General features: G+C 42.8%; 46 protein-coding genes (1 of these 46 running past the window's edge). 20 read left to right on the top strand and 26 right to left on the bottom strand.

Features of this window, described 5'->3' with window-relative positions:
- Nucleotides 1-411 carry the 5' end (the start) of a fatty acid desaturase gene (locus A3EU_RS0119465; protein ID WP_020537874.1) on the bottom strand. It extends 633 nt beyond the left edge of the window, so the window shows 411 of its 1,044 coding nt (coding positions 1-411); its start codon is at nucleotides 409-411; its stop codon lies beyond the left edge, outside the window.
- Between the two features lie 338 nt (nucleotides 412-749).
- Here A3EU_RS0119465 and A3EU_RS0119460 point away from each other — a divergent pair, with 338 nt between their 5' ends.
- Entirely contained in the window at nucleotides 750-3,167 is a 2,418-nt protein-coding gene (locus A3EU_RS0119460; protein ID WP_020537873.1) for an ABC transporter permease, read from the top strand.
- Nucleotides 3,168-3,170: 3 nt separating this feature from the next.
- Here A3EU_RS0119460 and queD read toward each other — a convergent pair whose 3' ends face one another.
- Nucleotides 3,171-3,533 (bottom strand): 6-carboxytetrahydropterin synthase QueD, encoded by a 363-nt coding sequence (gene queD / locus A3EU_RS0119455; protein ID WP_020537872.1) that lies wholly within the window; start codon nucleotides 3,531-3,533, stop codon nucleotides 3,171-3,173.
- A 185-nt stretch (nucleotides 3,534-3,718) separates the two neighbouring features.
- Between queD and A3EU_RS0119450 the strand changes: the two genes are divergently transcribed.
- The 4 genes from A3EU_RS0119450 to A3EU_RS0119435 all read left to right on the top strand — a co-directional run bounded on the left by A3EU_RS0119450 (nucleotide 3,719) and on the right by A3EU_RS0119435 (nucleotide 9,776).
- Entirely contained in the window at nucleotides 3,719-5,695 is a 1,977-nt protein-coding gene (locus A3EU_RS0119450) for a caspase family protein (RefSeq protein WP_020537871.1), read from the top strand.
- 379 nt (nucleotides 5,696-6,074) lie between these two features.
- Entirely contained in the window at nucleotides 6,075-6,572 is a 498-nt protein-coding gene (locus A3EU_RS0119445) for a helix-turn-helix transcriptional regulator (RefSeq protein WP_020537870.1), read from the top strand.
- Nucleotides 6,573-6,993: 421 nt separating this feature from the next.
- Nucleotides 6,994-8,346, top strand: coding sequence for a hypothetical protein (locus tag A3EU_RS0119440; RefSeq protein WP_020537869.1), 1,353 nt, complete (start codon nucleotides 6,994-6,996; stop codon nucleotides 8,344-8,346).
- A 92-nt stretch (nucleotides 8,347-8,438) separates the two neighbouring features.
- A complete protein-coding gene (locus tag A3EU_RS0119435; protein ID WP_020537868.1) occupies nucleotides 8,439-9,776 on the top strand; it encodes a hypothetical protein in 1,338 nt (445 codons plus the stop codon).
- Here A3EU_RS0119435 and A3EU_RS0119430 read toward each other — a convergent pair.
- The 4 genes from A3EU_RS0119430 to A3EU_RS0119415 all read right to left on the bottom strand — a co-directional run bounded on the left by A3EU_RS0119430 (nucleotide 9,773) and on the right by A3EU_RS0119415 (nucleotide 15,713).
- On the bottom strand, nucleotides 9,773-10,684 hold the full coding sequence (locus tag A3EU_RS0119430; RefSeq protein WP_020537867.1) for a hypothetical protein: 912 nt from the start codon (nucleotides 10,682-10,684) through the stop codon (nucleotides 9,773-9,775). The genes A3EU_RS0119435 and A3EU_RS0119430 overlap by 4 nt on opposite strands.
- Before the next feature lie 198 nt (nucleotides 10,685-10,882).
- The gene (locus tag A3EU_RS0119425) at nucleotides 10,883-11,299 is read right to left on the bottom strand and encodes a tetratricopeptide repeat protein (RefSeq protein ID WP_020537866.1); all 417 of its coding nucleotides are present in this window, start codon (nucleotides 11,297-11,299) and stop codon (nucleotides 10,883-10,885) included.
- Nucleotides 11,300-11,355: 56 nt separating this feature from the next.
- Nucleotides 11,356-11,691 (bottom strand): hypothetical protein, encoded by a 336-nt coding sequence (locus A3EU_RS0119420; protein ID WP_044086218.1) that lies wholly within the window; start codon nucleotides 11,689-11,691, stop codon nucleotides 11,356-11,358.
- Between the two features lie 362 nt (nucleotides 11,692-12,053).
- Entirely contained in the window at nucleotides 12,054-15,713 is a 3,660-nt protein-coding gene (locus tag A3EU_RS0119415) for a DUF7619 domain-containing protein (RefSeq protein WP_020537864.1), read from the bottom strand.
- Nucleotides 15,714-15,891: 178 nt separating this feature from the next.
- Between A3EU_RS0119415 and A3EU_RS0119410 the strand changes: the two genes are divergently transcribed.
- Nucleotides 15,892-17,298, top strand: coding sequence for a hypothetical protein (locus A3EU_RS0119410; protein WP_020537863.1), 1,407 nt, complete (start codon nucleotides 15,892-15,894; stop codon nucleotides 17,296-17,298).
- Nucleotides 17,299-17,307: 9 nt separating this feature from the next.
- On the opposite strand, the gene A3EU_RS31120 is transcribed toward A3EU_RS0119410, so the two are convergent.
- Nucleotides 17,308-18,177 carry a YitT family protein gene (locus A3EU_RS31120; protein WP_020537862.1) on the bottom strand — a complete coding sequence of 290 codons (870 nt, stop codon included), beginning with the start codon at nucleotides 18,175-18,177 and terminating at the stop codon, nucleotides 17,308-17,310.
- An 11-nt stretch (nucleotides 18,178-18,188) separates the two neighbouring features.
- Nucleotides 18,189-18,923: an SAM-dependent methyltransferase gene (locus A3EU_RS0119400; RefSeq protein ID WP_020537861.1), complete on the bottom strand. Its 735-nt coding sequence runs from the start codon at nucleotides 18,921-18,923 to the stop codon at nucleotides 18,189-18,191.
- Between the two features lie 148 nt (nucleotides 18,924-19,071).
- Between A3EU_RS0119400 and A3EU_RS0119395 the strand changes: the two genes are divergently transcribed.
- Nucleotides 19,072-19,830 (top strand): segregation and condensation protein A, encoded by a 759-nt coding sequence (locus A3EU_RS0119395; RefSeq protein WP_020537860.1) that lies wholly within the window; start codon nucleotides 19,072-19,074, stop codon nucleotides 19,828-19,830.
- A 69-nt stretch (nucleotides 19,831-19,899) separates the two neighbouring features.
- Here the strand turns inward: A3EU_RS0119395 and A3EU_RS0119390 are convergent, their stop codons facing one another.
- A complete protein-coding gene (locus A3EU_RS0119390) occupies nucleotides 19,900-20,997 on the bottom strand; it encodes a COX15/CtaA family protein (protein WP_020537859.1) in 1,098 nt (365 codons plus the stop codon).
- A gap of 588 nt (nucleotides 20,998-21,585) precedes the next feature.
- Between A3EU_RS0119390 and A3EU_RS0119385 the strand changes: the two genes are divergently transcribed.
- Both A3EU_RS0119385 and porZ read left to right on the top strand, forming a co-directional pair.
- A complete protein-coding gene (locus A3EU_RS0119385; RefSeq protein ID WP_020537858.1) occupies nucleotides 21,586-22,269 on the top strand; it encodes an SOS response-associated peptidase in 684 nt (227 codons plus the stop codon).
- Nucleotides 22,270-22,377: 108 nt separating this feature from the next.
- Nucleotides 22,378-24,738 (top strand): type IX secretion system anionic LPS delivery protein PorZ, encoded by a 2,361-nt coding sequence (porZ, locus tag A3EU_RS0119380; RefSeq protein ID WP_169433375.1) that lies wholly within the window; start codon nucleotides 22,378-22,380, stop codon nucleotides 24,736-24,738.
- Between the two features lie 28 nt (nucleotides 24,739-24,766).
- On the opposite strand, the gene dtd is transcribed toward porZ, so the two are convergent.
- Nucleotides 24,767-25,219 carry a D-aminoacyl-tRNA deacylase gene (gene dtd, locus A3EU_RS0119375; RefSeq protein WP_020537856.1) on the bottom strand — a complete coding sequence of 151 codons (453 nt, stop codon included), beginning with the start codon at nucleotides 25,217-25,219 and terminating at the stop codon, nucleotides 24,767-24,769.
- 118 nt (nucleotides 25,220-25,337) lie between these two features.
- Between dtd and A3EU_RS0119370 the strand changes: the two genes are divergently transcribed.
- Complete coding sequence (locus tag A3EU_RS0119370; protein ID WP_020537855.1) at nucleotides 25,338-25,808, top strand: DinB family protein; 471 nt, start codon at nucleotides 25,338-25,340, stop codon at nucleotides 25,806-25,808.
- Nucleotides 25,809-25,811: 3 nt separating this feature from the next.
- Here the strand turns inward: A3EU_RS0119370 and A3EU_RS0119365 are convergent, their stop codons facing one another.
- Nucleotides 25,812-26,954, bottom strand: coding sequence for an ATP-binding protein (locus A3EU_RS0119365; protein ID WP_020537854.1), 1,143 nt, complete (start codon nucleotides 26,952-26,954; stop codon nucleotides 25,812-25,814).
- Between the two features lie 242 nt (nucleotides 26,955-27,196).
- Here A3EU_RS0119365 and A3EU_RS34600 point away from each other — a divergent pair, with 242 nt between their 5' ends.
- Nucleotides 27,197-27,337 carry a hypothetical protein gene (locus tag A3EU_RS34600; protein WP_020537853.1) on the top strand — a complete coding sequence of 47 codons (141 nt, stop codon included), beginning with the start codon at nucleotides 27,197-27,199 and terminating at the stop codon, nucleotides 27,335-27,337.
- Between the two features lie 78 nt (nucleotides 27,338-27,415).
- Here the strand turns inward: A3EU_RS34600 and A3EU_RS0119355 are convergent, their stop codons facing one another.
- Nucleotides 27,416-28,663: an aminotransferase class I/II-fold pyridoxal phosphate-dependent enzyme gene (locus A3EU_RS0119355; protein ID WP_020537852.1), complete on the bottom strand. Its 1,248-nt coding sequence runs from the start codon at nucleotides 28,661-28,663 to the stop codon at nucleotides 27,416-27,418.
- A 105-nt stretch (nucleotides 28,664-28,768) separates the two neighbouring features.
- Nucleotides 28,769-29,872, bottom strand: coding sequence for a diphosphomevalonate decarboxylase (locus tag A3EU_RS0119350; protein WP_020537851.1), 1,104 nt, complete (start codon nucleotides 29,870-29,872; stop codon nucleotides 28,769-28,771).
- A 291-nt stretch (nucleotides 29,873-30,163) separates the two neighbouring features.
- Here A3EU_RS0119350 and A3EU_RS0119345 point away from each other — a divergent pair, with 291 nt between their 5' ends.
- The 3 genes from A3EU_RS0119345 to A3EU_RS0119335 are packed head-to-tail and all read left to right on the top strand — an operon-like array spanning nucleotide 30,164 to nucleotide 31,728.
- A complete protein-coding gene (locus A3EU_RS0119345) occupies nucleotides 30,164-30,373 on the top strand; it encodes a helix-turn-helix domain-containing protein (RefSeq protein ID WP_020537850.1) in 210 nt (69 codons plus the stop codon).
- Between the two features lies 1 nt (nucleotide 30,374).
- Nucleotides 30,375-30,704: a HipA N-terminal domain-containing protein gene (locus A3EU_RS0119340; protein WP_020537849.1), complete on the top strand. Its 330-nt coding sequence runs from the start codon at nucleotides 30,375-30,377 to the stop codon at nucleotides 30,702-30,704.
- 1 nt (nucleotide 30,705) lies between these two features.
- Nucleotides 30,706-31,728: a HipA domain-containing protein gene (locus A3EU_RS0119335; protein ID WP_020537848.1), complete on the top strand. Its 1,023-nt coding sequence runs from the start codon at nucleotides 30,706-30,708 to the stop codon at nucleotides 31,726-31,728.
- Between the two features lie 132 nt (nucleotides 31,729-31,860).
- On the opposite strand, the gene A3EU_RS0119330 is transcribed toward A3EU_RS0119335, so the two are convergent.
- The 7 genes from A3EU_RS0119330 to A3EU_RS0119300 all read right to left on the bottom strand — a co-directional run bounded on the left by A3EU_RS0119330 (nucleotide 31,861) and on the right by A3EU_RS0119300 (nucleotide 42,920).
- Complete coding sequence (locus A3EU_RS0119330; protein ID WP_020537847.1) at nucleotides 31,861-34,197, bottom strand: M1 family metallopeptidase; 2,337 nt, start codon at nucleotides 34,195-34,197, stop codon at nucleotides 31,861-31,863.
- 220 nt (nucleotides 34,198-34,417) lie between these two features.
- Nucleotides 34,418-35,752 (bottom strand): threonine synthase, encoded by a 1,335-nt coding sequence (gene thrC, locus A3EU_RS0119325; protein WP_020537846.1) that lies wholly within the window; start codon nucleotides 35,750-35,752, stop codon nucleotides 34,418-34,420.
- Between the two features lie 18 nt (nucleotides 35,753-35,770).
- Nucleotides 35,771-36,712 (bottom strand): homoserine kinase, encoded by a 942-nt coding sequence (locus A3EU_RS0119320; RefSeq protein WP_020537845.1) that lies wholly within the window; start codon nucleotides 36,710-36,712, stop codon nucleotides 35,771-35,773.
- A 36-nt stretch (nucleotides 36,713-36,748) separates the two neighbouring features.
- Nucleotides 36,749-38,368, bottom strand: a complete 1,620-nt coding sequence (gene thrA, locus A3EU_RS31115) for a bifunctional aspartate kinase/homoserine dehydrogenase I (RefSeq protein WP_245569379.1) — start codon at nucleotides 38,366-38,368, stop codon at nucleotides 36,749-36,751.
- The gene (locus tag A3EU_RS35050; RefSeq protein ID WP_245569377.1) at nucleotides 38,313-39,209 is read right to left on the bottom strand and encodes an aspartate kinase; all 897 of its coding nucleotides are present in this window, start codon (nucleotides 39,207-39,209) and stop codon (nucleotides 38,313-38,315) included. Before A3EU_RS35050 ends, thrA begins: the two co-directional genes overlap by 56 nt.
- Before the next feature lie 276 nt (nucleotides 39,210-39,485).
- On the bottom strand, nucleotides 39,486-42,068 hold the full coding sequence (locus tag A3EU_RS0119305; protein ID WP_020537843.1) for a M1 family metallopeptidase: 2,583 nt from the start codon (nucleotides 42,066-42,068) through the stop codon (nucleotides 39,486-39,488).
- Between the two features lie 63 nt (nucleotides 42,069-42,131).
- Nucleotides 42,132-42,920, bottom strand: a complete 789-nt coding sequence (locus A3EU_RS0119300; protein WP_020537842.1) for an alpha/beta fold hydrolase — start codon at nucleotides 42,918-42,920, stop codon at nucleotides 42,132-42,134.
- A 352-nt stretch (nucleotides 42,921-43,272) separates the two neighbouring features.
- On the opposite strand from A3EU_RS0119300, the gene A3EU_RS0119295 reads away from it, so the two are divergent.
- Entirely contained in the window at nucleotides 43,273-44,034 is a 762-nt protein-coding gene (locus A3EU_RS0119295; protein ID WP_020537841.1) for an OmpA family protein, read from the top strand.
- A 148-nt stretch (nucleotides 44,035-44,182) separates the two neighbouring features.
- Complete coding sequence (gene recJ / locus A3EU_RS0119290) at nucleotides 44,183-45,910, top strand: single-stranded-DNA-specific exonuclease RecJ (RefSeq protein ID WP_020537840.1); 1,728 nt, start codon at nucleotides 44,183-44,185, stop codon at nucleotides 45,908-45,910.
- Here the strand turns inward: recJ and A3EU_RS0119285 are convergent.
- From A3EU_RS0119285 to mce, 4 genes are all read right to left on the bottom strand, one after another.
- Nucleotides 45,907-46,608 (bottom strand): Crp/Fnr family transcriptional regulator, encoded by a 702-nt coding sequence (locus A3EU_RS0119285; RefSeq protein WP_020537839.1) that lies wholly within the window; start codon nucleotides 46,606-46,608, stop codon nucleotides 45,907-45,909. The genes recJ and A3EU_RS0119285 overlap by 4 nt on opposite strands.
- Before the next feature lie 144 nt (nucleotides 46,609-46,752).
- Entirely contained in the window at nucleotides 46,753-48,540 is a 1,788-nt protein-coding gene (locus tag A3EU_RS0119280; protein WP_020537838.1) for a DNA polymerase III subunit gamma/tau, read from the bottom strand.
- Nucleotides 48,541-48,922: 382 nt separating this feature from the next.
- Entirely contained in the window at nucleotides 48,923-49,705 is a 783-nt protein-coding gene (locus A3EU_RS0119270) for a hypothetical protein (protein ID WP_020537836.1), read from the bottom strand.
- Nucleotides 49,706-49,776: 71 nt separating this feature from the next.
- Nucleotides 49,777-50,175 carry a methylmalonyl-CoA epimerase gene (mce, locus tag A3EU_RS0119265; RefSeq protein WP_020537835.1) on the bottom strand — a complete coding sequence of 133 codons (399 nt, stop codon included), beginning with the start codon at nucleotides 50,173-50,175 and terminating at the stop codon, nucleotides 49,777-49,779.
- 163 nt (nucleotides 50,176-50,338) lie between these two features.
- On the opposite strand from mce, the gene A3EU_RS0119260 reads away from it, so the two are divergent.
- From A3EU_RS0119260 to A3EU_RS0119245, 4 genes are read left to right on the top strand one after another with little or no spacing between them, the layout of a single operon-like run.
- The gene (locus A3EU_RS0119260; protein ID WP_156825832.1) at nucleotides 50,339-52,033 is read left to right on the top strand and encodes a tetratricopeptide repeat protein; all 1,695 of its coding nucleotides are present in this window, start codon (nucleotides 50,339-50,341) and stop codon (nucleotides 52,031-52,033) included.
- Complete coding sequence (lolB1, locus tag A3EU_RS33095; protein WP_020537833.1) at nucleotides 52,030-52,824, top strand: lipoprotein insertase outer membrane protein LolB1; 795 nt, start codon at nucleotides 52,030-52,032, stop codon at nucleotides 52,822-52,824. The genes A3EU_RS0119260 and lolB1 overlap by 4 nt, the downstream gene beginning before the upstream one ends.
- A complete protein-coding gene (locus tag A3EU_RS33090; RefSeq protein WP_083937494.1) occupies nucleotides 52,805-54,043 on the top strand; it encodes a murein hydrolase activator EnvC family protein in 1,239 nt (412 codons plus the stop codon). The genes lolB1 and A3EU_RS33090 overlap by 20 nt, the downstream gene beginning before the upstream one ends.
- Nucleotides 54,044-54,091: 48 nt before the next feature.
- Entirely contained in the window at nucleotides 54,092-55,249 is a 1,158-nt protein-coding gene (locus A3EU_RS0119245; protein WP_020537831.1) for a glycosyltransferase, read from the top strand.
- A gap of 1 nt (nucleotide 55,250) precedes the next feature.
- Here A3EU_RS0119245 and A3EU_RS0119240 read toward each other — a convergent pair whose 3' ends face one another.
- Both A3EU_RS0119240 and A3EU_RS33085 read right to left on the bottom strand, forming a co-directional pair.
- The gene (locus tag A3EU_RS0119240; protein WP_020537830.1) at nucleotides 55,251-56,060 is read right to left on the bottom strand and encodes a BtpA/SgcQ family protein; all 810 of its coding nucleotides are present in this window, start codon (nucleotides 56,058-56,060) and stop codon (nucleotides 55,251-55,253) included.
- A gap of 21 nt (nucleotides 56,061-56,081) precedes the next feature.
- Nucleotides 56,082-57,353 (bottom strand): zinc-dependent metalloprotease, encoded by a 1,272-nt coding sequence (locus A3EU_RS33085; RefSeq protein ID WP_020537829.1) that lies wholly within the window; start codon nucleotides 57,351-57,353, stop codon nucleotides 56,082-56,084.
- Nucleotides 57,354-57,671 lie beyond the last annotated feature (318 nt).

Below are 57,671 nucleotides of genomic sequence, written 5' to 3'. Positions count from 1 at the left end.
AGTCATCGTCTGAATATCGCCGATGTCGCGCACCTCTAGCTGCCCACTGTGACCATGGTGAAAATCATGTACCTGCGCCCAGTATTGGAATGGAATAAAGGTAAACAAACTCCCTATCCAGCCTACAATCCGGTTCCAACGTTGGTCTTTGAAAAAAGATCGGTGGCCACAATCATGCTGGATAATAAAGATTCGAACGGTAAAGAAGGCATTCAGCAAGGCTAAAGCCCAGGTAATACCGTACGACCACTCTAGGCTCTGGTACATCAAAGCCCAAATGGCGATGAATGGCCCGAAGGAAGTGATGATCTGAAGAATAGCCCGACTACTGTCTGATTGGGCATACTTCTTGAAGCGAACCGGCCAATCGGCTAAGGCTTGCTGGATCTGTTGATCGGTGTAAGTTGACATAAGAAAAAAAATTAGGCATTGAAAAACAAAACAGTTTGAAATACAGATAGTTGTAAGCTACGTAGAATCATTTAACCGCAGCTAAACGCCACGTAAATAGATGTTATACGTGAAGAAGGGGTGTTAGTCGCCGCAAAAATAACCTACTATGCACCAAAACACCAAGCCGACGGTCGTTATTTGTGTTGCTAAAGCCGAAAGGTGACACGGGATTAACAAAACAGGTGTACTTATAAAATAGGGGGGCTTCTGCTTTATACACATCTCTTTTACAACTAGGTACGTTTGATTTTCGCAAACCAAGCGTAATGTTTCTTCACACTTAGAGCCTTCCCATCATGTTTCGCAACTACCTAAAAATCGGCTTTCGTAGCCTTCGTAAGCAGCCTTTCCAGACCACCATTTTTATTTCAGGCTTGGCTTTGGGGCTTACTGCCTTTCTTTTTTTACAGCAATACACTGCTTTCGAAAAAAGCTACGACGATTTCCACTACGCTTCTGACCAGCTCTATCGAGTAACGACTGACCAGCTCGTAAGCGGGAAAATAGACACCCGCGACGCGATGTCTTTTGCAGGAACAGCGAGTATGTTTATAGAAGAGATTCCTGAAGTCATCAATGCTACGACGACTTACAAAACAGAACGGATGGTCTTTCGTAAGCGCAATCAGCCGATCGAAGAACTTAACGTCATTGCCGTAGACACTAATTTTCTTGACCTTTTCGCTTATGCTGTACTTGAAGGCAACAAAAAAACGATGCTCTCCTCTCCTTTCAGTATCGTCTTGACGAAGACTCAGGCTGCGAAATATTTTGGCGAGGAAAACCCTATAGGAAAAACGATTGAAGACCTCGATGAATTCAATAAGGCTTTTACCGTTACCGGAATTATTGAGGATATTCCTGAAAACACGCACTACCATTTTGATATTCTTGTATCACTGTCCAGCTACCAAGAAGACCTAGAGCAATACGGATGGGATGGTTACAATTATTACAGCTATGTATTGCTTGATGCAGGCGCAACGCTGGCCCAAGTAGAGAAGAAACTCCCCGCATTGGCAAAGAAATACATTGGTGAAGAAGACCAGTTATTTTTCAACCTCCAACCTGTAAAAGACATTCATCTTCATTCTGATTTCACTTTTGAACCTCAGGTTCATGGCAGCGCCAAGGCAGTAAACTTCCTGAGTATCATCTCTATTTTCATCCTGCTGATTGCGTGGATCAACTATATTAACCTATCCACAGCCAAAGCGGTAGAACGCGCCAAAGAAGTAGGTTTGCGCAAGGTTGTTGGTGCTCAACAAAAGCAACTTATCGGACAGTTCTTTTTCGAATCCTTGCTTATCAATTTATTCGGTGCTCTAGCTGCTCTTTTGCTCGCTTTTGCGCTCACGCCTTACTTCAATGAGCTCGTTGGTAGTACGGTTATTGGTAATGTCTTTTTTAATGCTTCTTTCTTAGGGCAATTGGCAATTTTCTTTGTTATCGGTACTGTTGCAACAGGGTTTTACCCCGCCATTGTGCTTTCTTCTTTTCAGCCTATCAATGCTTTGCGTGGTGCTTTCAGCCGTACCCCCAAAGGGGTATTCTTACGTAAACTACTGGTTGTGGTACAGTTTGCAGCTTCCCTTTTGCTTATCGCCAGTACGGTGATCATTTACAAGCAGGTAAATTTTCTTACGGCTACAAAAATGGGAATGGACACCACTCATGTCGTTGGATTTGAAAGGCCTGCCCGTGAGAATATGACCCGCGCAGCGTATATCAGCAAGATCAGAACATTTGAAAATGCGCTATTGGCTAGACCTGGAATAAAGCGTGTTGGTGGCATACAAAATATGCCTGGCGGAGAAAGTTTTGATATCAATTCTATGAGCGGCGCCGTAAGTATTCCTGGCAAAACAGATATTATCAAATCTACGGTATACCTCACCGGAGCAGATGACAATTATCTTGATGTATTGAATATAGCCACACTTGCCGGCCGGAATTTTGACCGAGAAATTGCTGCGGATTCCAACGCTGTCATGGTTAATACCGCCTTCCTGAAATTACTGAATATCCCTGACCCAAACCAGGCGGTTGGTGAGCTGTTGCAATTAAGAGAAGGGCCAAATGCCGCAAGGTTACCCATCGTAGGGGTTATTGATGATTTCAACCGTTCCTCTCTGAAACAACAGGTCGAGCCTACCATCTTTTACTACACCCAAACACCTCCTCGCAGTGTCGTAAAATTAAGTGGAGAACAAATGACTTCACAGCTGGACTTTATTCAGACCACCTACCGCGAGATGTTTCCCAACTCGCCTTTTGCCTATACCTTTTTAGATGAGCGCTTTGCGAAAATCTATGCTGCAGATAAGCGTTTTGGCGTAATTTTCCTCAATTTCTCTGTCATTGCCATTTTTGTGGCCTGCATGGGGTTGCTGGGCTTGTCTTCTTATCTGGCCCTTCAACGTACCAAAGAGGTTGGCATTAGGAAAGTACTCGGTGCTTCGGTGCAGAGCATTGTATTGTTATTCTTCCGAGATTTCCTCTGGTTGATTCTTATTGCCGTTTTGATTGGAATTCCGATTACTTACCTGGGTATGAGCGAATGGCTGGAAGGGTATGCACACAGAATTTCTTTTCCCTGGTGGGTGCTTTCCGGAGCGGTACTTACCCTTGTTAGCATTGCCTTTTTAACGGTGAGTTACCAAACTTGGCGTTTAGCTATTTTGAACCCAACATCAACCTTACGGCAAAATTAGAGCTTACTCGTACTCTCCTTTATAGATAACACCGCTACTGGGGTTTTCACAAACCTCTACGCGCGAAAGTGCAGGTAATTGAGGCTTAACTTCCCGCCAAATCCAAATGGCGAGATTCTCTGCTGTGGGGTTCTCCAAGCCAGGGATATCATTAAGCGTGCGGTGGTCGAGCCTTTCTTCGAGGGGTTTGAATATTGCTTTGACGTCTCCAAAATCTGCAACCCAGCCCAACTTGGGGTCTAGCTCTCCGCTAATGTACAAGCGCACAATGTAGGTATGCCCGTGCATCCTCCGGCACTTATGGTCTTCGGGGACGTAAGGCAAATAATGGGCAGAATCAAACGTAAACTTCTTAAAGATCTCCATCCTGTTGGCCAATTTTGCGCAAAGTTAGTATTAATTTTACGTATCTTCGAAAGTTGGTAACCCTTTCACAGATAGACTCATAAAGTAGTATACTACCCGTTACAAATGGCCGGGGCTTATCCCTTGTAGGACTTCACTGGAAAGCCACCTCGTACCGGGCCTGATACACCAAAACCGTTTTACGCATGGCTACCCAAAGGAGTTTCGGAAGACAGCAAAGCATTGATGCCACCGGCAAAAGTGGCAAAAACTATCTGCTCACTATCGGTATTGATACCTACCGCCAGTGGCAACCGCTCTCTAATGCCGTAAAAGATGCCCAGGATTTTGCCGACGTTCTTACTAGTCAGTACCAGTTTGAAAAAGAAAACATTTTCACGCTCTTCAACGAGCAGGCCACCGAGACCAATATTTACCAGGCTTTAAGAGATATGAAACGGCGACTGGAGCCGCTAGACAACCTCATCGTTTACTACTCTGGCCACGGTCATTATGATGACGAATTTGACGAAGGGTACTGGATTCCCGTCAATGCCAAACCCAACGACGAAAGTAACTTTATCAGCAACGCCAACATCGTCAAGCGAATCAACGCACTCGACACACAACATACCTTACTGATCGTCGATAGCTGCTTCTCAGGTTCACTGGTCGTTCGCAAACGAAATGCCATTCCTGATGAGCGATTTAAGTCTCGCCGCATTTTAGCCTCTGGCCGTCATGAAACCGTTTCTGATGGTAAAAAAGGAGAGAACAGTCCCTTCTCCGCAGGTATTCTTACCTATTTACGTAAGAATACTTCTCCAAAATTAGATGCGACGAGTATCATTAAATTTGTAAAAGACTACGTCTTCACCCAAGCCAAGCAACACCCCGTGGATGGCCGTATCCAAAACAGTGCCGATGAGGGGGGCGAGTTTGTCTTCTATCTTCGTCGCGACGAGGAGGCGGTCTGGCAAGAAGTTTGCCAAGCCGATAAAGTGGTAGAGTATCGCAATTATATCGCAGGCTTTCCTGCCGGAAAATATGTAGCCGCTGCCAACCGTAAGATCAACCTCCTGGAAGAAGATGAGATTTGGTCAAGTACAAAAATCAACGATACCGAACTTGGCTACGAAGATTACATCAGCAAATATGCTCCTTCCGGGAAATACGTAACCGAAGCAAAGGAGCGACTGTCTAAGCTCAAGGAAAACAGAAAGGAACGGCAAAAGGCACAACAGGAAATTGCAGCACGCGAAAGTGAACGTACCCAGTTACGGCAATCATTTGACGAGCTGGTAAAAAATGCGGAATCGCTTTTTGGTGATCGTAAACTGGAAGAAGCACGTAGCAAGTATCGCGCGGCCCTACAAGCTCATTTACCCGGCTTTGCACCTACCCAAGAATACCTCGAAGAGCAAATCAACCTCTGCCAGAGTAACATTGCCTTTTTAGGTCATTACGAAAATGGCAAAGCAGCACTCCAGCAAGAAAACTATCGCTTGGCGATCGAATATTTTCAGGAAGCTCTGAAAATCAACAACAATGCCAAAGTAGAAAAACTCATCACACACTGCCAGCAACAAATGCAAAACAGTAGGCGTAAACCGTCTTCTGGCAGTGGTCGGGCTCAAACTCGCTCTTTCTCTGGTGCTAGTACCACTCCCGCACCAAAGCGTCGCATTGGCATGTGGATAGGCGTAGGAGTTGCCGTTAGCTTGGTTTTACTCCTTGTCATTGGAGCAGTCATCAACGAAGCAGGACTAGATGACTACAATAATGGCTATAACGAGACAACTATTTACGACGACAATCAGCAAAATATTAGTACACCAACAAACCCTACTACAGCAGATTTACTGATGGGATCTTGGCAGGTAAGTACCATTAATGTGATTCGTGACGGCGTTGCTTATAATGCTACCGCAGAAGATCAATCGTTATTGTTATTGATTGGAGCCGTCTATAATTTCCAATCAAATGGCGTTGTCACGCTCAGTACGGAATTCGGTTCAGAGAATATCTACTACAGTCTGAACGGGAATAACATTTATGTGCAGGCCCAGGGTTACAGTACAGGAGTCGTCAATTATGTTGACCGACAAACCCTGCAACTGACTCTGCCTTTCACCAATTATTATGGCGTACACATGTTGCAGTTTAATCTTGTGCGGTATTGAATTGGGGAACGTCTGACTTGGGAAGCTTGACGTGCGAGACCGATCCCTGCCTGGAATCGAACCCTTTCTCAATTTGATAATTATTTGCCGCTTTTCTTCATTCATTTTGATGTTCATAGTACTAATTTAAGCTCCTCCTCCTTTTTAGCTCCTGCTAAAAACCACACGCTACATCCTGCATCGCTATAGAACAAAAATATACAAGTCCTTATCATTTTGCATTAAACACGTATTTATACCCATTCTTTTCTTGTTCAAAACCTATACCTTACCGTAAATTAAATATACACTTCCACCTGCATTAAATTAAAAATTAAAACAATATAACAAATGAAATAAAACCTCCTTGCTCTTTACTAAACCCAACTTCCACTTTAGCATGAAAAACCCAACCTCACCCAACTCATCCGTCGCTGGTGACATTTACAGCTTACTCTCAAAAGAAGAATTAATTATCCAGCTAAAAGCCTTGCAAAAAGCAAACCCATTAAAACGTGGTGAAAAAGAGCTGCAATCTGAGTCGAATACACCAGCCATAAAACATATTGCTGGTCAAGACTTACTCTTCCGCATTGATACGCTAGTCAGAAGTAATTTAAACGACCCAGCGTTTGGTAACAGCCGATTAGCCAATGCATTAGGCATGAGCGAATCACAACTGTACCGCAAGCTAAAAGCGCTTACTGGCAGGTCAACAGCTATTTATATTCGTAGTGTTCGCTTGCAGAGTGCTAAAAACCTACTCGTAAAAACAACGCTAACAATTGCTCAAGTTGCTTACGGCTGTGGTTTTAATTCCCCCTCCTACTTTACGCACGTATACGCTAAGGAATTTGATATTCTCCCAAGTCAGACTCGTAACGAAGAGATGGAATGACTTCGCAAAGGAATGCACTTATAATTATACATTTTGACAAAATAGTTATAAAGCCAAATAGCATCAAGTGCTTACCTTTACAACAATGAAATGTTTTACTTTAAAGCTTCATTATCTCCCCTCTAAATTATTCTTTACTAAACTGTTTAGCTTAATCTAAAATACTTCAATTTCAGGTTGATTACTATCCGTTTAAAAGAATTACTCTTCACTTCTTTTTATGTATAAATATTAAATTATTTTCACATAAAAAGGAGTACGTATAACTTAAATTTATTCTCCAAATTACCATAACCCGGAATAGATAAAAACACATCTATTCTACCTGTGTTCTTTATTTTTCAACCTAACTACTAATTGTAAAAAGTTAAACTGCCTTACAGTTTGCTATTGCATTGTAGTGCCTAAAAATTCGTATTCAATGGCTTTTAATTCAGATCAAGTATGGGCAAAATTCTACGAGAAACTTGTAGAAGTGGCTGCCCCAAATTTCACACCAGGAAGTACCGACCAAGCAGTTTCAATTGCTGGTACTACGCTCTATGCAGATGTGGCTAATGCAGATGCAGAAATCACCGCCGAAAGCGTCTTTGGGATTGGCAATATGCTGCCGGCAGCTGATCCTGCCTACGCACCAAGCGGAGACCTTGTAACCTCTTACTCTTTATTCTTACAGAATATCGATTTGGGCGGAGATACAAACCCAAACCTACAGAGTCAGATTAACATTGCCTCAGGTAACGTTTCGGACAACCAGACGAATTACAATTCTGTACAGATCGCCGCCTATACACAATGGAAGGCTTTCAAAGAGATGAGTGGTTCTTCTGTTGCTTTTCCTCAGTGGGCTAACGCAAACTACCCTACACTGGCAGCCGCCAAAAGCTCGCTGGAAGGTGCGGTAGCTGATTACAACCAGCTCATGGTGCAGGCTCATGGTGCAGGGTTCCAGACCTTAAATGCAGCCCAATTGGCCGTTGGCTTCAATAATGGAGCTAGAGACATTATGATGAAGAATGTCTACAACATGGCCGTGAAGGTTGGTGCAATTCAGCCAGCGGGTGCAACGAAAGTACTACCTGGCCAAACGCCACCAGCACCAGTTGATTCACTCACTGATACTTTCCGGCCAGCCTACAACCTGGGTGGAGGATTTGCACAGGTGTACTCCAGCTGGCAAACGGCGAGCACACAAAAACAGTACAATACCAAAATCAGTTTATCTGGCAATTTTGCTAGTTCGAATTACCACAACTACGGTTGGGCAGCTAGCGCTAAAGCCTCGTACCGTTCATGGTTCTCTGTCAAAGCATCTGCTCAGGCTTCTTATGAAGCTACCAAATTTGATTGGGAAGCTTCTTCTTTTGATTGTGAAATCTCATTCAATGGTGTGGGGTCATTCCCTATCAATGCGGATTCCAACTGGTTCAAGGCTGGCATGATCCAAAATTACAACGATAAGCTTTTACCTACCGCGCCTAAGTTTTTCGGGGATGGTGGTAGCTTGAATTTGATTCCATCTTCTGCTATTTTAGGCTTTGGCCCAAAAATTACCATCAAGGTGAGTAATGCGAATTACAATTCTCTGAAGACCGCCTTCCAGCAGTCTGCCTCTTTATCAATTGGAGTAGGGCCGTTCAGCTTTGGTGGCAACGAGTCGTCTTTCGACAAAACGTCCAGCTTCACTTACAATGATGATAGCCATACGATTGAAATTGTACCTCCTCCAACGACGGTACCGCTTCTGTTGGGCATTATTAGCAACAAGTACTAATTAGTTAGATCTCTTTAGGAGACCGACCGGGGCCTGCATGCTAATACTTTAGCGGGTCTCGGTCGATTTTATTAGACAAACCCATTTATACTATGCCCGATGCCTCTAAATTGTCGGTTTCAATTGATAGGCTAAATGATCAAATAGTTAACTATCTAATTGATCATGACAATTTAGAATTTGACGCGATCAAATTTGGCATTTCCTTTTCTGGCTTTTACCTCACTACTGATCTCACCAATAGTAACGAAGCAATTATTAATGAAGCAATTTTCAACATTGGCAATAACCTACCACGTTGGTCATCTTCTTACGCACCTGCTGGTGATTTAATTAACAGCTACGCGATCTTTCTTGACAATTTGGTTCCCACTGATATGCCATCTTTCCAGAAAGCAACCTACCGAGAACTTAGAGACACTAAACTCGAGCTTCAGAACAAGCTAATGGATTTACTTAGCAAGAATAAACCAGGGACTCGTTCATTATCACCAGCTGTTTCGAAACTTATAGCACAATTAGAACAAGCAGAGGAAACAGCTAAGACAATTTTAAGAAGTGTCACTAGCATCAAACCTATTGTTGATGTATTAAATAGTCTTTTGCCTACGTCAAAAAGTACGCAAGCTACCCCTAGCTTGATTGAGGCCTTAGGGATGGTTAGTTTCATCACCGGCGCCAGAGTACTTACGGAGAAGAATATTTATAATATGCCCGTAAACACCTACCCTCCTAGTTCCAGCAACTCGTATTCCCCGAAGTATGTCATTGAAGGTTTTGATGCTGTGTTTACAAAATGGAAGGACATTGCCACAAAGGGGCTATTCCCTATTACCATCCAGGCTACCGATGCTACTGCCGATGAAAGCTGGGGCTTAGGGGCATTTACACCAATGGCCACGCTGCAGGATGCTTTGCTCCTTGTTAATTTAGACGACACTGGAAGTCGTTCACTGTCCGAACCAGAAGAAGAGATTCCCGCAGGGCATTATACTGCTACGGCGAAATTTTCCGGCTTAGGGGCATTTCCCATCAAGCCGGGTATATGGTTCGAGGAAGCGTTTTTTGAACAAACGCAATACGAATTACTATCAGGCGCTCCCAATTTCTTTGCCGACGATGGCTCCCTGGCCTTGATTCCTACAAAAGTGATTCTGGCATACAACTTTACACTTGAAATTGGACTTACAAAGGCTAAGTATGATTCGCTCAAGAATAAGGTGACCAGCCGATCCCCCGATGCAGCATTGGGGTTAGTTCTTGGCTCAGCCAACTTGATTCTTTCGGGGCCTCAAAAGAATGTGAACATAAATTTCCTCAATGAAACATCAGCTGCCATTGAAATAAGCCCACTCAACAACAACGTGCCTAATCTTTTAGGGGTCGTATCCCAAAAAAGCAAAAACATTATTTCCTTCACCTTGCGTTAATCCCCATCAGCAAATTCCATGTTGTCAAAGTATTCGTCAATGCTATAGCCATTTTTCAGCCCTCTCTCTAAATTCTCATAAATCATTTCCCTAATGAGCTTTTCATCATAAAATTCGCTTTTCAACATTGCTTTGAGAGTACTCAACTGCTCAAAAAGATTTTTTTTCGAATATTTAATTGAAAAGTCTTCGTTACTCAATGTTAACCAATCCCATTCCGTAACCTTGAGTTGAACTAACTCTGATATGTCACTATTGGGGTGTAAAACGCTTAATTCTTGAAACCTTCTAACTACGGAACTATCCTTGCTACAACTATTCCAGGATTTAAATAAATCATAAGGATTTAGGTCAAAATCTATCATTTTTGCTAAAAGTGCTTGATTTTCTCTAGTTGAGAAGCTTATATACACAAGATCAGTTTTTTGACTAATCTTCCATTTACTTAAAACCTCTGGAACTATAAACCTAAATTCATAAGTATTGCCTGGAGTTAATATAGGCTGATTCATATTTTCTGGCATCGGAAAATACGAAGCATCTGTAACAACTGATTCTTTAGGCGGTATAATAAAGAACCTAGGTCTAACATAGCTACACCACAATGGACTTCCTCGTTTCAGGTAACATTGCCTAATTAATTCTTCATTAGACCGCCAAAGTTCATTCCAATCCTTCTCATCGTTTTTTCGAACTTCTATTTTAGGTCGTACTATCGAACCCCAATCATCCCTAATTTTAACAGTATCATTTGAGCGGTTATACCATTTAATTTGATACAAAACAGTTTGCAATTGATTTACTGTATCGCTTTTAATTATTATTTTTAATTCTAAACTTTCTCGTCCATGGCAAGCATTCAAAATCATGAATAAGACAAGAAAAACATTGATCAATTTCTTATTCATTTGAGTTTTTTATCAGTAAACAAATTATAAGTTATCCAATTCAGCGCAATCACTCAAAAGGAAATATTGATATACTCTCTTATACCCTTGTGATGGGCATATTTTTATATTATATTATTATTTCTGGCGAGTAAGACCTAATTGTCAGTTCAATCGCCTCTCAAATCTGAGTTATTGCCATCATTACATACACTTTGATCATGGTTCTAACTCAAATAGGTCATTTAATCCTATTTCCCCTTCAAGTAAACAAAGTATATAATAATAATCCTCCGCTTTTTCAAAGTCCTTTTCATTTCGATAAACTACACCAAGACCACACAGAGCATTACTGTAATTGGGGTCAACTGATAAGCTTTTTTCATACGCCAATTTAGCTTTGCTTATATTATGAGACGCTAATTCGACTGTTCCCAATAAAGCCCATGCGATATTTGAGCTGGGAAAATCTTTTAGATACCTAGTCAAACATTCTTTTGCCTCTTTAAATCTAGACCTTTTAATTAATACAATAATGATTGCTAATCCTCTTCTTTTAGCATACCATCTAAATAAAAGAAGGCTAGTTAGTACAAATGCTACTAATGAAGGGAGACCAATTATATACCAATTCAAGGTTTTGGTTTTATATTGTTTTGTTCATTGTCGACAACTTATTTTTACCCCCAGCCCTACCACAACCGATCCAAGCCCAACATCAAATTATGTTCTAAATGACTATAGTCATCATCGACCTTAAAGAGGCCTACAAGGTGTCCTTTTAAGGTACTGGTTCCTTCTTCGCCAGGAAAGAAGCGTCCCTTCATCTCGGTGAGTACCTGTATGATCTCGTAATCAGATTTGTCTTTACTGAAGGCCTTTGCTTTTTCACAATGCGCTTTGCCGCATCGGTTTTGCATAAATTCTTTTTCATCAGCACTAATATTGAGGTCTGCCCTTGCAGCATAATGAAGTGCTAATGCAAGGAAATCTTCTCTAATCCAATTATCAGGTATTAATGACATCATCAAGGTGTGTTTGTTATTACTTAAGTACTTGGACAAATGTAATCACGGATTGCTTTTTGAGTCTTTTCCTCCTACTCTTCGTACAGTCCTCAACTTGGTAGCTTTGGCTACCAGTTTCCGGGCTTCCCTTGATTAGAAGAAAAATAGCGCTAAAAATCAATACCACATTTCTTTTGTCCAAGTACTTAAAGATAAGCAGATGTGCGAAAAAAATCAATTTCTAAGTTCAAGCCCACGGCTGCTCTATCTTCCTAAACAACCTTTTACTAGAAATTGTGCCTTTTTCAAAAAAAAACAAAAAAGCCATTCTCCCCGCTATCGAGCGGAAAGAATGGCTTTACTAAAACAATGAGAAGCCTTAATTACTTCTTCACCAACTTTGCTGTTCCTAACAAATCGCCGTTGGTAAGTGTCAACCTTAATTGATACCAACCAGCAGGCAAATCTGCTACAGAAAGTGAATGTGTATTACCACTGAAGGATACATTGCGCAACAAGCGCCCTTGGGCATCCATCACTTGCAACTGTAAGGTTTCGGGAACTGCTTCGCCACTCAAATTCAGTTGTAACTGATCAGCTACTGGATTTGGGAAAATGTTCCAGTTAAGCGCTACGCCAGGTACCACTTCGGTGTCAACTACCTCCAGGAAGTTACGTCCCAGGGTATGAAATACCGTATTGGTAATTATCGGTTCATTGAAGTCGAAATAGATCGCGGCATCGTTTTCAACTACCGTTTCCAGCGGCGTAGAAACATCTGGCGAAATACGGAAATCAACAAAGCCTTGCGACGCTTCCAGATTGGTAGTACTATCTGGTAACAGGATGTTATTGAAGGTAAACGTAAGTGCCCGGTCACCACCAATATTCGCGGTATACGTATGGCTACTTGAGCCTAAATCCAAGGTGCGTAAATCAAGGTGCTCTGAAAGCGTATCCCGGACAACCACCGTAAAGGCCGTATCGGTACCCGTATTCTGGAAACGAATACGGTAATAAAGCTCCGTTTCTGGTACAATGTAGTGCTGTTCACCGTACCCCACTGGCAAAGCGGCCTTGTCATTAGGATCGTACGACCCTACATTTTCCAGGCAGAATATGTCGCTGCTTGAGGTAGCAGTACTTTGGCTAAACTGGTTTACAAATCCCGTACTGAAGCTATTTTGCTCGTTGAGGCCACAACCTTCAACCGACAAGCTCAGCAACTCAGAATAAGGGTGGTTTTCGACCTGATCCAACTGGAAGGTATAAGTAGAACCATTGGCTGGGAAAAGGAACATCTCTTCCTGATCGCCCCCCAAATCTTCCAGGGTTTGAGATTGCATCATCGCCACACCATCTTCGATGACGATGTAGTTGACGGTTTCTGCCAAGTTATTTCCTCCTGTATTACGAACTGTGAATATCACATCTGTTCCATCACAGTCGCCTGTAAGCTCCAAGTTAGTGCCCGACCAGTTTTGTGCAGGTGCACACAAAGGATCAGGGGTAGCAAATACCTCCGAACAATGGGTTTGCCCCAGCACTGCATCACAGCTGACCAACACTTGTACCCAGATGGTTACCGTTTGGTTGGGAATAATAGCTCCTATAGTCCATACGACCGTTTGATCTACTATTCCTGTAGGAGTGACATTGGAATTCATGTAAGAAAGAAAATCATCTAACACCAATATCACTTCAGCATCTACAGCTGTTTCTGTACCAACATTCGTTACATTGATATAATAATAACTAGGGAAACAACGGCGCAGGAAAGTTGCACTTAATGATACTTCCAGTTCGGGACAATCTACGAGGCGTTTCACCGGGAAATCAAGGGTACGTACCTCTCCTCCTGCTAGCGGGGGATCCAAATTAATGGTTTCGACACAAATATCCCAAGCCGTCGAAGGAGGAACCAAGCTAACGCTGCTAACAGCTATCGGTACATTGATTTCAAAATACCCTTCGCTATCCGTAAAGGCTACATAGCTCGCGGTGCCATCCGTAGCGATCACCTCCCAACCTTCTAATGGCAAATCAGCAGGGTCTGGTGCACAATCTTCATTATCATCTTGGTGTACATAGCCATTAATGATCGCACAGGTTTCAGCTTCAAGGTCAATAAATACGGTTGAATAAAAGAAACACTCCAAGCCTACAGCCTCGGTTTCCAGCGTGTATACGCCTGTCTGGGTAGGAGTAATTGTCTGTTCAGAGCTAGTGGTCGTTCCATCAGGGAAGGTCCATAGAAAAGCCAATTGCCCAAAATAATCCGCTGGAACAATCGCTTGCAAGCGGTAATCATTACAGCCTAACACGGTGGTATGAATTCCCGTTCCAAAATCCAAAGTAAGGTCTGTTACTACTACCTCGGCGGTACTACTACAATCAGCTACAACAGCATTACTTACTGTAAGTGTATAAACACCCGGAGTATTTACGGTTACAATCAATTGATCACTGATAAATCCGCCAGGGCCAATCCATTCATAAACATAATCAGGACCAACAGCCGATCCTGTACCATCTAGTACTACACTCCCTGTTGCACAAGAAAGAATCCCCGAGGTCGTAATCACCGCAGCCGGAGCTGGATCATACTGAACAGTCTGGGTGATACTACAGCCGTTGTCATCCGTAATTGTAAGGGAAATAAACCCAGGTAATGGATTCACCAATTCCATAGCGGTACTTACAACTACTCCATCTATTTGCCAGAGATAAGTAAAGATTCCGCTGCCGCCGTCTATCGTTGGCATCAAGGTAAACTCACTCATACACGGCTCCGTGGGCAAACCCATTATTTCAAAAGAAAAGACTGGAGACGACAAAATAGCACCTGAAATCTCTACCTGGCAACCATTTGCATCCACAACAGTAACGGTATAAACTCCCTCTGGTAGATTACTGATTGTTTGAGTTGTAGCCCCATTAGACCAAAGGTAAGTATAAGGAGGTGTGCCTCCTGTAACGGTAACGTTCAAACTGCCACCTTCTCCTTCACAAGTAGTATTCGTAGCGTCAATAAAGGCCACCAGTGAAGCGGGTTCTGACACTGTATAGCAAGCCTCTTCAGTACACCCAGTACTACCATTTGTAACCGTCACACAATAGGTTCCTGCAGTTAAATTTTGTATCAATGGCCCAGAAAAGCCATTACTCCAGTCAAATTGCCAATCGCCAGAGCCTGCTTCAACGAGGATAAAGCCATCAGCTCCTCCGTTACACGAAACATCTTGTAGAGATACACTTAGCACAGGGGCTCCGGCAGCTACATTGAAATTTTCTACGGTTGAACAACCATTACCATCCGTAACGGTAACGATATAAACACCTGCTGTAAGAAAGAAAATATCCTCGGTTGTTTCTCCTGTTGACCAATCATAGGTGTAAGAAGGATCTCCTCCACTTGCCGTAATATCAATAAACCCTGGCGTAACACCATCACAACTTGCTTCTGTAATATTGGAAGTGACCGTGATATTATTCCCATCAAGTACTGTGAATGTAGCTGAGACCGCACATCCGTCAACGCTGGTGACCACCACTGTATACTGTCCCCCACTTAAATTAGAAATATTCTGGGTTGTAGCGGCATACCCATTAGGGCCTGTCCAGAAGTAAGTAACAGGAAATGCGCCTCCTCCCATAACCAAATCAATAGCACCGTCATCGATACCGTCACAGGTTGAATTTGTAACTACTGTTGCTCCAATATCAATAACTGGAGCAGAGGCAACAACCACTTCTACGCTATTACTGCCTTGCTCTCCAAGGCCATCTTCTACCGTTAAGGTATAAATAGTTGTAACAATAGGGCTAGCGATTGGGCTCAAGCAATCGGTACAACTTAATCCCGCCGCTGGTGTCCATAAATAAGTGTAGTTACCGTCTCCACCACTGGGGTTAGCAGTTAACTGGACACTATCTCCTTCACAAATAAATGCATCACCTGACATGGAGACATTAATCTGCCCCGCAAGTGGTAGCACAAAAAGCAGCATTACTGCCCAAATAAGTAGTTTTCTATGGTCCATAGTGGATATTTTTTTGGTGTACATAACNCAGGATTATTTTCTATAATACAAATATGCTCTATGCTACCCCGGCATACAAACCAAAATAATGAGGTTTGTAAGAAATAAAATATATTTAATGAAGTATAAATGCTTATTTTAAAGGATTTAATAAAAATATTGTAGAATACATTAAATATTGAAAAATACATTATTACTCTCATTTATCACCACTTTAGACCGTAGAGAGCGCCAACAGGCTGCTTTGTGGTTGGCATGTGAGCTCCATAACACTCGACCGGCTTTGCATAAATTGTTCCTTTTCTTGGAAGAACAGTATTTTGAACTAGGTATTTCTCCTACCAGAGAAGGTGCGTTCAAGGTTATCGCCCCTAACAAGGAATACGATGATCAAACATTCAGATTGCAATGTAGCTACCTGCACCAGTGCCTGGAAGAATGGCTGCAATGGCGCACTATGCAACGCAATAGCATCAGTGATACAGCATTGCTATCCGCTTACCGTAATCGCGGGCTTGACAAACATTTTCGTCGGCGAGAAAAAAAGCAACGCCATCAACTACAGCAGCAACCGCTCCGGCACCACGCTTTTCATTTGCAACTTTACCAGTTAGAAGAGGAAGTATATCTTTTTCAATCACGGGAAGGCCGGGGCATGGCCCTCAATTTCCAACAACAAGAAAGTGCACTTCAAAAAGCATTTATTAGCTACAAATTGCGTTTAGCTTGCTTGAGTATTGCCCATCAGAGGGTATCGGGGGCCAGTTATGAAATAGCCATGCTACCAGAGATTCTCACTTTGGCTATTTTACCGGTTTATCAACAAGAGCCTGCTATTACCATTTACTACAATGCTTATCGAATGTACCAGGAGCCGGATAATGAGCTGGCATTCCATGAATTTGAGCGACAGCTCTTGATGCATCTTCCTCAATTTCCAGATAGTGAAGGAAGAGACTTGGTACTCCTCGGTATTAATTTCTGTATCCGGCAGATCAATAAAAAAGGAAATATCTACTTTAAAGAGGCACTGGCACTTTACAGAAAAGGACTAGAACAAGATTTACTCCGGGAAGATGGCTACCTCACGCCTTTCACTTATTCCAATATCACCATTATTGCAATCCGTTCTGGAGAACTGGACTGGGCCGCTCAATTTCTCGAAGCTTATCGTCATCAGCTAGAGCCTCATCGACGGGATGGTATTCATGCACTAAACGAAGCACGCCTCGCTTATCATCAGGGGCAGCACCGGAAAGCGCTCCTCAAATTACACCAGTTTTCTGATCGGGACTTTATTCACCAGTTTAGTGCAAAAATTATTCAACTGAAAATTTACTACGAAGCTGGTGATTTTCAATTGCTAGCTGCTCATATAAAAAATACAAGGGCTTACCTACGCCGGATCAAGCACGATAGCTACCACAAACAAATCTATATAAACATCTTCACCCTCACAGATCAGTTGATGAAGCTTCCTCCTTATGATAAAGAAAAACGTTTGGCATTAAAATCACAAATAGCAGATACTGAACCCCTTACGGAAAAAGAATGGCTCCTCGCGCAGTTGGAGATAGCTGGATAGTGACCAAGTTTAATTCCCTGTCTTTCGGCTTAAGTACTTCCTCAAAATACCGCCTTGTACATTATTTACATCAAACTCTACAACAAATGCTTTAGGGTCAATGCGATCCACTACTCGGTGTATCTTCCGTAGGTCAATGCGATTAATAATACTGTGGATTATTTCCAATTCTGTGTTTTCACCATGTGAACCGTAGCCACCTTGGCCTTTATAAACCGTTACTCCAGCACCTACTTCATGAACAACAGCCTTACTAATCTCTGACGATTTCTTGGAGATAATCGTCAGTCCGATAAAATCTTCAAATCCTTCAATAATACTGTCCGTAATCTTGGCCGTCACGATAAAGGTCAGGATAGAGTACATGCCCGTTTCCCAACTCGTAAAATAAATAGTAATTCCAAAAAGAATGATATTGAAAATAAGGATAACTTTTCCGATACTGATTCCAAAGCGATCATTTAGATAAATCCCTAGCACCTCGGTACCGTCAAGTACAGCACCTCCTCTAATCGTAATACCAATTCCCATTCCTAGAAAGATGCCACCAAAAATCGCAATCAGTAATTTATCATCTGTTACTGGCGGTAAAATTCCCCAGTGGACAAAAATGGCCAAACCAATTATCGAAAAGATTGATTTGAAAAAAATCCATTTCGAGACAACATAGTAAGCGATTATTAGAAAAGGCAAGTTAATAAGAAGGAGCAACCAGGAAATATCAATACCCGTCAATATATTGGTCAATAAAGCTACACCTGTGATTCCTCCATCTAAAAAGCCATTAGGTAGCAAAAAAGCATTGAGCCCTACAGCTGCAAATAAAACGCCAATCGTAATTTGTAGCAGATCAATAATTACGTCCTTAAAATCATTCATATAGTTTAGTGCTATTTTTTGCGCCCTCCCAAAACAAAGACCGCGGGCCTTTTGTGCAAATCAGGCAAAGTAAGTTTCTTCCAAACACCAATAGTGTGAGTCTGAATCCATTGCGTAGGCAAGGTAATATCTACAGCAATTGAAAAGAGCGTATTGACATCTAACACGTTCAGGGCTGTTTCTACGATAGATGAATTACGGTAAGGAGTTTCAATAAAAATTTGAGTCTCCCCCCTGCGATTAGCTTGTATTTCTAATTGTTTAAGTTCTTTGGCTAACTCCGGGCGTTTAGCACTCAGATAACCCTTGAACGCAAAAGATTNGCCATTCATTCCAGCAGCCATTAATGCCAACAAAATAGAAGAAGGCCCTACCAGCGGCATCACTTCTACCCCCTGCTGGTGCGCAGCCAACACCAGTCGGCTTCCGGGATCAGCGACTGCAGGAACGCCAGCTTCTGACAATAAACCAACAGATCGGCCAAGCTTAGTGGCTTCTAAAAAAGATGGAATATCCCCCGCTTCTGTACGCTTGTTTAATTCAAAAAACAGACAATCATCAAAAGCCGTAGGAAATGCAATGGCTTTAAGAAAACGCCGTGCTGTTTTCGCCCTTTCAACGACAAAAACATCTAAACCATGAATAATTTCTTTTACATACTCCGGAACAGTATGCCAAGCATCCTCCCCTAATGGAACAGGTAGCAAATAGAGTTTTCCAACCGACTGATTCCCGCTTTCTTTCATAATGCAGTATTTATACAATTCTTAAACCATATAAGGAATATAAGGGCATATAAGAAAACAAATTAGATGGTCTTATAACAACTTACATGGTTTAAGCCTTCACAGAACATAACATACACAATTACGACCAAAGCCTTACCTTTGCGACATGAGTACGTCTTACACGATTAAGCTGCCCCAATTCGAAGGTCCTTTCGACCTCCTGCTTTTCTTTATCGAGCGGGACGAGCTGGACATTTACGATATTCCAATTGCCAAAGTTACGGATGATTTCCTTGATTATATCCGGCAAATGGAACAGATGGACATTGACCTGGCTAGCGAATTTGTTTTGGTAGCAGCAACCCTCTGTCGCATCAAGGCCAAAATGCTCATCCCACGCAAACCTCTTGACGAGGAAGGCAATGAAATTGATCCACGGGAAGAACTGGTAAACAGGCTACTGGAATACAAAAGGTATAAGAGCATACTGGAAGAAATGCGCGAACTAGAAGAAAGTCGCTCATTACGCAATTACCGAGGCAACGTAAGCAGCGAGCTACAGGATATTGCCACTAAGGCTTTGGTAGACGCAGAACTAGAATCCGTTACCCTGTTCAAACTACTCCGTGCTTACGAACGGATGATGGAAAAGGCCGAAGAAGCCAAGAAGCGGCCTACCGTTCACAAGATAGTACAGTTCAATTATTCTATAGAGGAGCAACAGCAACATATTCTTACCTTGATCAACTCTGGCTCCCGCCCCAGCTTTATAGATGTCTTTGGGCAATGTGAAAATCGCATTCACGCTATTGTGACTTTCCTGGGCCTACTGGAGCTTTTAAACATGCAACGCATCAAGCTCATTGGTGGTCAGGAAGTTAACAGCTTTTGGCTCGAACCTTACCCCGTCGAAGAAGAAGAGTAACCCCCATTCTGGACTATGAATCTACTAACTTCACGTTAGTTATACACAGTTATCCACACTCAATGTTGATTATTCTCGTAATAGTTGATAATCAACAAATAACACAGCTGATAATAAGAATATCGCCCCCGCCTGATGCAATACGCCCAAGGCTACAGGAATCATACCAACACTGTTAACAACTGTAAGTATTCCTAATAACACCTGGATTACTAACATACTTACCAACAGGTAAGATGCTTGCTTTATAATTCGCGAATTGGTCACTTTTAACAATTTCCATACAAAGTATAAAACAATGATTGTCAATATATAAGCTACACCCCTATGGGTGAATTGCACGAGTGCTGGAAGGAACAATGTAGCGTCGTAGTTAACAAAGTTTTCCACATTCCACATACTCGATTGCGTAAGTACCTCTGGAACCCATTCTCCATTCATATCAGGCCAGGTTGGAAAAAACAATCCGGCCTTTGCTCCCGACATGATTCCCCCCAGAATAATTTGTATAGAAGTGAGGACAGTAAGCACCTTGGCCCAAGTTTTCAACACTGAATGTGGAAAACTTTCGGGGTTGGGTTGAAAGACTTTAAACACCGTCCAAAGTAGGTAAGCATAGAGAATACAAGCCAGGGATAAATGCATCGTCAATTTATAGGCATTTACCCAGGGGCGTTGGATTAAACCGCTAGCGACCATAATCCAACCAAAGGAGGCGACTACCGCAGCGAGCAATACAGTTATCCCCAAACGCTTCATCAAGGGCTTGTCGAGCCACCTCTTGCGCCAAAAGATAACAAAGGGGATAGCGAACACAAATCCCATCAAACGCGCCCAGAGGCGGTGAAAATACTCCCAGAAGTAAATAAACTTGAATTCCTGCAGACTCATTCCCTCATTAATCTTGGCATATTGGGGGGTCGCTTTGTAAGCGTCAAACTCCACATGCCAGTCCGCATCATTGAGCGGGGGCAAAGTGCCCGTAACTATTTCCCATTTAGTGATAGACAAGCCAGAACCTGTCAGGCGGGTGATCCCACCAATGACAATCTGCCCTATAATCATAATTACTCCTATCACAAGCCACCACTTTACAATTGGTCGGTAGCCATTACTCCCCAAGGCTGGATTTAAAACCTCATCAGAACCGTCTTGCTGGACATCCATAATTCTTATTTTGATTAAGCGCTATTACCGCTGCTATACTCATGAATTTGTTTCTCAAGGTGCTTTCGGTAATAGTTCCTATTAATAGATTTTAATAATTTTTTTTCAATTCCCTTATTATTATTAGGGCTGTTAGTATGGTGGAGAAAAAAATAAGTTAAGTCTAGGTTAAGTGAGTATTAATAAAAAGCCGATATTAACTAACACTTAATTCACATGGAAACTCCTTGATTAATAAGGAATATGCAAACTTATTCACAGTCGGTGGATTATTTGTCAACGGAATAACTTTTTTAAAAACGGGTATGGATATTTGACTTTTAAATGTCAATAACGTTGTCGCTTTCCACGAAAAAACGACTTTGAACGAGTAGCACCGATTTTCAACATCACAGTCTGTTAGTAGATGTTTATAAATCGACGGTAATCCCCAGAACTCTCCACAGCTTGTGTTGAAAACTGATTTGCTTAACTGCTTGTTTTTTATGTACTTAATGGTTTGTGAAAAAGTCAATTGTGGAAAACTTTGACGGGCTATTTTGCATGTTTTTGTTTCTGTGTAGTTATTAATAATTATAAAATTTTGGCATGTGTGGTAGATATTCACAAGTTTATACGGTAGCACAAGTAGAGCAACAATTACAGATTTCTTTGGTTGGGAGTTCTGAAATTATTCCCAACTATAATCTGGCTCCTACACAAGAAGCTATTGTTATTCTCAACCAAGCTCCTCATCAATTACAGGCAATACGCTGGGGGCTAATTCCTTATTGGTCCAAAGATATACAGCAAGGAGCAAGGTTGATCAATGCGCGTAGCGAAAGCATAGTTACAAAACCTTCCTTTAGAATTCCTATTCGGCAACGACGTTGTTTAGTGATCGCGGATAGTTTTTACGAATGGCGCCGATCGGGGCAGCAAAAATTGCCTTACCGTATATTAAGGAGTAATGACGAGCTGCTGGTCATGGCGGGGATTTGGGATGTTGCTAAAATTAATAACGAAGAGTACCGCACTTTTTCTATTATCACCACTGCTCCTAATAAAGAGATGGAAGGTATTCATAACCGTATGCCGGTTTTACTCCTTGGGCAAGATGAACAACAAGCTTGGCTGCGTGACCAAGCCCTGGAGGATACTTTAGCATTGTTAAAAACACCTCCCAATGATGTATTGAAGCATTATCGAGTGAGCCAAAGGGTGAACAGCGTAAGGAGTAATGGCTCCGAGTTGCACCAACTGGTAAATGACGATCCACTGACCTTGTTTTAATACCTGACTTTTTATTGTCGCTAGTCTAACTTAAGATGCTAATTTTAGCCTTTTAAGCAATACATTTCCAGGCTTACTGGTTTACCTTTTGAACAGATGTATAATTTTATGAAACCTCAGCTACTACTCGCTTTCTTCCTTTTACCACTTCTTGCCTTCAGCCAAAACATTTTACCCATTGGAGAATGGCGAGCGCATCCACCCAAGCGGGTTGGGTTATCAGTCACGCAAAGTGCTGATCAGATTTTTTATACTACGCGTGCTGCTTTGATGATCCTGGATAAAGACGAGATTGCACCTAAGTTTAAGACCACAGTTGACGGTCTTACGGGCGTAGACTTTCGGATGATTAGGTTTCATGAACCGAGTGGAAAATTAATTATCGTTTACGATGACGGGATTATCGATTTATACGATGAAGGTGAGATTGTAACGGTACGATCTATTAAGAATTTCACGAATATTACGGGAGAGAAAACGATCAACGATATTTTTGAATACGATGCTAACACACTCTTCCTGGCAGGTAGTTACGGCGTTTCTGCTTTTCGTGTGGATAATGGTTCTTTTCCGTTTACCACTTTTATGGGAGAGGCAAACGTTCTTTCCGTAGCTGTTTTTGAAGGTAATATTTACGCAGGCACGGGCGAAGGAATTTATCAGACCCCTGTTAGTAACCCTACTGCGGATGACTTTAGCACCTGGAACTTTCTGGGCACAGAGGCCGGTTTTCCTGATGATTACTCTACCAGTGCAATGACGATTTATGAAGGGGAATTGTATCTTGGTATCAACGAAGATATTTATCGCTGGGAAAATGGTGGCCCTGTTCTTTTTTCTGATCAAACCGATAATTACGGGTTAAGGTATTTATCTGCAGAAGGGGAGCACCTTTTAGCGGGATATCGCTGTGTAGATGGTGGTTGTGGCAATGGCCAAGTTCTTTATTTTAAAGCAGATGGAAGTGGTGGAGCCTTGACGCCTGGTTGTATTGGCCGTAGTAATTACGCCATTGAGGATCAGTATGGGCAGGTTTGGTTTGGTGATGAATACATGGGCTTTCGTTGGCTTGACAATACTGCCGATGATTTCTGTAATACGTTTGAAATCAACTCTCCATACAGCCAGAAGGTTTGGGACCTTGAAGTTTACGATGATACACTGTGGCTGGCTGCCGGTGCCCACGAACCCAACCGTACACCGATACCTACAGACCACGGAATGGCTTCTTTGGCCAATGGTGATTGGGAGATTTATAATCGATGGAGCAAGGAAGCTTTTAAAGGTTTTAATACCTCTGACAGTCAGCGAGACGATGATGTTTTTGCCTTGATTGATGTTGTGAAAAATACAACAAATGGAAAGGTGTACGGCGCGTCTTATTATACGGGGCTTATTGAAATAGATGGTGAAAATATTCGCCTTTTTAATGATTCCAATTCTCCATTAAGTAACACCAGCGGAGACGATAGCCGCACGCGAGTGAGTGGTTTGGCTGTAGATGACGAAGGCGGATTATGGGTAAGTAATTATCGCGCATTGGAAGGAAAACCACTCCACCGACTAAACCCTGATGGTACCTGGGTTTCCTTTGCTGAAACTTGTGGACAAAACGATCTCTTTCAGATAGCGATAGACCCAAGTACCAATTACAAGTGGATTATTTCAGGAAGTACAACCTCAGGGGTTTTGCTTTTTGACGAAGGAGAATTAGACAATCCTAATGATGATCGCTGCCGCTCGTTTACTGCCAACAACTCAAATGTTCCCACTAACGAAACCAACTGTTTGGCCATTGATCAGGATGGTGATGTATGGGTGGGTACCAATCAAGGTATCGTGATCTTCGAATGTGGAAGTGCTGCTTTTGACGACAACTGCCAAGGTTCTTTGCGAACCGTAGACTTGGACGGCTTTCTGGAATATCTTTTTAAAACTCAAACGGTTCAGGCGATTGCCGTTGATGGTGCCAACCGTAAATGGGTAGGAACGACCAACGGCGCTTATCTACTTTCACCAGATGGGAAAGAAGAATTGATTCACTTCACCAAAGATGACTCTCCTCTTTTAGACAACTCTATCCGTACGATTGCGATCAATGACCGAACAGGAGAGGTGTTTTTTGGTACAGACGAAGGGGTAATTTCTTATCAAGGAGATGCCATTGTAGGTACTCGACTTAATAATGCCGAACCTACCGTTTTCCCGAATCCTGTACGGCCCGAATATGATGGACCGATAACAGTGCGAGGCTTGGCAGTTAATGCCAATGTTAAGATTACGGATGTTAATGGCAAGCTGGTTTACGAAACGGAAGCACTAGGTGGACAGGCTGTTTGGGATGGCCGCGACTACAATGGCCGCCGGGTGCAAACGGGTGTTTATTTAGTATTCAGTACCACCAACCCCCGTGAGGCCGGATTGGCTCAACCCGATGCGGTTGTGACGAAAATTTTGTTTGTGAACTAAAACGGCACTATGTATTTTCGTGCTGTTCCTATTCTCTGTTTTTGGAATCAATCCAAATAGTAACCGGCCCATCATTGAGCAGGCGGACTTTCATGTCTGAACCAAATTCTCCTGTTCCGACGGGTTGCCCTAGTGCAACGCTGAGCCGATCGACAAACTGTTCGTAAAGAGGAATAGCTACTTCTGGGCGAGCTGCTTTTATATAACTCGGGCGATTGCCTTTTTTTGTACTCGCCTGAAGGGTGAACTGGCTAATGACAAGAATCTGCCCTTGTGTATCAAGAACCGAAAGGTTCATTTTTCCTTCTTCATCGCTAAAGATTCGTAGCTGTATTATTTTTTTGCAAAGCCAGTCGATATCTTCGACAGCGTCTTCGTTTTCTATACCTAATAAGACTAGTAAGCCCGGGCCAATGGCTGATTTTACGTTCCCTTCAATCGTAACGGAAGCTTCGGTGACACGCTGGATAAGTACTCGCATATGTAGAGGTGTGCTTTTTATGTTCACAAAAATATGAATCCTTAAGTAGTTTGTTAACTTTGACTAGGCATTATGTAGAATAGCGTCTACCATCATTTTCACTCCTTTAATCAGGCTTATGACTATTGCTAACTTTGAATTTATACTGAAAAGCACACAGCAAACGAGGGCAAATATGCTGAGCCTATTGAAGCCCCTACAGCTGGATGAGCTTAATAAAATTCCCGATGGTTTTCGGAATAACCTGGTATGGAATTTTGGTCATGTTATTGTTACCCAACAATTATTATGTTATGGCCTTTCGGGCTTAAAACCTTTGGTGGATCAATCAATGGTAGAAGCTTATCGCAAAGGAAGTGCTCCGCAGGGGAGCGTAAGTCAAGAAACATTTACGGAGTTTATCCAGCTTAGTGAAGAAACCTTGGTGAAATTTCAGCACGATTATGCGCAGGGAATTTTTGAAAATTTCAAGCTTTATCCTACGAGCTTTGGCATTGAATTAAGCAGAGTTGAAGAGGCTTTCCAGTTTAATCTAGCCCACGAAGCCATGCACCTGGGAACAATGATGGCGATGCGTAAGCTGGTGTAAACATCACTCCTGGGTGGTTGAATTCAAGAAAACCTGATAGTTTTCCGGAGAGATGACATTGAATATTGTGTCTGGGTAAGCATTGCTAAAAGTACGAGGCATACGTGCTTTTTTCTTGCTATTCCATTTGAATTCATAGGCATATAGCTGGCCATCGTATTCTTCAATATAATCGATTTCTTGTTGCTGAGTAGTACGCCAGAAATAACTATGTCCATAAAATTGGTGATAGCTATTGTACTTCAATCGTTCACTAATTAGAAAATTTTCCCAAAGACCTCCTACGTCATTACGTTGGGATAATGGTCGGAAATCACCCATAATGGCATTTCTAATTCCACAATCATAAAAATAAAATTTACGACTTTTCTTAAGCTCTGTCCTTATATTTTTACTGTAAGCTCCCAGCCGAAAAATAATAAAGGCTTTTTCCAATAGAGTAATGTACCGCTGAACGGTTGCCTTGTCGCTACCAACAATTTCGGCCAATTTGTTGTAGGTACTCTCTGAACCAATTTGTGATGCTAGTGCTTTCAAGAGTTTGTCAATCAGTTCAGGCTTACGCAAATCCTGAAACGTGAAAATATCTTTGTATAAATAACTATTAGCAAGTTGTAAAAGAACTTCTCGTTCATTTCCTGCTTGCGTTATTACTTCGGGGTACATGCCAAAAAGTAGCCTGGACTCTATGTCTCGCTCCTCTGTAAATCCACCATGATAAAGGATCATTTCCTCTGTTGAAATAGGAAGCATTAGGTACTCCCACTTCCTTCCTGTTAAAGGTTCATTTATTTCGTTAGCCAACTCGAATGCAGAAGAACCACTTACTAGGAGTTGTACATTTGGAATTTGATCAGTAATAACCTTCAAGGTCAAGCCGATATTCTTTACCCTCTGTGCTTCATCAATAAGTACGAGTTTTGCAGGTCCTATAATATTTCGAAGGTTTGGAAGTGTCTGTACTTCCAGTCGCATCTTTACTGCCAAATCATCACAATCTAGATGTAATGTGGGTTGGTCAAAGGTTGCTGCTATTCTTTTTAGCAAAGTAGATTTACCAACTTGGCGGGGCCCTAGTATAAGAATTGCTTTTCCTGTACCTAGTTTGTTTTTTATGGTATTATGAAGTACACGATCAATATGCATGATTGTACATTTAGGGATTGTAATCCCCTAATATACGTATATTTAGGGATTGTAATCCCCCAATATACGTATATTTAGGGATTGTAATCCCTGAATATGTATTTTTATTACTCTTTTCCACAATATTTTAAAGTCCCTCTTGATAAGAAAGTTCTTTAATCACCAATAGAATATCCGGAAAAGTGATCATTATAGTGGTGGGAAATGGAAGGATTTTATGGTGCAAGTGGTGAACGATAGACATGAAAAGTTACTACTCTTTTCCATTTTTTCAACTGGCCAAAGACAAAGCACTAGTGCTTTGGGCGCCCAAGTCTATTACCATTTTAGAAAAGCAATTCAAGGCCAGTCTTGAATACGAAATGGTACTATTTCTGATTTGAAAAAAGCGTAGGGGACTAACAAAAAAAAACGGCCTGCATCATTTAAGTTGCAGACCGTTTAAATTTTTAAGACCGAAATTAATCGTCCGTTATCATTGCACCTTCTTTTGCATAAACACCATCCTCCAGTTTGGTACGGATAGCTTTAAATGCTTCAAGTGTGATGTGGATATCTTCGTCGGTATGAGATGAAGTAGGAATCAAACGAAGAATCATCTGTCCTTTTGGTATAACCGGGTAGACGACAATGGAGCAGAAGATGCTAAAGTTTTCGCGCAAGTCATGTACGAGCGCAAGTGCTTCCCCAACAGTGCCTTTCATATAAACCGGTGTAACACAGGCTCCTGTATTACCAATGTTGAAACCAGCATCTTTCAATCCTTTTTGTAGAAGGTTGACATTGTGCCATAGTTTCTCCCGTAGCTCAGGCATAGTACGCAACAATTCGTAGCGTTTTAATGCGCCAATAACCATAGGCATCGGTAATGATTTAGCATAAATTTGGGAGCGCAAGTTATAGCGCAGGTAATTCATAATATCAGCATCACCTGCTGCAAACGCACCAATACCCGCCATAGATTTAGCGAAAGTACTGAAGTACACATCGATCTCATCCTGTACACCTTGTGCTTCACCAGCGCCGGCACCAGTTTTTCCAAGTGTACCGTAACCATGAGCATCATCGACAAGTAGACGGAACTCGAATTGGTCACGAGTGGCTACGATTTCCTTTAGGATACCTTGCTCGCCACGCATTCCGAATACACCTTCCGTAATGACCAGGATACCACCGCCTGTTTCAGCAGCTTTGGCGGTAGCTTTTTCCATTTGCTTCTTGAAGCTATCAATGTCATTGTGCTCAAAAGCAAAACGAGGGCCAATGTGCATCCGCACACCATCGTAGATACAAGCATGATCGTCTTTGTCATAAACCACTACATCCCGACGGGTCAGTAGTGCATCTACGATTGACATGATTCCCTGGTAACCAAAGTTAAGGAGAAGGCCTTCTTCTTTTTGTACGTGGCTAGCAAGTTTTTGCTCTAGCTCTTCGTGGTATTTGGTTTCTCCAGACATCATCCGGCTACCCATTGGGTAAGCCATTCCCCAGTCCTTCGCCGCGTCGGCATCTGCCTTACGTACTTCTGGGTGGTTGCCCAAACCGAGATAATTATTAACACTCCAGACAATGACTTCTTTGCCCTGGAATTTCATTCGACTAGCCAATTCTCCTTCCAGTTTTGGGAAAGTATAGTAGCCGTGAGCAAAATCGGAATATTTACCGAGAGGGCCCGGATCTGATTTAATCTTTGCAAATAAATCCATAAGACGCACTTTTTTGAACCGCGCGAAAATGGTCTTCGTGCTGGTTCTTTTAATTAGGATTAAGCTGCAAAGATAAGATTTAGTAGGGAATTAGAAACAGCTGGTTTAGTTTGGATTTAAATCAGCCTCCAACTCCTCCGGCCCCGCTCCACATCGATCTGCAATGTAGATGCCATCCTGGCAAAGAGGAGTGAGTTCACTACGGATAAATGTTTTTACTTCGGTGGCAATATTATCAGGATAAAGCAAATGCAAATTAGGCCCAGCGTCTAGTGTGAAATACAAAGGATGCCCAGTTTCAGCACGGTAAGCTTGTACTTTGCGAATAGCGGCAATACTATTGGGTTCCATCAAAAGGTAGGGAGGGTTCGATGTCATCATCAGTGCATGCAAGGTCAATGCTTCTGCTTCTGTAATTTTTCCGAAAGTTTCTAGATCACCTGCTCGCATCGCTGCTGTTAAATTATCCATACGCTGGCGTGCTTGTAGGTAACGATTATCAGCATAAAGATTACCTTCCATCAAGTTATGTCCGGCGCCGCTACTAACACTTTTTTCTGCTTTACTGATAATGAGAATATCATCGTGGTACGTTTCGAAAATATCGTGTACCTGATCTGCATAAGGTATCGCATAAAGGTTGGAAGCTCGCGGGATTTCTCCGGCTTCTCCCCATACTGCTACATGTGGATAAACAGAACGGCAAGCACTACCAGATCCTAAACGTGCGAGGTAGGATGCTTTTTGATAAAAGGTTTCTGAATCCGAGAGTGAATCAAAAAAGCGCTTTTCCATACTACATAAGATCAATGCAATGGCACTCATCGCGGAAGCTGAAGATGCTATTCCTGCCGAGTGGGGAAAGCTGTTATTGGTATCAATACGCAAATGTAGTTGCCCGAGAAAAGGAAAAATAGGCAACAATATTTTTAGATACTTTTCTACTCTAAGAGAAAAATCAGGCCGCGATTCTCCTGCAAAATAGAAGTCTAGGTCTATTTCTTTATCGCTTTGCTTCGCACTATAACTTAAGGTGGTATCCGTCGCTGCTTGTGAAAGTGTCAAACTTATCGAAGGATTACGAGGGAGTTGTTGGCCATATTTTCCCCAGTACTTAATTAAGGCAATATTGCTTGGGCTGCGCCAACGCACTTTACCGGGAGTAAGCTGACTACTATCAATGATGAATTTCGGATTCTTATAGTCCATGGTCGTTGTTTTTCAATTCCAAAGATAGAGACAATCCCTTTGACATTATGTTTATACTTTTTCAGCAATAGTGCGAATTGTTATTTATGAAATTAATTATCGTAGCATAGTGTGATTTTTAATTTTGGAGTATCCTTAGTACTATAATATCCTTAAAAATCACACTCTAGTGTGATTTGGGGTTGTGTTATAGAATCTACAACAGTTTTATTGTATGAAATCACATGATAGGGTGATTTTAGTTGCATTGTTGGCTAGATTTACCTAAATTAATTAAAAAATCACATTATAGTGTTAGTTAAAGATATAGGTGGGCAAATCAAGGAGAGAAGGAAGCTTCTGGGGCTTACGCAACCCGACTTGGCAGAGTTAGCTGATGTGAGCGTAAATACGCTTTATAAATTGGAGCGGGGACAAAATAACCCTACACTTGATATTCTGGATCGTATTCTGAAAGTGCTAGGTCTGGAAATACATTTACAAATAAGGCAACTAAAGTAAAATGAGAAAGGGAGAAGTCTACCGCAATGGAGAACACTTGGGGACACTTACGGAGGAAGCACGTGGTCACTATCATTTTATTTATAGCCCAGCTTGGGTAAGTGACCCTACCAAGCCAGCCGTTAGTTTGCGATTGCCCAAACAAGAAGAGGCTTACGAAAGTGAAGTGCTTTTTCCATTTTTTTTCAATATGCTCAGCGAAGGAGTAAACCGTAAGCTGCAAAGCCGGCAATTGAAAATTGATGAAGATGACCATTTCGGATTGTTACTGGCTACTGCTGCTTATGATACGATAGGGGCAATAACAATTAGGGAAGCAGAAAAGGAGTAATATGGAAGTATTAAAAAATTGCCCAGGCACTTTAGCAGAGGGATATCACAGCTATAGTCCGTCAGCTCTACGAAAGCTTTTTGATGGTAAAAAAGTCAACCCTGTTTTACCTTTTTCTCCGCCTCAGTTGAGCGAAGAGACTGCCGCTGCTTTTGTCCAAAATAGAAAGCATTTATCGGTGTCTGGTGTTCAGGAAAAATTGAGCATGGTGTTGGATGGTAAAGAATTACGCCTGGCCAATGAAGAAGAGCAAGGCGCTTACATATTGAAACCTGTTCCACGGGATCTGAAAAAAGTTGAGCAGGCTCCTATGAATGAACATCTCACCATGCAGCTGGCCGAGCAAGTATATGGTATAAATACAGCGGCCAATGGTTTGGTCTTTTTTGCCGATGGGACTCCAGCTTATCTCACTCGTCGATTTGACTTAGGTAAAGGTGGTCATAAATGGGGGAGTGAAGATTTTGCTTCCCTGGCAGGAAGAACCAGTGAGAATGGAGGGGCCAATTTTAAGTACGATTATAGCTACGAGGCATTGGGGGAATTACTGCGGCAGTTCCTGCCTGCTTGGCGGGTAGAAATAGAGAAGCTATTTCAGCTACTTGTTTTCAATTATCTTTTTTCGAATGGAGATGCTCATTTGAAAAATTTCTCTGTATTGGAAACTCTTCAGGGGGATTACTTGATGAGTCCGGCTTACGATCTACTCAATACACGTATCCATGTAGACGATTCTGACTTTGCTTTGAGTAAGGGCTTATTCGAAGACGAATTCAAATCGGAGGTGTGGAAGAAGCAAGGGCACGCTGCTTATGATGATTTTGTAGAACTTGGTAACCGTTGGGAGATGCGCCCTAAACGGATAGAGAAATTATTGCAGTCGTTTGTTCAACGACAAGAGCAAGTCGAGAAATTGGTAGCACAATCTTTTTTGGACGCACCCACACAAAGAGGGTATTTGCAAGCTTATCGTACTCGCAGGAATTTTCTAAAAAAAGGATCGCCCCACGACGACAAGTCGTAGGGCGATAAATGGGGGGATTCTTTAAGGGATGAGGGAATAAATAATCTACGCAAGGAAAATCTGATGATGGATAAAGCAAAACTTGTAGGAAGATGTGTAGATTGTTTTTTGCGAACTCCCTAAGCCAGTATTTTAGTTAGAGCCTTCTGCTGCTTTTGCTCGCTGGTCTCTCTGCATCGGATTTTCCCGGCTGCCACGATTGCTTCTTCTGTACAGCTCAAAGCGGTTCATTTCTTGGCGGGGAGGGAAGTAGTTGTTGGTGCGATCGGTGTCTGCTGTTTCGAGGTAGGGGTCGATAACAATTGAACTCACTTCTTTTTCTGTAACTAAGACTTTAGTTACCTGTTCGTTGTTCCGTCTCCATATCTCAGCAGGGATATAGTGATCTTCATTACTACCATCTGCAAATTGTAGCTGGATGATAATAGGCATAATTAGACCACCTTCATTTTTGAAGGTCATTTCATAATAATTACGACCATCTTCTAATGCTGCTTTTTCGTCGTCAGAAAGAGAAGCGTATAGTTTTTCGTAATCATCCTTGTCTAGTATACTTACTGCGAGAGGATCGTATTCGGTATAAAAGTCACGTAGGGTAGTATCAATTTCGTCTTGCGTCTTAGCGATTTCTTTTTCGTTACGGATGCTGCCAATACGACGAGGGCCGTCTTCTTGCTGTTGCCTGATTAATGCATTCTCTACATCTGGGTTCTGCGTATTGATCTGGTACCACTTTACATCGGTAAGTGCGATGTCTACATTGTCGGTAGTGAAGAACCACCCACGCCAAAACCAATCAAGATCTATTGCTGAGGCATCTTCCATTGTACGGAAAAAGTCATCAGGGGATGGGTGCTTGAATTGCCAACGCCGCGCGTATTCTTTGAAGGAATAATCAAAGAGCTCACGGCCCATGATGGTTTCTCTTAAAATATTTAGTGCAGTTGCTGGCTTACCATAGGCATTGTTGCCAAACTGTAGAATCGATTCTGAATTAGTCATGATCGGAGAAATACCTTCTTTATCACCGGCCATGTAGGAAACGATGTTTTTGGCTGGCCCACGGCGACTTGGATAATCTCTTTCCCATTGTTGCTCCGTTAGGTATTGTAAGAAAGAATTTAATCCTTCATCCATCCAGGTCCATTGTCTCTCATCTGAGTTGACGATCATTGGGAAGTAGTTGTGGCCTACTTCGTGAATGATCACGCCAATCATGCCATACTTGGTTCTTTCAGAATAGGTGCCATCTTTCTCAGGTCGACCAAAGTTGAAGCAGATCATAGGGTACTCCATACCAATACTTGCTGCATGGATCGACCAAGCAACAGGGTAGGGGTAGGCAAAAGTATAATGGCTGTACCATTTTAAAGTATGAGCAACGACCTTGGTCGAGTAGCGTTCCCATAATGGGTTGCCTTCCTTTGGGTACATGGACATTGCCATAACAACAGAACCATCCTCTTGGTCTACACCCATGGCATCCCAGATGAATTTCCGGGAAGAAGCAAATGCAAAATCACGTACATTCTCTGCCTTAAAGTGCCAGGTACTGGATGTGGTTGCTTTTTCTTTTTCATTTTCAATCGCTTCCTCTTCTGTGACAATAATGACAGGTGTTTCTCTTTCTTTTTTTGCTTGGGCAAAACGATCTTGTTCAGTTTTTGTCAGTACATCTTTTGCATTTTGCAGCACTCCGGTGGCTGCTATTTTGTGGTCCGAAGGTACAGTGATCTTTACATCATAATTGCCAAACGGGAGTGTGAATTCCCCACCGCCTAAAAATTGCTTGTTTTGCCATCCTTCATTGTCGCTATATACAGCCATGCGAGGAAAGAATTGAGCAATGGTATAAAGGTAGTTTTCGTCTTCTTCGAAGTATTCATAACCAGAACGACCACCCATTGTCATCCTGTTATTGATGTTGTACCACCACTTTATCTTTAATGTAGCCTTTGCGCCTGGTGCCAAAGGAGTGGCTAAGTCTACACGCATCATTGTTTTTACAATAGTGTAGTCAAGATTTTTGTTGTTTCCATCGCGGACATATTCTAGTTTAAAGCCACCATCGAAGGTGGGTTCAAGGCTATTGAGTCCTCTTAAACTCATACGGTCATCAATGTTAGAGGTACGTGCTTTGTAAGTGTCCGAATCTTTGGCACGCATGTTTTGATCTAGCTGAACCCATAAGTAGGAGAGTGCATCAGGAGAGTTGTTGGTGTAAGTGATTGTTTCGTCACCATATACTCTTTGAGTATCATCCTCTAAGCGGATGTTCATTACGTAGTCCGCTTGCTGCTGCCAGTATTTGTGTCCAGGTGCTCCAGATGCAGTTCTGTAAACATTAGGAGTGGCAAGTTCTTGATAGAGTTGTTTGAATTTACTCTGGTTGTAGCGCTTGTCTTGAGCGCTGATTTCATGCCCAAAAAGGCATAGCGTGAATAGAATAAGTAGAGACTTTGCTTTCATTATAGCGTTTTTTATGCGTGCATAAAGGTAAAGACTGAGTCGTTGATAGCGGTGTTCCACGTGGAACATTGCTATCAAATGTGCTCAAATAGAAGTGAATTTTAGGCGATTTGGTTTAAAGATCGACGGCATTTTTACGGTAATGTTCCACGTGGAACATCAAAAAAGCCTCACTTGGGTGATAGTCCAAGTAAGGCTTTTGTCAAATAGAGGTTTGTTTTTACAGGTTCTCAATTAACCATGTTCTAAAGCTAGTGTAGTCGATGGACATAGATGTAGCTTCTTTTACACGGTCACTAAGAGCTAGCAGTCTTTCCGGGACCGGAATTTCTTTGCCTATTACTCGATCCATGTCTTCTTTGAATTTTGCTGGATGGGCAGTTTCCAGAACAATACCCTTAGTGTTTGGGTGTTGTTTTTGGTAGGCGTCAAGCGCTAAGTAACCCACTGCGCCGTGTGGGTCGATGAGGTAATTGTAGGTGTCAAAGATGTATTTGACGGCTTGTTCTGTCTCTTGATCGTTAAAGGAAAAGCCAGAAATTAGCTTATTCATGCCTTCCCATATACCTTGGTCAGAAGGTATTCCTTTACCTTTTGCAGCGGAAAAAATATCAACCATTCTTGCAAAATTACTAGGGTTACCTACATCCATTGCGTTTGATAGCGTACGGATAGATGGTCGTGGTTGATAATCTCCGTCTTGTAAATAGGAGGGGACTACATCATTCCTGTTGGTTGCAGCAATGAATTGATGGACAGGAAGTCCCATTTTGTAGGCTAGTAATCCTGCGGTGAGGTTACCGAAATTACCAGAAGGAATACAGAAAACGATATCCTCTGTTGTTTTCTGGACTTGCTTGTATGCTTCGAAGTAATAAAAAGACTGAGGGACTAGCCTGGAAATATTGATGGAGTTAGCTGAACTGATTCTAGTTTTACTCCGTAACTCCTGGTCAAGGAAGGCTTGCTTAACCAAAGCTTGGCAATCATCAAAGGTGCCATCTACTTCTAAAGCTGTGATGTTGTGTCCTAATGTGGTAAGTTGCTTTTCTTGTAGGGCACTTACTTTTCCGCTAGGGTAGAGGATAACGACCCGTATGCCCGGCGTTTTATGAAAACCAGCTGCTACTGCTCCACCCGTGTCACCAGATGTGGCAACTAAAATAGTTAGCTCTTGGTCTTCTCCTCTGTTGAAGTAACTCATGAGCTGGGCCATGAAGCGTGCGCCAAAATCTTTGAAGGCCAGAGATGGACCATGAAATAATTCTAAAATATACTTTTGATCATCTAATTGAACAATAGGTGCAGGGAAGTTAATCGCCTTGTCGATGATCTCTTTCAGGTCTTGGTCAGGGATTGCTCCTTGAAAAAGGGTCTTGGAGATATGAAAACCAATCTCTGAAAAACTAAGATGAGACAGATTGTCAAGTATGCTTTGGGGGAGTCGAGGAATGTCATTGGGCATGAACAAACCATTGTCCTCTGGAAGTCCTTGGAAAACGGCTTGCTTTAAATCGACTTGGATGTCTCTGTTTTTGGTACTGTATAGTTGCATGGAATCTTTTTTAGAATACTAAATACGAATAGCTCCTTCCTTATTGATAGGAGAGGGGTAGGCATTAGCTTTAATGCCGTGGTTTTCAAATGTACGCTGCATTGCTTTGGCTATGATTTGGGCATTCGCTTTGCCTCGGCATAAGGCAAACATACTTGGACCAGCACCTGAAATACTTGCACCAAGTGCACCGTTGTCTAATGCCGCTTTCTTTACATCAGCAAAAGCAGGAATCAATTGTGCTCGCTGTGGCTCAATAATAACATCGTGTAGTGATCGACCAATCAAAGCGTAGTCTTGTTCATATAACCCGGTGATGAGCCCACCTAGGTTCCCATTCTGTTCTATATGTTGAGCAAGACTGAGCTGGTCGCTTAGTACTTCACGGGCATCCTTTGTTAATACTTCAACATAAGGATAGACCACGGCTGCATACAAATCTTCAGGAGCAGGGAGTTGATGAACATCCAGGCTCTGATTGTCACGAATAAAAAGAATTCCCCCTAATAAGGATGGGCCAACATTGTCAGCATGGTAGGCGCCATCAGCAATCTGTTCGCCTGCAACAGCAAAAGGTAGAAGTTCCGTTTTACTCAATGGTTGGCCGAGTAGTTCATTTACGGCGAAAACGCCGGCTGCTGCACTAGCTGCACTAGAGCCTAGCCCACTTCCAAAAGGCATCTTCTTGTGGATTTCCATTTCGATGCCTGTCTCTTCTATTCCCAAATGGACAAGAAGTTGAAGCGCACCAAACCCCGCTGTGTTTTTTGCAGGGTCAAGAGGTAGTACCTTTTCGCCGGTTCCTGTAATTTTTGAAATTACTAAACCTGGTTGTTCTCGTTTTTTTACGACTACTTCATCACCAGGGCCATAAATGGCAAAACCAAGGATATCAAAGCCTACCGCGACGTTCGCTACGGTTGCTGGAGCAAAAACGCGGATTTCAGAATCAAGTATCATTTTAAAGTTTTACTTCTTTTTATTAAAGCTTTACTTTTAAAAAAGAAATTTTCCAATAGAAATTATCTCTGCAAAAACACCTGCCGCTGTAACCTCTGCTCCTGCACCAGGCCCGCGCACAACTAAGGGGCGATCTTTATAACGAGCAGTTACAAAAACAATCATGTTGTCACTGCCACTCAAGAAATAAAACGGGCTGTCGGTAGCTACAGCTTTCAATGCGATTTGAGCTTTACCTGTTTCATCCAGGCTGGCAATCATTCTTAGGACTTTGTTGTCTGCTTCGGCGTTAGCTCGTAGTTGTTCAAAATGATTATTGTGAGCTTCAAGTTGAAGGAAAAACTCATCTACACTTTCGGCCTCTTCCACAGCCTTGGGTAAAATAGAGGTGACGGTCACGTCTTCTTTTTCTAGCATCCAACCAGCCTCTCTAGCTAAGATGAGGATTTTACGTCGTACATCCATTCCGCTTAGGTCTGTTCTCGGGTCAGGTTCAGTATAGCCAAGCTGTTTTGCTTCTGCTACGATTTCGCTGAAAGAACGATCTCCTGTGAAATGGTTGAAGATATAGGAAAGCGATCCTGATAAAACTCCCTGGATTTGTAGGATTTCGTCACCACTTCCAATGAGGTCGTTAAGCGTTGAAATAACGGGAAGCCCAGCACCAACATTGGTTTCATACCGGAAGGCTACATCTCGCTTGTTGGCAATTGTCTTTAATCGTTGGTATTGGAGGTAAGAGGACGAAGTAGCGATCTTGTTCGGTGTTGAAATAGAGATGCTATGTTCCAGTATGGATTCATAATAACTCGCCACTTTCTCATTCGCGGTATTGTCAATGAAGATACTGTTAGTGAGATTCATCTCTTTCATCCGCGCGACGAAGATTGGTAGATCGGATGTGTCATTTCCCTCCGCTAAGGTTTCTTGCCAGTACTCTAGGTCAATACCTTCTTTATCAAAAATCATTTTTTTAGAATTGGCTAACCCAATTACCTTTATTTCTAAAGAACGTTTCTCTTTCAGGAATTCGGTTTGCGCCTTGAGCTGCTTGAGTAAGGTGCTGCCTATTAATCCAACACCCACCATAAATAAGTGCAACTCTTGAGTACCACTGAGGAAGAAAGCCTCATGCAGCGCATTGAGTGCTTTGGTTTCGTCACTCTGTGGAATGACAACAGAAATATTTAATTCACTCGACCCTTGAGCAATGGCAATAATATTGATACCGTTCTTGCCCAGCGCCTGGAACAACCTTCCTGATATCCCCGTCCGGTATCGCATGTTCTCACCAATAATAGCAACAACGGATAAGTCTTCTTCTACTTTTACAGGGTCAACAATATTCCTGTCTAGTTCATACTGAAATGCTTCTTCTACCTGGCGCTTAGCTTTGCGGGCAACTTGTGGCTGTACTGCAAAACTTATAGCGTGCTCGCTTGAGCCCTGCGTAATAAGAATGACATTGATACCAGCTTGGGCCAAGGCGCCAAAAAGGCGAGCAGCAATACCAGGGACGCCAAAAAGACCACTGCCAGCAAGTGTGAGTAATGCAACTTGACTTACAGAAGAAATACCTTTCACAGGAGCTCCTTCTGGATCAGACTGGTTGGAAATATAGGTGCCTCGGAAAGAGGGATTGAAAGTGTTTTTTATGAAAAGAGGAATCTGCTTTCGTAAAGCAGGTTGTAGCGTAGGGGGGGTAAATTACCTTGGCACCAAAATGAGACATTTCCATTGCCTCGGCATAGGTCATGTTCTTAATAGTGAAAGCCTTTTTTACTTTTCTTGGGTCAGCAGTGAGTACACCATCTACATCAGTCCAGATTTCAATGACCTTTGCGTTGAGTCCCGCGGCAATTAGTGATGCCGTATAATCTGATCCTCCACGCCCTAAAGTTGTGGTAAGGCCACCCTTAGCGGAAGCGATAAAGCCAGTTACGATTTGCACCTCAGGATGCTCGGCGTAGTACTCGCGAATTTTTTGATAAGTCAGTTCAAAATCTACTTTTGCAGAATTAAACTTCTTATCGGTTTTGATAATTTTCCGTGCATCAAGGTAGGCACTCTTGATACCGGCCTGACGCAAAACAAAAGAAATGATAAAAGAAGAATTACGCTCTCCAAAACTGAGGACGTAATCCATCGTACGAGGCGAAGCTTCCCTCACAAGAAAAATACCGTGCAGCAGGTTTCTCAGCACCTCGTGGTTACGATCAAGTTGGGGGAGTACTTCCTTTTTATATTCGTCAGTGAGTAGTTCCTCTACTGCTTTAGAATGGCGATCGCTAAATTTATCAAATAGATCTTGATAACTCTCGTTGCCCTTAGCAGCTAGTTCACTCATTTTGATGAGCATATCTGTGACCCCACCGAAAGCAGAGAAAACGACAGTAAAGTGTTCTCCTTCAGCGTAATATGATTTTAAAATATCAACAATATTACGAATTCTTTCCGGCTTGGATACGGAAGAGCCACCGAATTTCAGGACCTTCATAGTAAAATGAATTTAGAATAAATGTACCGTCACTGTGAGGTTAAGGCAAGCAGTAATGACGGTTAATATTTGGAAGAATAAATGTATTTAAAATATACAATTCTGTCAGTGCTTGGCCATAAGAAATATGCGCCCTAATTCCGAAAGGTAAGCCATCGGTTTGGGGAACGAAGTAGACAAAAAAATCCCGAGCACGATAGCACTCGGGATTTTTTGTAGTTGAGGAAATTTTGCAATCCTCTCTGTTTTCTCTAACTATTTCAAACAAAGGGAACATTAAAATTGCTGATAAATCCCTTTTAGCTGTGGATTCGTCTCCGCAACTTTGATCGCTTCAATTGCTTGGTCTATAGCACTAAGCCACTGTGTAGCCAAGGCGTTTTCAGCAAGGCCACTTTTTAGTTCACTCAGAGTTTTGATCGAAGCAATCCGTGCCCAAGGAGATTGGCCCATGTTTGTGCCTATAGCCTTTAGGCGCTTAACTGCTTTTTCAATATTGGCACCTGAGTCGTCAGCAAGGAGCAAGCTACCATAGCTTTCAAAGAAATTTAAAGCACCAAAACCATCCACATTCCCAAGATTTTTATCGAAATAGGGAAGGTATTTTTGATCACTAGATTCAGCATAGATATCACCCACTGTAGCTACTAATTGAGCATTTGTTTCGCTACTCATCTTATCTGCCGCAGCTAACCCTTCTTGAGGATTGAGTTGGTAAAGGCTTGATAATCCAGTAGATACAACGCTATATGGACGGGCATCTATTGCTTTTTCAGCAAGCGTGTAAGCTTGATCATGTCCTATTTCTGTAAGGGCCATTAATGCTGTCGAACGAACCTCAGAATGGTCATCCTCCTCCGCAAGTTTAGCTACCAGTTCCAGCGATACAGAAGAAGAAGTTTCTTCTGATAAACGACTTAATGCCAAAGCTCTGATGCCATAAAAAGGATCTTGTAGTGCCTTTTGGAGAATAGCATCGAAAGCAGGGTAGTTATCTTCCAGTTCATTCAATGCCTGGTAACGATCCAGGAATAGCGGTGCATTCAGGAATTGGTAGGCCAGCTGATCTTGGGTTTTATTGTCTTCCCATTTTGCTAAAATACTCCGCTCTGCATCAAAAATAACAAGGGCAGGAGCAGTAGCTGCGGGCAAGCGAACTTCCTGTTGCCGCTGATTAATCAAAACTTCGTGCCGAACAGGGGCATCCTGGCCAGGAAGATATACGTCAACCTCTGTAAGTAACTGGAAAACAGGAGGCATCTTTCTCCCATCTTGAGTTTGTTTGACTGTCACAACAGCCTCTTGGGTATTTATATCATAACCGTAGTCTATGTTCAAGGTAGGCTGGCCTTCATTCATGTACCATTGATCAAAGAACCAATGGAGGTCTTCTCCGGTTATGTCTTCAAAAGCCATACGGAGCTCATCAACTTCAACTGCTGAATAAGCATTGTCGTGAAGGTAACGCTGTAAGCCCGCAAAGAAAGCTTCGTCGCCGATGGTCTTGCGCAACATGTGTAAAACAGCACCACCTTTATTATAACTGTGGGCGTCGAACATATTTTCTTTATCGGCATAGCCGTAATGAATCAAAGGGTGGATGCCCTCACGAGCAGAAGACAAGTAGCCTTCCCATTCTGCCAACAAATGTTGGTCTGCTTCATCTCGACCGTATTTGTGTTCAAGCCAAAGGTATTCACTGTAATTAGCAAACCCTTCGTTCAATGTCAAATTAGCCCAACTTTCGCAGGTGACAAAATCGCCAAACCAATGGTGGAACATTTCGTGAGCAACAATTTTTTCATTGGTGAGCTCATCAATGAGTTCACGTTCAGTATGTTGTATAAAGTCGCCAAAGATGACACCAGTGGTGTTTTCCATAGCTCCTGATACAAAATCACGCACAATCACCTGAGAATATTTCGACCAAGGGTATTCAGTGCCTGTTATTTCAGAGAAAAAACCGAGCATCTCTGGTGTATGCGGATAGATAGCCTTTGCGTGCTCTTCAAATTCTGGTTCCACATAGTAATTGACAGGCTTACCATTGTAAGGAGCATCTTCAACTTTAGCAAATTCGCCAATAGCTATCATGAAGAGATAAGGCGCGTGTGGTTGATCCATTTTCCAGTAATCAGTACGCGTGCCATTGTCATTCTTTGTAGAAGAAAGTAAAAGGCCGTTCGATAACGTCAGAAAGCGATCCTCTACCGTTAGGTACATCTCCTGCGTACAACGCTCGTTGGGTTTGTCTACTGTCGGAAACCAACGGGAATTATTCTCCGTTTCACCTTGGGTCCAAATTTGTTGAGGCTTGTCGCCTTCTTCTCCTCTTGGGTTAATAAAGAACAACCCTTTATCAGAAGTAATCGCATCACTTCCTCCATCTGGACGTGGTTGCGCTACATAGTCAATAGCCAAGCGAATAGTGTCTACCCTGGTATAAGAGCGGGGTAATTGAATCGCAACTTTACGACCATCGTATTCATAACGGAGGGGAGTACCATCAGTAAATTGTATACTATTAAAGGTAAAGCCTTTGGCATCTAGCTCTACGGTATTCGTAGGGTAGAAGTAAGGAGTGAGTGTTAAATCAGCTTTTCCAAGGACTTCTTCTTTTTCCCAGTTAAAGGAAAGATCCAGTTTTGTATGAAGAATATCAACCGTTCTGGAATAGCTAGGATTATAAAGAGGTAACTCGTAATCTTTTTCGTCTTCGGTGATTGGCGGAGCCGTTACGTATAAAGTGTCGAGTTGACGCTGCTCAAGTAGAGGCTCTTCCATGATCACTACCTTCGGTGTACCACAGGCTACTATTATCAAGCTCAGTAGGCTAATACCGAGAATTTGAAATTTCATATTGGTAAAATTTGGGAGCTAATCAGAATGACAAGTAGCATTGCTACGAGGTAAATATCCTAATTAATGCTGTACTAAAAAGTTATCCAGAAGATCGTTGAAAATAACAGGGTGTTCCATCATTGGAGCGTGCCCGCATTTGTCAACAAAGTGAAGTGTTGAGTTCGGAATGAGTTCGTGGAACTTTTCGCCGACAAAAGGAGGTGTAATACTGTCTTCTTTTCCCCATATCAAAAGCGTAGGGGCTGTTATTTGGGCAAGCTTGTCGCTCAAATTATGGCGTACAGCTGATTTAGCTGTTGCGATAACCCTGATGGCTTTGTTCCGGTCATTGACCGTATCAAAGACTTCGTCAACCAACTCTTTGGTGGCTACTTTAGGGTCGTAAAACGTTCCTTCTGTCCGTACTCGGATGAATTCGTAGTCACCTCGACGTGGGAAAGAATTACCCATTGAGTTTTCAAAAAGACCAGAGCTACCAGTTAAACTAACCGTTCTGACCTTGTCAGGGTGAGCCAGGGTGTACAATAAGGATACGTGTCCTCCTAGTGAATTACCTAGTAGGTGGACTTGATCAAACCCTTTCATTTCTACAAAATCAGCGACGTGATCTACTAATCCTGCCAATGAAACCTTACGTAGAGGTAATTCAAAAATAGGGAGCATAGGTACAACTACATTATACTTTTCCCCAAAATGGTCAAGTATGCCCGAAAAATTACTCAGGGCACCGAATAATCCGTGCAATAACATAATGGTCTCGTCTCCTCCATTAGTTTCCAAATAGCGGAACCTTCCTTCCTCGATAATTTGATATTCCATGTAGCTTATTAAGGCAATAGCTATTGCCATTGTTGCGGTTTTTCCCCTTGTTTGTTAAAATAAAGGAAAAAAAGTGCAATTTTTTGCAAAAATAGTGATTTAAACCCTTTTGCACTAATGTAATATCTAGATAAGCCCTTATATTTGCATCAACGAAAACGATTTCCCCGGTTTTTGTTAAAAACTGAAAATTACACCCCTATGACTGGTTATTCTACCAGTTTTCTTCCACTGTGGATAACTTGGATACGGTAAACTTTGTTTTATTCAAAAATTATGTCTTGCTTTGCAAGCAGTTGTTGTAGTAAACCTAATAACTAATAATTTTCGTTACTCGAACTAAGAGTCAATAAAATTTTTTTAAATCAAACTTACAGAGAACATGCGTTTTATAATCACTGCGTTGATCTTCGTTATGGTAGCCGGTTCTTTCCAGTCTTGCGTATCAAAGAAGAAATTTGATGAATTGCAAGCTGCAAAGACAGCTACTGATCAGGCACTTGCTGAAACCCAATCACAGGTGAAAACCTTAGGGGAAGAAAAAGATGCCCTAGCTGCTGAAATGGCTTCTGAAAAAGCTCGCTTGAATGGCGAACTTAGCAGCCTTCGCACCGATATGACTGCTCAAATTGCTCAGGTTAATGAAAAGCTGAACATGACAGAAGCAGAATTGAAAGCCATTAAGGATGAAATTAATGGTATGTTCGCCGCTTACACGGATTCTGGCCTGACAATGGAAGAGCGCGATGGTCGCTTGTACCTTGTAACTGAAGAACCAGTAAACTTCCGTAACAGCTCTTCTAGCTTGAACCGTGATCAGCGTAATGCTATCGACGCAATGGCTGAAAAACTGAAGGCTAACCCTGCTATCAAAGTATTGGTAGAAGGATACACTGATGACAAGCAATTCGCTGCTGATGCTGGTACCGACAACTGGGACTTGAGCTACGCACGCGCCAAGTCTGTTGCTAGCCGCTTGATCCGCAAGGGTGTAGACGCTTCACAGATTACTATCGCTGGATATGGTGAAAACATGCCTGTTGGTGATAATGCTACCAAGGAAGGTCGCGAGGCTAACCGTCGCACTTCTCTTACGCCTAACCCAGATATGGGTGGCTTGTTGAAAGCAGCTGGTGGCAACTAAGATTTTGCTTTTATAACTTACTGATACCAAAGGCAAAGCCGGGTTTGTGAAAGCAAATCCGGCTTTTGCTTTGTAGAATAACCAGTAATGTAAAGAGAATGTTATACCTTAGTTGTTTAAGCAAAAAAGAATTCGCTAACCTTCCGACATGCAAACCCCCGTTTGGCTGCCTGTACCTTATGCCCCGGAAAAAGCCGGTGAATTACAGCAAAGACTGGAACTCAACCCGGCCTTATGCCAGCTTCTTGTACAAAGGGGGGTAGAAAGCGTAGTAGCCGCGGAGGCCTTTTTTAAGCCAGAATGGGAGCTACTCCACGACCCTTTCCTAATGAAAGACATGGAGAAAGCCGTGGGCCGACTGGATATGGCGATCAACCGAGGCGAAAAAATTCTCATTTATGGAGACTACGACGTCGATGGCACAATGTCGGTTTCCTTCCTCTATCAATTTCTTTTGGATCAAGGCCATCGGGCTGTTGATTTTTATATCCCTAATCGATACAAAGAAGGTTACGGTCTTTCAGAAGAAGGGATAAGTTATGCCGCAAACTCAGGGGTAACTCTCCTTATTACGGTTGATTGTGGTATTCGAGCCCAGGCTCCTGTAGATAACGCGCGAAGCCAAGGGATGGATGTAATCATTTGTGATCACCACCTGCCCGGAGATGAATGGCCTTTTGCTTCGGCTGTTCTCGATCCTAAGCGACCAGATTGTAATTATCCTAACCCTAATCTAAGCGGTTGTGGTGTCGCTTTCAAGTTGGCCCAAGCTATGCTCCGGCATTGGGGAAAGTCAGATACAGAACTTCAGCGATTAAGCGATTTTGTAGCTATAAGTATCGCTAGTGATGTCATGCCAGTGGTAGGCGAAAACCGTATTTTGGCTACTTATGGCTTACGACAATTGAATACTACCCGCAAGTTTGGCTTACAAGCACTGCTAAGGGTAACAAGCCGTCGTAAACCTTTTAGAATCAGTGATATTGTATTTGGAATTGGCCCCATTATCAACGCCTCTGGGCGTATGGCGGATGCTGGCTTGGTAGTAAAGCTAATGCTGGCGACCACACGAGCGAAAGCCAAGGACTATGCCGAACAACTGCGCGAACGCAATGAACTTCGTAGAGAATATGATAAACGCACCGCTGACGAGGCTCGCGAAGATGTAGAGGATAATCCTAATTGGAAAGCTCAGAAAAGCTTGGTGCTTTATCAACCACACTGGCACAAAGGGGTCATTGGAATTGTAGCGGCTCGTTTATCGACCGATTTTCATCGGCCTACTGTTATCTTGACAAAGTCAGATGAGGTGCTGGTAGGCTCAGCTCGTTCAGCAGGAAATGTTGACCTGTTTGGCGCTATTGAATCATGCGAAGATTTGTTGCTCAGTTTTGGTGGCCACACCAATGCAGCGGGCTTATCAATGAAAGAAGAACATTGGCCCGAATTTGCGAAGCGTTTTGAAGCAGCGATTGAAGAGCTTATGCCCGAAGATGGGCTACAGCCCAAAATAGAAATAGCGGCTACCCTGAATTTGGCACAGATAACAACTGATTTTTATAATGTACTCCGGCAGTTTGCGCCTTTTGGCCCAGCCAACCGGAACCCTGTTTTCGTGAGCACAAACGTAAAAGCGTTTGGCCCTATTGATTTACTGAAAGACGAGCACGTACGCCTTCAGGTTAAACAGGAAACGGGCGCCCCCTTGCATGTCATTGCATTTGGAATGAAAGCGTATTATGAACTCTTTGCTCAGCACGAAGAATTCACCATCGCCTACTCTATAGAAGAAAATCATTGGGGCGGAAAGAAAAAGCTACAGTTGATGATCAAAGATATTGACTTTACCGGTGAGAAATGGCCGGTCATTACCTAGATACCCATCTCTTTTTTGAGCAAATCCATATCTCGTACCAGTAAGCGTTTACGGTCAAATGTTAGTACATTGTCGCTTCTCAATTCATTAAGAATAGTGGTAACCGTCTGTCGTGAAGTGGCTGTTAGGTTAGCGATTTCCTGGTGTGTCATGAATTTCCGGACGACCACCTCATAACCAACGCGCTGGCCCTTCTCCGTAGCCAAGTTGAATAAAAATTCAATAATACGGGTACGGCTATCTTTAAACACCAAAGACTCCAGGCGTTTTTCCATTTGGAGTACACGCCTCCCCATAATCTTCATGAGGAAAAGGCTAAAGCCATTGTATTCTCGCATCAGTGACCTTATTTGCTCCATGGTGAGTACACAAGTGGTGGTTTTCTCCATAGCAAAGGCGAAATCACGGCGTTTTTCCTGGCGCTCACTGATGATCGATAATTCTCCAAAAACTTCGCCGGGGCCAAGGATGGTTTTGGTAATTTCTTTACCATCTTCTCCATAGGTACCAATCTTTACACGCCCTTCAAAGACAAAATATACCTTGTCAGCGTCTTCGTCAGGGAGGAAGATGTACTCTCCTCTTTTAAAATTTCGATGTGTTTGTAGGTCCAATGCACCGCCTTCCACTTTCTTTGGGCAAAAGATACCGCTGACATCTACATTTTCAAGGTGCCACAAGCTGTTAGTCGGTTCCATAAAATGTACTGAATAATTAATGAGAGGTACTAAAAAAGGGATGCTTCCTTAGTAAAAGCGATTTTTACGAAAGAAAGTTTATTTGAGATGAAAGATGAGTATTAAATCAATGCTTATATATGCATTGTGAGAAAGCAAACCCTCCTATTCATCTGGCCGCAAGCCAAAGCGCTTTACCAAGTCTTTTACTGCCGGGTTTTGCTCGGCCATCATTAGGTATTTTTCGCGAGCGTTGAGTGTTTTGGGCTTTAACTTTACCTCTTCCTTACGCATACTGGCATCTACATCTACCTTTAACATCAGGTCTGGGGCCATGAGTTGCTTGCGTAATGTTTCGGTGAGGTCATGTTCTTCACGAATGGCACTTTCTACCAAAATAGAACCCACCTTAGCAGTGATGGTCATGTCTTCCAATGAGAGTTCCACGCCTTGTAACTGAAAACGTAGGCTATCACGCTCGACGGATGCTGCGTACCGATCCCAAGCTTTTTGTACGTCGTTGAGCTTGAGTTCATCAACGGTTTTTACCACAATCTTATCTTCCTCCTTGAGCTGAGCCAGTATATTGTTCACATTAGCTTTCCCCATGGTATTAGCTTTTTCCTTGATGGGGATGGGGGCTGCCGTTGGTGGAGTTTCACTCAGAGTGGTTGAGGAATTAGCCTCTTTGTTGGGGGCTACAGTAGGGGCTTGTTCGCCTTTTTCCGAACTAGATGGTGGTACGGTTCCTATGGAAGGTACATCGGCAGCATTAGCTATAGGGCTGCTTACGCTCGCGTCAGGCGTTTTTTTTTCCTGTGCTGCTGGGGCTACCTGCGGTTGATCAGCTATACGGAAGGCTCTTCCTATACTTGCCATTTTTATGAGCGTCATCTCCACATGCAGCCGCTTATTACGGGCCAGCTTATAATTGAGGTCACACTCGTTGGCGAGGTTTAAAGAGGTCAAGATAAAATCACTGCCACTCAGGCGAGCCTGTTGCTGGTAGCGATCTCTGAGGGTGTCACTGGCATCGAGCAGACTGAGGGTTTGCTCGTCTTTGCATACCAGGATATTACGTAAATGCTCGGCGAGGCCAGTGACGAATAAATCGCCGTCAAAACCTTTTCGTTGGATATCATCGAAGATCATGAGTGTTTGCTGCAAATCTTCGGTCAAGAGGGCGTCCACGACCCGGAAATAATAATCGTAATCGAGAACATTGAGGTTGGTGATAACATCCTCATAAGTGATTTGCTTCCCCGAAAAGGAGACAATCCGATCAAAAATAGAAAGCGCATCACGTAGTGCACCATCTGCTTTTTGAGCAATGATATGCAAGGCATCTGCATCTCCCTTAATGGCTTCCTGCTCGCAGATACCTGCCAAATGAGCAACCATATCCGGTGTCTGGATACGTTTAAAATCAAAAATTTGACAACGAGAAAGGATGGTAGGAATAATCTTATGCTTCTCCGTAGTGGCCAAAATGAAAATGGCGTACGACGGCGGCTCTTCCAGCGTTTTCAGGAAAGCATTGAAAGCCGCCTGCGAAAGCATGTGTACCTCATCAATAATAAACACCTTGTACTTTCCCTGTTGCGGTTGAAACCGTACCTGTTCAATCAGCGCCCGAATATGTTCTACCGAGTTGTTACTCGCCGCATCCAGCTCCGTAATATTGAAGGATGCATTTTGACTGAAGGAAACACAGTTGTCACAAGTATTGCAAGGCTCAAAATCGCTGGTAGGATTTTGGCAATTTAGCGTTTTCGCTAAAATCCGGGCACAGGTTGTTTTGCCTACCCCTCTTGGTCCACAAAAAAGAAAAGCATGAGCCAGGTGATCACTCTGCAAAGCATTTTTGAGGGTTAAGGACACGTGCTGCTGTCCCACCACTTCATCAAAGCGCTGAGGACGATACTTACGGGCCGAAACAACAAAATTACTCATAGAGGATACTTGCTTTAGGGATGAGGAAATAAATAATCAAAGATAGCTAATAAAAATAGGTCTTGATCCAGGCCCAATATTCGTAACGATTTTTAAAAACCCAAACGATAATTGCAAGGGTAAAGAAGAGCACAATCAGCTTGGTATTTCGCCAAGTGACCGCATTCTTTTCTCTGGGAGTTCGGTAATCCCTTTTTCTACTTTGGTACGCCATACGGTGAATCACTTCATTTAACATAAAGAGCAAAAAAATGGGTAAGCCCAAGGTGAATAAACAGCCTATTCCAAAAGTTTTGCTTTGCAAGTCAAGCATTCTGCTTTGTTGCTACAAAGGTACTGAAAAGAGACTACTAAGAGCCCTAGTTACAGTCGGCACTTTTGCTTATAAATTATCGTAAAAAGTGTAGCGGCGACTCATCCTCATTTTTCCAGGAATCTTTTTTTCTCGCCCATTGGACTTGATTTCGTAAGTCGAAACGGAAGTAAGCTCCAATAAGCCCGTATCATTGTATTTATTTTCCGAGACAATACGTAAACACGCTTCGTTTTCCTCCGCTTTGGTGGCATCAACGAATAGTATTTTTTCTGATTTCATATCTCGCCCTTGTTCGTCGTAATAGTAATAGGTAGTACTAGGAAGCATCCAACCAGAGCTGGTGGTACGCATTATCTGCGCCTGCTTGTTGTATTCGTAATCAACACTAACCTGGGGAAGCAAGTGATCTACTCGTCGGTAGCCAGCTTCCACTCCGAGCTTATTTTGATATTGTCTCATTTGGATCAACTGTCCTTTTGAGTTGTAAAAAAAAGAGTCTACTTCCACGTTTTCCCTGAGTAAATCCCTTCCTTTACGCATAGATACGAGCTGATCCCCTCCGTTGTAATCGTAGATTTTCTTACTGATCCTCACTTTATTGTTCAGGTGGGTATGAATAATCACAGAGTCGAGACGATCATCCCCGGAATAATAATTGAATGTTTGGGAGGAAACTCCCGCAATGACGGTATAGGTAGTGATCAACCCATCCCTGTATTCGTAGCGGATATTATCTTCCCTACTAAGTATTAATTCTTTCACCTGATGATCTCTCATCGTGAAAATGATTGATTTGTCCTGGGCTGTTAATAAGAAAGGAAATAGAAAAAACAGAATTAAAGGTTTCATTTTGTGGTTTTTTAGGTTCATAAATAGATACCTAACACCACCAAAATCTTACCCTCCGGTTTTAACTTTCTTTACTCAACAGGCTGGCACAATTCTACCAATACCCCATTCGCAGACTTAGGATGTACAAAACAAACCCACATATTATCAGCACCTCGCTTAGGTTCTTCGTTGAGTAAACGAAAGCCCTGTTCTCGAAGGCGCTCCATCTCCGCACGGATATCTGCTACCCGAAAAGCCACATGGTGAATACCTTCTCCTCGTTTTTCGATGTATTTAGCAATCGCGCTTTCAGGGGCGGTAGCCGCCAGCAACTCGATCTTGGATTCCCCCGTTTGAAAAAAGGAAGTCATCACTTTTTCACTTTCTACTTCTTCAGCCTTGTAAGGCTCCTTGCCTAGTAGTGTAGTATACAATTCGTTGGCGGCCTCCAAGTCCTTTACGGCGATGCCGAGATGTTCAATTTGCATTAGTTTATCTCATTTTTTTGCAAAGATAACATCTCTAAAAATTAACTTCCAGGCGCAGGCTAATAACCAGAAAGGAATTTTCGTTGTTCTTAAATAAGTGTCGGCTGAGTTATTACGCCAATACACTGTAAATTTGTATCTTCTATTAAGATAACCCACTGTTGTGAGTCGAACTATTCTACTACCCTTGTTGATGTTTTTGTCCATAAGTACGGTGCTTGCACAGGAGCAGGTGACTGAAGAAGAAGTAAATCGCGAAAAGCTTTTTATCGAAGCCAACCGCGAAAAACTTTTGGGCAACTATGACAAAGCTGTCAGTATGCTCCGCGAGTTGTACCGTCAGGATGGTGATAATGCTGCTGTGGCCTACGAACTAGGACGACTGCTGCATGCCCAAGGAGAGATCGAAGACGCCGTTACTTATCTAAAGTCTGCAACTGACCTGGCTCCTGATAACGAATGGTACCTCAAGTTTTTGGCAGACATTTACCAACAAGAAGGGCGCAACGCCGAAGGTGCAGCACTTTATGAATCGCTGGCTAAGAAATCTCCTGATGACCAATATACCTACTTTCGCTGGGCTTACTTTTTGGTCAAAGCCCAAGAGGTAGATAAAGCCATCAAAGTATACGATGATTTGGAAAAGGCGATAGGGTTCAATGAAGAAATTGCCCGCCGCCGGCACACCTTATTCTTAGGTTTGGGGGATACCAAACGAGCAGGCAAAGAACTTGAGCGCCTGGTGGAGGTTTACCCCAATGTATTAGAATATAAGCACATCTTAGCGGCATTTTATGATACGCAAGGAGATAAGACTGCTGCCCGTAAGGTCTATGAGCAGATTGTCGTTCAAGATCCTAAGGATGCCAAGGCACAATTAGCGCTGGCCGGTGGTTCCAATATACAGCAAGACGAACTACGTTATCTCGCAGAATTGCGACCTGCTTTTGAGCGCAGTGATGTAGAGGTTGATTTGAAAATAGGTAAGCTTTATCCCTTTATCACAATGGTTGCTGAAACAGGTAATAAAGTTATTGCCGATGCTGCGCTTGAGTTGACGACCATCATGGAAAGCGTACACAGTAGTGATGCTAAACCATTTTCTGCTGCGGGTGATCTTCTTTACCATTCGGGGCGGCGGAAAGAAGCTATTGAGAAATACCGGGCTACCTTGGAACGTGATGAAAATGTGTTCCCCGTATGGGAACAATTATTAACCGCCCTTTATGAAGTAGGTGACGGAGTCGGGCTATATGAAGCAGCGAACGATGCTTTGGATGTGTTCCCAAACCGCGCCGTTATCCAATATTATTTGGCACTGGGGGCCGACGCGACCAAGCGCTATGAGGAAGCCCTGGATGCTACGAGTATGGCAACCATGATGAGTGGCCGAGATCAAGCATTGCGTGGAGAAATACAGGCAATTGAAGGCCAAATATACAGCCATCAAGGAGATAATGCCGCTGCTGCTGCCGCATTCAAGCAAGCTTTGGAATTGGCACCAGCGTCATCGGACGTGAATTACCGTTATGCGGAATACCTCTTGGAAAAAAATGAGCTAAAAAATGCGAAGGCTGCAGCCGAAAGAGCGGCAAATCAAATGCCTTATCATCCCTATTATACGAATGGATTGGCTAAAGTGTATTACCAAGACGGGCGCTACGAAGCAGCAGAAGAATGGAATACAAAAGCCCTCTCCAATGGAGCCGATTATTGGCCTGGAGCTTTAGAGTTGGCAGGAGATATTCAATTTCAATTGAAACATACGGAACAGGCCGTGTCTTTTTGGCAGCAAGCCAAGGCACTAGGAGGAAACAGTAAGCGTTTAGAAGATAAAATTGCAAATAGGAGTTTATGATTTCATTACCAGTATTTCGCTCGTTTTTAGGTGCCTTTATTGTATTGACCCTTGTATTAAGCAGTGGGTGTAATACGAATAAGAAAGTAACCGAAACGGCTACTATTGATCGTCCGCTAGGGCCTGCGGATTATATCAGTGTTTTTGCACAAAACCAGGTGCAGGCAGAATGGCTTAATGGTAGTGCCCGCCTTTCTTTCGACGACGGCGACATGTCCATTGGCGGTACCGCAACCATCAAAATGCAGAAAGGTAAAGCCATCTGGATGAGCGTGAAAAAGTTTGGTTTTGAAGTCGCACGAGCGATGGTGACACCAGATTCACTTTTTATCTTAGATCGTTTCAATAAAGAATACGCTGCGGAGCCTATCAGTTATATTTCCGAGCGGTTTAAGTTGCCCGCTGATTTGGCAATGCTGCAACAGATATTACTGGGTAATCCGGTTTTCCTAACGCAGTACACGCCCAAGTCTAGTATGGAAGAAAATATCCTCCGTTGGTCTGCTGAAGATGAAGATGCCCGCAATGACTTCTGGTTTTTGTTGCCCGGTTATCAACTGGATAGGATGGAGGTACAACAAGGAGGAAATGCTCGTTCGTTGGCGATTCAGTTACTGGATTATCAGGATGCAGGTACCAACCGTGATTTTTCTTACCTTCGTAAAATTGCTGTCAATAGCCGAGAAACGGGTAAGGCAGACATAGAAATAGAATTTACTCAAGTTGAGCTCAACGTTCCCACCAACATCGATTTTAGTGTACCTCCACGCTATGAGAGGATGTCTAAATAGCGCCCTGCTACTGGTACTTATTGTATGCAGTACAGGTGGGGTCTTGTCCGGACAGTCAGCGGATGCACTCAAGAACAAACGGGCAGAATTAATGGCAGAAATTAATGCCAATAACCGCCGTTTGGGGGATACTCGACGTAATAAGGCCGCTACTGTAGAGCAGTTGGCGCTATTGCAACAGCAGATCCGTAAGCGAGCAGAACTCATTGCTACATTACAGCAGGAAATTACTTATACAGATGCCAGCATCATTCGTACCAACGAAGTCGTACTTGCACTCAATGAAGATGTAGGGCGTCTTCAGGAAGAATACAGTCATCTGGTGCGGGCGGCTTATCGTAGTCGATTGCAAAATACATGGCTTAGTTTCCTTTTATCTTCCCGAAGCTTTAACGAGGCATTCCGTAGGTGGCAATACCTTCGGCAATACCAGCGATTTCGCAGCCGGCAGGCTCGTTTGATTGTTGCTACCCAAAAGTCTTTACAGGCTAAGTTGACCCAACTGGAAGTACGCCGTACAGAGAAAGAAAGATTGTTGCAAACCGAGGAGAACCAAAGGGTGGCCATCAGTAGAGAAAAAGGTGCTCAGGATCAGTTGCTGACGAAACTAAATAAGAGCGAAGCAAATATTCTGACAGAAATCAAGCAACAGGAAATTGCTCGCGAAGAACTCAATCAAGCCATCGAGCAATCCATTGCATCGGAGATGGCCAGAATCAGGAAGGCCGAAAGAGATAGGGCAACCACTGCCACTACCTCTAGCACTACTACCTCTACGCCCGCTTCGAGCAATGTTGCTACACCCGGAGTAAGCAATGAAGCGAGTAATTTTTCTAGTCAGAAAGGGCGTTTGCCCTGGCCAGTAGAGGGCGAAATAGTAAAACGTTTTGGCCGACAGCCTCATCCTACCGTGAAAGGGGTAGAGATTTCTAATAATGGTATTGACATCGGTATCAAAACCAACACGACAGTTAAAGCAGTAGCGGCTGGTACAGTGGTAAGTACCCATTTTGTTCCTGGTTATCGCAATATGGTATTGGTAAGGCACGGTGATTATTATACCGTATACTCCAATTTAGAGAGTGTAAATGTAAGTAGCGGAACAACTCTTTCTACAGGCCAAGCGATAGGTAATATCAGTACCCAGGCCGGAGAACTTCACTTCGAATTATGGCGTCAAAAAGAACGCCTGAACCCCGAACGCTGGATTAGTAAGTAAGGTAGCTTTCTGGTCTTTGTTCCTGATCCGCGGTTTAAATTCCTAAAAATGGATGCAATACCAAGTACTGTGTACCTTTTACTAAGTACCGTAGTGCTGTATGGTACACTGGCATTAAGTCTGTTGTACCCTCTTTTTTTATGGTGGATTGCCAAAACGTGGAAAAAAGGAAAAGTAGCCTATCATAATTTAGTGCCATGCACTACAGAACCTCCCATGGTATCTGTCGTTGTTCCTGCCCGCAACGAAGCGGCCAATATAGAGGCTTGCCTCCGTTCTATACTAAGTCAGAATTATCCCTCGGATAAAATAGAAATTATTGTAATTGATGATGATTCATCAGATAATACAGCCGAGATCGTTGGACGGGTGGCAGGTGCGCGATTACACTTAATTTTTCAGAGAGGGAACAAGGAGCACGGTAAAAAATCTGCACTAAAAAAAGGGATTAAAAAAGCTCAAGGAGAACTGATTGTTACGACCGATGCTGATGTCATCNTATCAAAAGAATGGCTGAAAGAAATAGTATCTGCCTGGCAGGGAGGTGCGAAGATGATATTGGGGCCCGTGCAAATGAGTGGCCCTCCTACCCTACTTACTGCTTGGCAAGGGCTTGATGTTTGCGGTACGATGTTACTTACAGGAGCTGCTGTTTATCAAAAGCGTCCCCTTTTGGCGAATGGAGCTAATCTTGCGTTTTCTAAGACCTACTTTCATGAACTGGGCGCCTATCAAGGGAATGAAAAGTTGGCTTCAGGGGATGATATTTTCTTATTGCAAAAAGCAGTAAGTAAAGACATAAAATCTATTAAGTTCTTATTCTCTAAATCAGCAGCTGTTCTTACGGATACAGAAGGTAGTTGGCAGAAGTTATTTTGGCAGCGACTGCGGTGGGCGGGAAAAACGGGTGCTTACCGCGATCCATATCTTCTTGTTTTTCAGGCCTTGGTGTTTTTCCTTTGTTGGGGTATGATATTGTTGTTGCCACTGCTCTTTTGTAATCCGCTATTGGTGGGATTCATATGGCTAGTGAAATTATTTGGAGAAGGATTTTACCTCAGGTTTGCTTGTCGCGAAATGGGTGATGACAAGTGGCTGAGATGGTTATTCCCAGTACAATTGATTCATCCTTTTTATATTGTGCTGATTGGAACACTAGCTTTATTACCGCTTTCTTTTTATTGGAAAGGGCGGAAAGTGAGATAGACTACTTTGCTAAAGCGGTGACCATTTTCTCCACCCGTTCAGGATCCAGTTCATTAGCCCAGTACCCTTCTTTTTTTAAGGCTGACCCTACAATAAAAGCATCAGCAAAAGGCAGATATTGTTCCACGTTTTCCGGACTGATTCCTGAACCTACCAGAAGCGGAAGCTCCGGACATGCTTTTTTTACCGCTGCTAGATCTTCGGGTTTTGCCTCGCTGCCAGTAGCTGTTCCTGTAACAATTAAGCCATCGGCTCGAAAAAAATGAGCAGCTTTGGCCGTTTCAGCTAGACTAACATCGGCAGTAGCTGCATGAGCACTATGCTTTTTTTTGATGTCAGTAAAAATAGCAATATGTTCCGCCCCGATATTTCTGCGGTAACGGAGCAGGTCGGCAGCATCGCTATTCATCCAGCCTTCATCAGCGAGGTGGCCAAAAACAAAACCTTCTGCCCGGATGAACTGAAGATCAGCGGCCAGCGCCACAGCTAACGCAGCTTGATTAGCACCAGCTAGAACCTGAATTCCACAGGGCAAGTGCGGCGCAATAGTTTTCACGGCCAAGGCTACAGCCGTCATGCTACTCACTATTTCGGGCCCAACCGTTCGAGCAGAATAAGGGGTGTCGTGCATGTTTTCTAAAAGGAGCACATCTACCCCGGCAGCAGTCAGCAACTCGGCCTCTTCCTGTACTTTTTTTAGAACAGTAGGCCAATTGTTGCGATAAGCCGGTGTACCCGGCAAAGCCGGAACATGAATCATCGCTATCAATGGCTTGCGATGAGGAAAGGTGTCTGATAAAGAAAAAGACATAAAAGAAGGATTTGGGTTTGATTATTGCACTATAAATTTTCCGCTTTGTGAACCATCATTAAAAATAGCCGAATAATAGTAGATGCCAGCAGGAAAGCTGCTAATATCGACGGTAGTTGATGATGCTTGAGTTAAGGAAGTAGACAAGACCTTTCCTTGAACATTATAAATGAATAACTGCTGTGGTGGTGCATTGAAACTAAACTGGATAATATCACGAGCCGGATTAGGAGATATGTGTACAAAGTTCCTATCTACTAGAGTAGTCGTAGGTACTACATCAGCACAACCTGTTGCGATTAAATTTTCTTCCGACCAAAGCGTAATTCGTGAAGGGAGTTCCAGTGCTGCGGTCATACGGTCTACCTGCCCTTGCGTAAACATCTTTTTACAATCGTGATTATAATCCATGTAGTTAGAGCCATTGGTAGCCAGCTCGCAACTGAAGTCGTTATTATAGCAACCTTCCAACTCTATGGAGCCACCTTGTGTCGGAGGAGTATCATCTACCTCATCACCTATGGAAGAGCAGCCGTAGCGGAACGTATGGTGTAAGTTGAGCCAGTGGCCTACTTCATGAGTGCCCACGGAAGCCCATTCCTGACCGTCTTCCAGTTCTGAATGAGCACCATACCCCCAGCGGATAGAACTATAGGTAATTCCGGCGTAGCCGTCGTCAGATAAGACGGTGCTGGGGAGATTAGCATAGGCTGTAAACAAAGATGGAGAGCCGTTGGTGTATTTAGGAAGATAAATGTTGAGGTACTTATAGTTGTCCCATGAATATTGTGTTAACTCTATCTGGTTGAGCATCGCTTCTTCATTGTCATAATAAACGACACCTGTAGTAGGGTTGCCATCAGGATCAATAGAAGCCAGACAAAATTCAATATCTAAACTGGCTTTGATAGTGTCGAAGGCCGGGTCGATGGTATTCCAGTCAGTGTTCCAGCCATTGAAGTCGGTATTAATAACATCGAGGCCCGATTGCAATTGGTCCATGTCCAGGTAAGCATCATCTCCATTATGAAATACGTGTAACACTACTGGGATGGTATAGCTCGCATTTACACTTGATTGGTTGCCGTTTAGTCGGTTTTGCTGTATTTCTGCGACTCGCGCCTGGATGAAGTTTTTATTAGCGGCCAACGTTTCTTCTGTATTAGGGTCGTATAGTAGCATGCGTGCCTTAATGTCTTCATAAGAACAGGTCGTGAAATTTGGTGTAGTCTGAGCGAAAATGATGGGGCTTGCTGCTGTAATAAACAGTAAAAAGAGTGATAAGTATTTCATGGAGAAGAGCGTTTAGTTGCTGCTGTGCGGAATAAATTAAAGTTAGGAAAATTCATCCAAATTCTTTTTGTATTGATATTAGCATAGCAGCTTGTCGTTAAGAAGCCGTTTGATCTGGACTATTAGGACCCCGGAATTTTTCGTATCTCTGTGCTTAAGAAACCTCGAAGAAGCAGGAAGCTAAATCGCGTTTTATTTTCTGCGCAATACTAAGAGCTTGTTGGGAAATTTAATTTGGTGAAAAGGAAATAGTTAAAGTATTCGACGGAAATAGGTTGGTGCTTCCTGATTTTCAAGGATTTTCGAACCTGCCGTCGA

The organism is Lewinella cohaerens DSM 23179 (assembly GCF_000379805.1).
Lineage (GTDB): Bacteria > Bacteroidota > Bacteroidia > Chitinophagales > Saprospiraceae > Lewinella > Lewinella cohaerens.
Note: the sequence above shows the minus strand (reverse complement) of the source record. Positions and strands in the feature narration are given on the sequence as shown.

Excerpts from the sequence above, each read along its gene's own strand:
- A3EU_RS0119270 (WP_020537836.1), bottom strand. The coding sequence starts at position 49,705 with ATGAAACCTTTAATTCTGTTTTTTCTATTTCCTTTCTTATTAACAGCC.
- A3EU_RS0119445 (WP_020537870.1), top strand. The coding sequence starts at position 6,075 with ATGAAAAACCCAACCTCACCCAACTCATCCGTCGCTGGTGACATTTAC.
- A3EU_RS33090 (WP_083937494.1), top strand. The coding sequence starts at position 52,805 with ATGAGAGGATGTCTAAATAGCGCCCTGCTACTGGTACTTATTGTATGC.
- A3EU_RS0119435 (WP_020537868.1), top strand. The coding sequence starts at position 8,439 with ATGCCCGATGCCTCTAAATTGTCGGTTTCAATTGATAGGCTAAATGAT.
- A3EU_RS0119350 (WP_020537851.1), bottom strand. The coding sequence starts at position 29,872 with ATGGACTATAAGAATCCGAAATTCATCATTGATAGTAGTCAGCTTACT.
- A3EU_RS0119440 (WP_020537869.1), top strand. The coding sequence starts at position 6,994 with ATGGCTTTTAATTCAGATCAAGTATGGGCAAAATTCTACGAGAAACTT.
- A3EU_RS0119415 (WP_020537864.1), bottom strand. The coding sequence starts at position 15,713 with ATGGACCATAGAAAACTACTTATTTGGGCAGTAATGCTGCTTTTTGTG.
- A3EU_RS0119335 (WP_020537848.1), top strand. The coding sequence starts at position 30,706 with ATGGAAGTATTAAAAAATTGCCCAGGCACTTTAGCAGAGGGATATCAC.
- recJ (WP_020537840.1), top strand. The coding sequence starts at position 44,183 with ATGCAAACCCCCGTTTGGCTGCCTGTACCTTATGCCCCGGAAAAAGCC.
- A3EU_RS31120 (WP_020537862.1), bottom strand. The coding sequence starts at position 18,177 with ATGAATGATTTTAAGGACGTAATTATTGATCTGCTACAAATTACGATT.
- A3EU_RS0119300 (WP_020537842.1), bottom strand. The coding sequence starts at position 42,920 with ATGGCAATAGCTATTGCCTTAATAAGCTACATGGAATATCAAATTATC.
- dtd (WP_020537856.1), bottom strand. The coding sequence starts at position 25,219 with ATGCGAGTACTTATCCAGCGTGTCACCGAAGCTTCCGTTACGATTGAA.
- A3EU_RS0119460 (WP_020537873.1), top strand. The coding sequence starts at position 750 with ATGTTTCGCAACTACCTAAAAATCGGCTTTCGTAGCCTTCGTAAGCAG.
- A3EU_RS0119320 (WP_020537845.1), bottom strand. The coding sequence starts at position 36,712 with ATGATACTTGATTCTGAAATCCGCGTTTTTGCTCCAGCAACCGTAGCG.
- mce (WP_020537835.1), bottom strand. The coding sequence starts at position 50,175 with ATGCAAATTGAACATCTCGGCATCGCCGTAAAGGACTTGGAGGCCGCC.
- A3EU_RS35050 (WP_245569377.1), bottom strand. The coding sequence starts at position 39,209 with ATGAAGGTCCTGAAATTCGGTGGCTCTTCCGTATCCAAGCCGGAAAGA.
- A3EU_RS0119395 (WP_020537860.1), top strand. The coding sequence starts at position 19,072 with ATGAGTACGTCTTACACGATTAAGCTGCCCCAATTCGAAGGTCCTTTC.
- lolB1 (WP_020537833.1), top strand. The coding sequence starts at position 52,030 with ATGATTTCATTACCAGTATTTCGCTCGTTTTTAGGTGCCTTTATTGTA.
- A3EU_RS0119340 (WP_020537849.1), top strand. The coding sequence starts at position 30,375 with ATGAGAAAGGGAGAAGTCTACCGCAATGGAGAACACTTGGGGACACTT.
- A3EU_RS0119240 (WP_020537830.1), bottom strand. The coding sequence starts at position 56,060 with ATGTCTTTTTCTTTATCAGACACCTTTCCTCATCGCAAGCCATTGATA.
- A3EU_RS0119355 (WP_020537852.1), bottom strand. The coding sequence starts at position 28,663 with ATGGATTTATTTGCAAAGATTAAATCAGATCCGGGCCCTCTCGGTAAA.
- A3EU_RS0119305 (WP_020537843.1), bottom strand. The coding sequence starts at position 42,068 with ATGAAATTTCAAATTCTCGGTATTAGCCTACTGAGCTTGATAATAGTA.
- thrC (WP_020537846.1), bottom strand. The coding sequence starts at position 35,752 with ATGCAACTATACAGTACCAAAAACAGAGACATCCAAGTCGATTTAAAG.
- A3EU_RS0119420 (WP_044086218.1), bottom strand. The coding sequence starts at position 11,691 with ATGATGTCATTAATACCTGATAATTGGATTAGAGAAGATTTCCTTGCA.
- A3EU_RS0119365 (WP_020537854.1), bottom strand. The coding sequence starts at position 26,954 with ATGCATATTGATCGTGTACTTCATAATACCATAAAAAACAAACTAGGT.
- A3EU_RS0119295 (WP_020537841.1), top strand. The coding sequence starts at position 43,273 with ATGCGTTTTATAATCACTGCGTTGATCTTCGTTATGGTAGCCGGTTCT.
- porZ (WP_169433375.1), top strand. The coding sequence starts at position 22,378 with ATGAAACCTCAGCTACTACTCGCTTTCTTCCTTTTACCACTTCTTGCC.
- A3EU_RS0119280 (WP_020537838.1), bottom strand. The coding sequence starts at position 48,540 with ATGAGTAATTTTGTTGTTTCGGCCCGTAAGTATCGTCCTCAGCGCTTT.
- A3EU_RS33085 (WP_020537829.1), bottom strand. The coding sequence starts at position 57,353 with ATGAAATACTTATCACTCTTTTTACTGTTTATTACAGCAGCAAGCCCC.
- A3EU_RS0119430 (WP_020537867.1), bottom strand. The coding sequence starts at position 10,684 with ATGAATAAGAAATTGATCAATGTTTTTCTTGTCTTATTCATGATTTTG.
- A3EU_RS0119390 (WP_020537859.1), bottom strand. The coding sequence starts at position 20,997 with ATGGATGTCCAGCAAGACGGTTCTGATGAGGTTTTAAATCCAGCCTTG.
- queD (WP_020537872.1), bottom strand. The coding sequence starts at position 3,533 with ATGGAGATCTTTAAGAAGTTTACGTTTGATTCTGCCCATTATTTGCCT.
- A3EU_RS0119450 (WP_020537871.1), top strand. The coding sequence starts at position 3,719 with ATGGCTACCCAAAGGAGTTTCGGAAGACAGCAAAGCATTGATGCCACC.
- A3EU_RS0119385 (WP_020537858.1), top strand. The coding sequence starts at position 21,586 with ATGTGTGGTAGATATTCACAAGTTTATACGGTAGCACAAGTAGAGCAA.
- A3EU_RS0119285 (WP_020537839.1), bottom strand. The coding sequence starts at position 46,608 with ATGGAACCGACTAACAGCTTGTGGCACCTTGAAAATGTAGATGTCAGC.
- A3EU_RS0119330 (WP_020537847.1), bottom strand. The coding sequence starts at position 34,197 with ATGAAAGCAAAGTCTCTACTTATTCTATTCACGCTATGCCTTTTTGGG.
- A3EU_RS0119370 (WP_020537855.1), top strand. The coding sequence starts at position 25,338 with ATGACTATTGCTAACTTTGAATTTATACTGAAAAGCACACAGCAAACG.
- A3EU_RS34600 (WP_020537853.1), top strand. The coding sequence starts at position 27,197 with ATGAAAAGTTACTACTCTTTTCCATTTTTTCAACTGGCCAAAGACAAA.